Raw genomic sequence first — 57671 nt, forward strand, 5'->3', positions numbered from 1 at the left:
CTAGAGATATGCCGGCGATTATGAAGAGCTCGTCGACGGCGTCAACTGATGTCCTGCTGTGAACTCCCTGCCGATCCCTCCGCGCCGAACTGTCTTCCAGGGGATTGGGTACCCCTGAATACTTCGGGGGTCTAGCCAGCGGTCGGGTTGCTGCGCTCCTACTTCACTCGACACGAACATGGGGGGCGATGGTGGCTTTGATGCAGCGGGTGGGCTCGTTGTGGTGGAAGGGCTTCTACCCGTATTTCACGCGGCGCGCTGACGACGACATGCTGTTCTTCAACTGGGCGTACGAGGAAGAGCCGCCGATGGGCATTCCGCTTTCGGACGAGGATGAAAAGCACCGGTACCCGATTCAGCTTTACCACGCGACGGCTGCGCAAGGTGAACTGTCCGGTAAGCGGGTGCTCGAGGTCGGCTGCGGGCACGGTGGCGGGGCGTCGTATTTGGCGCGTACCTTCGGGCCGGCGTCATATCAGGGCCTGGATCGCAACCGCACGGGAATCCGGTTCTGTCGCCGCCGCCATCACGGTGTGCCCCGGCTGAGTTTCACGCCAGGCGACGCGGAAGCGTTGCCCTTCGCTGAAGGGTCCTTCGATGTGGTGATGAACGTGGAATCGTCGCACTGCTACCCGCACTTCGACCGCTTCCTGAGTGAGGTATCACGGGTGCTGGCGCCAAAGGGGTCGCTTCTGTATACGGATTTTCGCAAGCGTGCGGAATGTGGCGACTGGGAGGCGGACCTAGCCGCTGCGCCCGGCTTGCAGATCGCGTCATGGCGTGACATCAGTGATGATGTCGCTCGCGGCATGGGCTTGAACAGCCGCTACCTGTCTGCGGTGTCGGAGAACCTCTCACCAATCCCGTTCTTGCGGTCCCGGATGCGCAAGGGCGCCCCGGCGGAGGGGTCCTGGCACCAGACAGGGCTGCGTGACGGGGATGCCAGCTACCGGCTATACCACCTGGTCCGAAGCTGACCTACGCCTGAAGATCGCACACGACGCGAAACGCGGTGAACCACCGAGAATCGCTTTGGGACCGTCTATGGCTGTTTTGACGATCAAGCGCCCTCGAGAAGCCAAGAAGTGCCGGGCACAAGGCCCGGCACTTCTTAGATGTATGACAGCGAAGCCGTCGATTGTGGCTGCGGCTCAGCCGCGGCGCCCGCAGACCGGCCAAGCGCCGATGCCCTGCGAGTGCAGCACGTTCTCGGCGACCCGGATCTGCTCCTCGCGGCTCGCGCCGGCCGGGGAGCCCGACCCACCGTTGGCGCGCCAGGTGCTCGGGGTGAACTGCAGGCCACCGGAGAAGCCGTTACCGGTGCTGATCCCCCAGTTGCCACCTGACTCGCACTGCGCGATGGCATCCCAGTTCACGCTGTACGCCCGGTGGACGGGAGGCGGCGGGACGTCCGGGCCAGGCGCCGGAGCGTCGGGAGCCGGCGGCGGCGGAGCGTCCGGAGCCGGGGGCGGCGGAGCGTCGGGAGCCGGCGGCAGCGGAGCGTCCGGAGCCGGCGGCAGCGGAGCGTCCGGGGCCGGCGGAGCGTCCGGAGCCGGAGCGTCCGGAGCGGGGCCGACGACCGGCGCGTTCGGGTCGAAGCCCGCCGGCACCTCGTCCGCGTGAGCGGTGGCCGACGGGATGGTCACGAGCGTGCCCGTGACCGCGGCAAGAATGAGCGTCTTTCGGACGTTCTTCAAGAATCTTCCTTTCGCGGTGCGCGCGCCAAAGCAAGCCCACGGATGTGGGCTGAAGCTGTCTGGTTATTGCCTGCTTTGAAACGTGCCGTCTGGGTCAGGCACGGCAGCGGCGGGCCAAGTATGCTCAGCGGGTATTACCCACCGACCACGGTCGGGCTCTCGCCGTCCGTGGCGCCGCTCGCACGCGGGTCCGTGGATTCAATTATTTGATTACTCTTCCGTAACCCGTTGTGGGCTAACAGGGACCGTAGAGAACCTCGACGCGTTAGTCATCTTGAGAAATCGGGTATCTCGTTTCGGTAACGGGTCGATCACGCCGCGGCAGCGGCTCCATTTACCCAGGTTATTGCGGCGTTTTCGGGATCGAAGCTCGATCGGATCAGCCAAACGAATGGTGAGCCGAATCACCTGTGTTTTGTGAGCTGGCGCACGTTTATTTCCGGTGCAGCGAGCCGATTCTCCAGGCCTTCAACGGATCCGAATCCCCGCTGCGGGCCGGCGTAGAGTACCGCAACTTCTGCGCACTTCAGACGCCGAAACCATGAAAAAGGGAACGGTATCGACTTTCCCTGCCCAGCAGCATAATTCGACGCCGAATCATGAGTCGCCCCCGGTTCGGTTCTGCCGAACCAAGCACATCAGTTTGTATCCGCTTGCTAGACAATATTTTTCATTCACACAGCAAGGGATGCAAAAGGGCTGCAATGCCTTTCGTCGATAAGGCGGGGGTTTCTTCGACAAAGTCCGACCGCAGCCCGCCCCGCAAATCGATACGCGCTCTGGTGATCGCTTCAAATCACCACCGCCGCAACCGATCACGCTAGTGGCCGCCGCGCTGCAGGATCGCTCGGCACCGCCTGCATAACGGAATTGCGCAATGACTATCGCGGAAATTATCGAGGTGAAAAGTGCCGGTGTTTTCGGCGCGATATCAGCGGCGCCGAACAGCGGCAAAGTGAATGTCCGCCAGGCCGATCGACCCGGCGCTACACCTTCAGCCCCGCGACTGCGCGAGGGCGAGCAGGTCGCTCTCCGTATTGACGTTCGCCAGGAAGCGCGATTCCGGCAGCACGATCTGCTGCGCGTCCGAGGCGTCGATCAAGGCGCGCATCGAGCGGGCGCCGCCGGCGACCAGGCCCTCGATCCGCTTGGCCAAATCGGTGCGGTACACCGCGGCCAGGTAGTGGCTGCGGCCGTCCCACGGCAGCACAATCTCGGCGTTGGTCTCGGTGGCCAGCCGCACCAGGTCGTCGATCAATTCCGCAGACAGAAGCGGCATGTCGACCGCGCAGACGAAGGCGTACCTGGCGCCCGCCTCCGCGGCAGCCCGCAGCCCTCGTCCGGTCGCCGGAAGCGGCCCTTGGCCGCGCACCTCGTCGCGGATGACTTTCGCCTGCACGGTCGGCAACGGTTGCCCCGGTGCGGCCACCACGAAAACGGGCTCACAGCGCTGTGCGAGCACCCCGGCGACATACTCGAGGAGCGTGGGGGCACCCCCAGGGCCGGGCAGGGTGGCCTTGTCGCGGCCCATGCGCCGCGATTCACCGCCGGCCAGGACTATTCCCGCTAGCGACACGGCCTGATCCGTGTCGAGTATCTGCTCGCCCACGTCAGTCGACGGTCCAGGTGTCGCGCCCGCGCAACAGCGACTGCAGCGCGGCGGAATCGAACGGCTTCGCGGACTGGGCCGCCTGGACCTGCGAGCGCGCCGCGTCGTCATAGGTGGGCCGGCTGATGTTGCGGAAGATGCCCAGCACCGTGTGTTCGAGGTTCTGGTCCGACAACCGCGACAGGGCAAAGGCGTAGGCCGAGTTGTCGCTGTGCGCGTCGTGCACCACGATCTCGTCGACCGACACGTCCGCCGTCTTGGCCACCTCCAGACCGAAGCCCGACTTCACGACGCAGTATTCGCCATTGGCGCCGAACACAATTGGCTCACCGTGGCGGACGTTGATGACCCGCTCCTCGGCGCCTTCCTTGCGCAGTGCGTCGAACGAGCCGTCGTTGAAGATCGGGCAGTCCTGCAGGATCTCGACCACGGCGGCACCCCGGTGCCCGGCGGCGGCGCGCAGCACCTCGGTCAGTCCGTTGCGGTCGGAGTCAAGCGCGCGGCCGACGAAGGTCGCCTCGGCGCCCAGGGCCAACGACACCGGGTTGAACGGGTGGTCCAGCGATCCCATCGGGGTCGACTTGGTGATCTTGCCGACCTCCGATGTCGGCGAGTATTGCCCCTTGGTCAGGCCGTAGATCCGGTTGTTGAACAGCAGGATCGTGATGTTGACATTGCGGCGCAGCGCGTGGATCAGGTGGTTACCCCCGATCGACAAGGCGTCGCCGTCACCGGTGACCACCCACACCGACAGGTCCTCGCGGGCCAGCGCCAGACCGGTGGCGATGGCCGGCGCGCGGCCGTGAATCGAGTGAAAGCCGTAGGTTTCGAGGTAATACGGGAATCGGCTCGAGCAGCCGATGCCGCTGATGAACACGATGTTCTCGCGCCGCAGCCCGAGGTCGGGCAGGAAGTTGCGGATGGTGTTGAGGATGACGTAGTCCCCGCAGCCCGGGCACCAACGGACCTCTTGGTCGCTGGTGAAGTCCTTGGACTTCTGCGGCTGGTCCTCAGCAGCCAACGTGGGGACCCCGTCGTTCTTTGTCAGCTTCGCGGTCACACCGAGGTCTTTGCCCGCCAGGTTGCCGATCACGTCAGTCACGAGCGTCGTTCCTCTCCCCCGCACGCGGGTGGGGGTCCCTCCCGCTGGGGGCGTGCCCCCACATCGCGTTTCGCTCTATGTTGTTGCCCGCCAAGACCATTGAGCTCATGCGCTGGCTCCAACCGTTGCTGCCGCCATTCTGGCGACCATCGTCTTGTCGTTCTCGACTTCAGCCAGCGTCCCACCCAGCGCGGCGCGGATGACGCGGCCGATCTCGTCGGCCAGGAACGCGACGCCCTGCACCTTGCTGACCGACAGCACGTCGACCAGGTACTTGCCCCGCAGCAGGAACGCGAGTTGACCCAGATTCATTTCCGGCGCGACCACCTGCGGGTAGCGCCGCAGCACCTCGCCCAGGTTGGCCGGGAAAGGGTTGAGGTAACGCAAGTGGGCGTGCGCCACCTTGATGCCCTTGCGCCGGGCGCGCCGGCAGGCTTCGCCGATCGGGCCATAGGAGCTGCCCCAGCCGATCAACAGCAGCTCGGCGTCGCCGGTCGGGTCGTCGACCTCCAGATCGGGGACCGAGATTCCGTCGATCTTGGCCTGGCGCAACCGCACCATGAGGTCGTGGTTGACCGGCTCGTAGGAGATGTTGCCCGAGCCGTTCGCCGCTTCCAGGCCGCCGATCCGGTGCTCGAGCCCCGGGGTGCCGGGCACGGCGAACTGCCGGGCCAGCGTCTCCGGGTCCCGTGCGTAGGGCTGGAACGGCTCGTCCGGCTTGGCGAAGGTGTGCGTGATGCCCGGCAGCGTGCTGACGTCCGGAATGCGCCACGGCTCCGACCCATTGGCGATCGCGCCATCGGACAGCACGATCACCGGGGTGTGGTAGGACACCGCGATGCGCGCCGCCTCGAGTGCGGTCTCGAAGCAGTCCGAGGGTGAGCGCGGGGCCAGCACCGCGACGGGTGATTCGCCATTGCGGCCGAACAGCGCCTGCAACAGGTCGGCCTGTTCGGTCTTGGTGGGCAGCCCGGTCGAAGGCCCGCCGCGCTGCACGTCGACGACGAGCAACGGCAGCTCGGTCATCACGGCCAGCCCGAGCGCTTCGGACTTCAGCGAGATGCCCGGGCCGGAGGTGGTGGTCACGCCCAGCGCACCGCCGTACGAGGCGCCGATCGCCGCGCAGATACCGCCGATCTCGTCCTCGGCCTGGAACGTGATCACGTTGAAGTTCTTGTGCTTGGACAGCTCGTGCAGGATGTCCGACGCGGGCGTGATCGGGTAGCTGCCGAGCATGACCGGAATGTCCGCCAGCTGGCCGGCCGCCACGATGCCGTACGCCAGCGCGGTGTTGCCCGAGATTTGACGGTATTCGCCCGACGGCAGGGTCGCCCGGGAGACCTCGTAAGTGGTGCCGAAGGCCTCGGTGGTTTCGCCGTAGTTCCAGCCCGCCTTCAGCGCCAGCACGTTGGTCTCGGCGACCTCGGGCTTGCGGGCGAACTTCTCCCGGATGAACTTCTCGCTGGTCTCGATCGGCCGCCCGTACATCCACGACAACAGGCCCAGCGCGAACATGTTCTTGGCGCGCTGGCCGTCCTTCTTGGTGGCGCCGATCGTCTCGACGGCCCCGAGCGTCAGCGTGGTCATCGCGACGGAATGCACCACGTAGTCCGACAACTCGTCCGTCTCGAGCGGGTTGGTGACGTAGCCCACCTTGGTCAAGTTGCGCTTGGTGAACTCGTCGGAGTTCGCGATCACCATGCCACCGCGGGGCAGGTCACCGATGTTGGCCTTGAGCGCAGCGGGATTCATCGCGACGAGGACGTCGGGCCGGTCGCCGGCGGTCAGGATGTCGTAATCGGCGATCTGAATCTGGAAGGACGAGACGCCGGGCAGGGTGCCTGCGGGGGCGCGAATCTCGGCGGGATAGTTGGGCTGGGTCGCCAGGTCGTTGCCGAAAAGCGCTGCCTCGGATGTGAACCGGTCTCCGGTGAGCTGCATGCCGTCGCCGGAGTCCCCGGCGAAGCGAATGACGACCTGTTCGAGGCGCTGACGGGCAGATCCGTTGGGGGAAGCCCCATGTGAGTCTGATGCGGCTCCGCTGCCGTTCGGATCCACGTCTTTGCCCTCCACTTTGCTCACCGGACAGACACTCCGCCGACGTTCCAGGTTACGCGCCTTCGAAGCGGCCTCGGCCCGCTAGCGCTTCATGTCACTGCCGGTATCAATTATGGCATTTCCTTGAGGGTTGTATGGCGGTCCCTTATGCATGTCACGGCGCCGTTTTGTCGGCAAAACCCGAAGTCAGGCGGAGCTACTGACGAGTACGAAACCAAACTGTGTTGTTGGTCACGTATTGCGCGTTAGCTACTGTCGCCCATACCGTGGCCGCCTCCGGCCGCCGCGGTTCCGGCGCCGGATTTTGCCTCCGCCGTTTCCGGCATCGCGATCAGATACAACACGAATCCGGCCGCGGCGAGGGCGCCCAGGAAGGCGAACGCGGCATTGTAGCCGGCCGCGACCACGATCGAGCCCGCGACCAGGTTCGATATCGCTGCGCCGGTGCCGGTCGCGGCCGTTATCGCCCCCAAGCTGACGTTGAATCGACCGCTTCCGTGCGTCACGTCCTGCACCACCAGGGGAAACAGAGCGCCGAACACGCCGGCCCCGACGCCGTCGAGCAGTTGCACACTCACCAACCAGTAGGAGTTGTCCGAGCACGTGTAAAGGAATCCACGGGCGGCCAGAACCGCGAATCCGGCCAGAAAGATCGGTTTACGCCCCCACGAATCGGCCTTGGCGCCCGCCAGGTACGCCACCGGCACCATGACGACCTGCGCGGCCACGATGCAGCCGGCCATCAGGGCAGTTCCGACGTCTTTGTTGTGCAGCGCCAGGCGCTGACCGACCAGCGGCAGCATGGCCGCGTTGGCGAAGTGGAACGCGATGACCGTCACGGCGAAGATCATCAGCCGCCGATTGCCCAGCAGCGTGGTGAGCCGGGAAGGGGTTCGGCGCGGTTCCCCGGGGAGATGGTCCATGCCCCGGGCCACGTCGTGGTCGATCGCGTCACCCGGAATCCACAGTGTCGCAACAACACTGGCGCTCGCCATGGCGGCCAGCACCCAGAAGACGACGACCGGTCCGGACACATAGGCCAGGACGCCGGTAATCGCTGCGGCGCAGGCGTTTCCGGCGTGGTTGAACGACTCGTTGCGTCCGATCCGCCGGGAGAATCGACGGGAGCCGACCAGCCCCAGGGTGATGGCGGCCAATGCGGGAGCGAAAACGGATCCGGCGATTCCGGTGAGCGCCTGCAGTACCGAGATCGAATAGAACCCGGGGAACAAGGGCATCGCCAACGACGCCGCGGTGATCGTCAGCGCGCCGACGATGATCAGCGCCCGCTTTGCCGTGCTCCTATCCACCAAGGCGCCGGCCGGGCCCTGCGCGACTATCGCCCCGATGCCGCCGACGGCCATCACGAAGCCGATCGATTGCTGATCCCAATGATGGGTCAGCAGCAAATAGATGGACAGGTACGGGCCCAGGCCGTCACGGACGTCGGCCAGCAGGAAATTCAGCAGGTCCAGGCCGTGCGCAAGACGCCGAGGAACGGCGTCGCTCGGGTCGCCGGTGCGCTCCAGGATCTAGTTAGGCGCTCTTGTCCCGACGTTCTGAACGGGACGGCTTTCGCGGAACGATCGTCGGCAACACGTTGTCCTGGACGGTCTCCTTGGTCACCACGACCTTGGCGACGTCGTCGCGGCTGGGGATGTCATACATCACCGGCAGCAGGACCTCTTCCATGATCGCCCGCAGCCCGCGGGCCCCGGTGCCGCGGTGGATCGCCTGGTCGGCGATAGCTTCCAGGGCGTCGTCGGTGAACTCGAGCTCCACATTGTCCATCTCGAAGAGCCGCGTGTACTGCTTGACCAGCGCGTTCTTCGGCTCCGACAGGATCTTGACCAACGACTCGCGGTCCAGGTTGGTGACCGATGCGACCACCGGCAGCCGTCCGATGAACTCGGGGATCAGGCCGAATTTGATCAGGTCTTCGGGCATCACCTCGGCGAAGTGATCGGTGGTGTCGATCTCGGCCTTGGAGCGCACCTCGGCGCCGAAGCCCAGGCCGCGCTTGCCGACGCGTTCGTAGATGATCTTCTCCAGACCGGCGAACGCACCGGCGACGATGAACAGCACGTTGGTGGTGTCGATCTGGATGAACTCCTGGTGCGGGTGCTTGCGACCACCCTGCGGGGGAACCGAGGCCTGGGTGCCTTCCAGGATCTTGAGCAGCGCCTGCTGGACGCCTTCGCCGGACACGTCGCGGGTGATCGACGGGTTCTCGCTCTTGCGGGCGATCTTGTCGACCTCGTCGATGTAGATGATGCCGGTCTCGGCGCGCTTGACGTCATAGTCCGCGGCCTGGATCAGCTTGAGCAAGATGTTCTCGACGTCCTCACCGACGTAACCGGCTTCGGTCAGTGCGGTGGCGTCGGCGATGGCGAACGGGACGTTGAGCATCTTGGCGAGCGTCTGGGCCAGGTAGGTCTTGCCGCAACCGGTCGGCCCGAGCATCAAGATGTTGGACTTGGTCAGCTCCACGGGCTCGTGCCGGGAGTCCCGGCCCTTTTCACCGGCCTGGATCCGCTTGTAGTGGTTGTAGACCGCCACGGCCAGCGTCCGCTTGGCGGTGTCCTGCCCGATGACGTATCCCTCGAGGAACTCCCGGATCTCGATCGGCTTGGGGAGTTCATCGAGCTTCACGTCGTCGGCGTCGGCGAGCTCCTCTTCGATGATCTCGTTGCAGAGATCGATGCATTCGTCGCAGATGTACACGCCGGGGCCAGCAATGAGCTTCTTGACCTGCTTCTGGCTCTTCCCGCAGAACGAGCACTTCAGCAGGTCACCGCCGTCTCCGATGCGCGCCATGGTGCTTAAGGGCCTACTTCCTGTTCGCCGTTGGTTTGCCGGTGCCCGGATGTGTTATCGACGCTACCCGTTTGATCGGGCCCGACGCGACCATAAGGGCCGAATCGCGTCGGTGGTATTCATGCATGTCCGTATGGATGAAACATATAGCCAGACGGTGCCCGTAACTCGCGAAAGGCGCGCTTGGCGTGTCTTTGGCGTGTCGCGGTCGTAACGCGGCCGAGGCCGACCGGCTACGACCTTGCTTCCGGAGGTGCCAACCCAACGCCAATGTTCACGCGAGGCCTGGCCGGCCCCCCAAGAAATCACCCTACAGTGGCGACGTGGGTTTGGCTGTGGGCTTCGAATGGCCCAGCGGATCCGTGCTGCTTGACGGCGGCTTGGCCACCGAGCTCGAAGCGCGCGGCCATGACCTTTCTGACCCGCTGTGGTCGGCGAGACTGCTCGCCGACGCCCCGCAGGACATCGCCGCGGTGCACGCCGCCTACTTTCGCGCCGGGGCCACGATCGCGACGACGGCCAGCTACCAGGCGTCGTTCGAAGGTTTCGCCGCTCGTGGATTGGATCGCCGAGAGACCGTCGGACTGTTGCGCCGCAGCGTCGAGCTCGCCAAGGCGGCGCGGGACGAAGCCGGCGTCGGCGGCCTGCTCGTCGCCGCCTCGATCGGACCGTATGGCGCGGCGCTGGCCGACGGATCGGAATACCGCGGACGCTACGGCCTGTCGGTAGCCGCCTTGAAGCGCTGGCACCGGCCACGGTTGGAGATCCTGGCCGACGCGGGCGCGGACGTGCTCGCGTGCGAAACCGTGCCCGACGCCGACGAAGCGCAGGCCCTCGTCGAGCTGGTGCGTTCGATCGGGAAGCCGGCGTGGCTGAGCTACACCGTCGACGGCGACCGCACCCGCGCCGGGCAGCCGCTGGCCGACGCGTTCGCGGTGGCGGCCGGCGTCGACGAGATCGTCGCGATCGGCGTGAACTGCTGTGCGCCCGACGACGTGTCGCCGGCCATTGCGACCGCCGCAGCCGTCGGGAAGCCCGTCATCGTCTACCCGAACAGCGGCGAGCGCTGGGACGCGTTGCGACGCAGCTGGATCGGTCCGTCGCGGTTCAGCGCCGACCTGGCCGCGCAATGGATCGCGGCGGGGGCGCGAATCGTCGGCGGATGCTGCCGGGTCGGGCCCGGCGATGTCGCGGCGGTTCGCCGAGCGTGCACTCAGGGCGAGAAATCGGGCGAAAATTCGCCGTGAGTGCACATTCGGCGAACAGTTACGCCGTTTGCGCCGAAAGCTTTCGGTACTCCAGCACGGTGTCGATGATCCCGTAATCCTTGGCCTCTTCGGCGGTCAGGATCTTGTCGCGGTCGGTGTCCTTGCGGACTGTCGCGGCGTCCTTGCCGGTGTGGCGGGCCAGCGTGGTTTCCATCAGCGTGCGCATCCGCTCGATCTCGGCGGCCTGGATCTCCAGATCGGAGAACTGCCCCTGGATCACGCCCTGCAGCGATGGCTGGTGAATGAGCACCCGGGCGTTGGGCAGTGCCATGCGCTTGCCGGGCGTCCCGGCGGCCAGCAACACCGCCGCCGCCGAGGCGGCCTGCCCGAGGCAGACCGTCTGGATGTCGGCGCGCACGTACTGCATGGTGTCGTAAATCGCCATCAGCGAGGTGAATCCGCCTCCGGGCGAGTTGATGTACATGGTGATGTCGCGGTCGGGGTCCAGCGACTCGAGCACCAACAGCTGCGCCATGATGTCGTTCGCCGAGGCGTCGTCGACCTGGACACCGAGGAAGATGATGCGTTCCTCGAACAGCTTGTTGTAGGGATTGGATTCCTTGATCCCGAAGCTGGAGTGCTCGATGAACGACGGCAGGATGTAGCGCGCCTGGGGCTGAGTTTCGGGGTTCATCGGGCTTCTCCATTGGTGATGTGGGCGGCGCGGGTGATGATGTGGTCGACGAAGCCGTATTCGAGGGCTTCCTGCGCGGTGAACCAGCGGTCGCGGTCGGAGTCGGCCTCGATGCGCTCGATCGACTGCCCGGTGAATTCGGCGTTGAGCCGGAACATCTCCTTTTTGATGACGTGGAACTGCTCGGCCTGGATGGCGATGTCGGCGGCGCTACCGGTCACCCCGCCGAGCGGCTGGTGCATCAGGATGCGGGCGTGCGGCAACGCGTAACGCTTGCCCTTGGTGCCGGCGGCCAACAAGAACTCGCCCATCGAGGCGGCCATGCCCATCGCGTAGGTGGCGATGTCACACGGCGCCAGCACCATGGTGTCGTAGATCGCCATTCCGGCGCTGATCGATCCACCCGGGGAGTTGATGTAGAGGTTGATGTCCTTGTCGCTGTCCTCGGCGGCGAGCAGCAAAATCTGCGCGCACAACCGGTTGGCGACCTCGTCGTTCACCTCTGAACCCAGGAAGATGATGCGCTCGGACAGCAAGCGCTCATAGACCGAGTCCGTGAGGTTGAGACCCTGCGAGTTTGAACGCATGTCAGTCACGACTGAGTTACCTGCTTTCTCGAGATCCGTATTCACGACACTAGCCAACCGGGCCCACTGTTTCGCGGCCACGCACCCCCGAAAGGGCCACGTTCGCTCACAGCTTCACGGCGCGGTCACTCCGCGGCGTCGTCCTCTTCGGGGTCGTCGGCCTCAGCCTCACCCGTCGCCTCGGCCTCGTCGGCCTCCGGGCGGCCGCCGAAGAATTCACTGGTGTCGATGGCGTTTCCCGCGGTATCGGTGACGGTCGCCGCCCGGATCACCTCGGCGATCGCCAACGTCCGGCGCACATCGGCGAACATGGCCGGCAGCTGGTTGTTCTCCTGGAGATAGCCCAGCAGCTGCTGGGGCTCGATGCCGTATTGCCGCGACGTAGCCACCAGCCGCTCGGTCAGGTCATCCTGGCCGACCTGGACCTGTAGCTCGTCGGCCAGGGCGTCCAGCAGCAGCTGGCGTTTGACTTCCGTCTCGGCGGCGGTGCGCGTCTCGCTCTCGAACTCTTCGCGCGACTTGCCCTGCTGGGCCAGCACCTCTTCCAGCTTGGACTCGTCGTGGTCAAGGCTGTGCAATGCGTTGTGCAGGGCGCTATCGACCTGGGCCTTGACGATCGCCTCCGGCAGCGGGACCTCGACCTGCTCGAGCAGTGTGTCGAGGGCGGCCTCGCGAATGTTCTCGGCCTGCTGAGCACGCTTGGTGCGGCCGACCTGCTCGCGCAGGTTGGACTTCAACTCCTCGATGGTGTCGAACTCGCTGGCCAGCTGAGCGAACTCGTCGTCGGGCTCGGGCAGCTCACGTTCCTTGATCGACTTGACCGTGACGGTCACCTGGGCGTCCTTGCCGGCGTGCTCGCCGGTCGCCAGCTGCGCGGTGAACTCCTTGGGTTCGTCGACCGACAAACCGATCAGGGCCTCGTCCAGGCCCGCGATGAGGCGACCCGAGCCCACCTCGTGCGACAGGCCTTGCGCGGCGGCGCCCGGGATCTCTTCGCCGTCGATGGTGGCCGACAGGTCGATCGAGACGAAGTCACCGTCGGCGACGGGCCGGTCAACACCGGTCAGGGTGCCGAATCGGGCACGCAGAGACTGCAGTTCGGCATCCACGTCGTCGTCGCTGACCTCGATCGGGTCCACCGAAACCTTGAGCTCGCCGGGGTCCGGCAGGGTGAGCTTGGGACGCACGTCGACCTCGGCGGTGAAGGCCAGCTCCTCGCCGTACTCCTTTTTGGTGACCTCGATCTCGGGCTGGCCCAGCGGGTGCACCTCCGATTCGGCGACGGCCTGCCCGTACCGCGCCGGCAGCGCCTCGCTGACGACCTGATCGAGCATCGCCTCGCGACCAAACCTCGCCTCCAGCAACTTCGCCGGCGCCTTGCCCGGCCGGAAGCCGGGCAGTCGCACCTGCCGGGCCAGCTCCTTGTAGGCGCGCTGGAAGTCGGGTTCGAGTTCCGAGAAAGGGACCTCCACGTTGATGCGCACCCGGGTGGGGCTCAACTGCTCGACGGTGCTCTTCACGGGTGTGCTCCTCAATGCTCGTTCGTTGCTCGTCATTGGCGCCGGTGGGTCCCGCTCAGGGCACCGGGCCGGTCGTGCTGGTCGGGGTGACAGGATTTGAACCTGCGGCCTTCCGCTCCCAAAGCGGATGCGCTACCAAGCTGCGCTACACCCCGCGCTGACCTCGATGATCCTAAGGCCCCTGAAACACCGGGTTGGCCACGGGCTTCGCGGCGACGTCGCAGACCTCACGAAGCGATCACAAAACCGAGTCGATTAGATTTGATCTTTGTCGCCAGCTACAGTCACGCTCGACTGAACACATGCGGGCGTAGCTCAATGGTAGAGCCCTAGTCTTCCAAACTAGCTACGCGGGTTCGATTCCCGTCGCCCGCTCGGGCTAACTATCTGCTCGATAGAAAGGCGCCATGAGCGACCTGTTGACCGACGCGTCGATCCATGGCTCATGCGCCTCGGATTACGTCGGAGTTCGCGACGCGTTCGAGCGCAATTTCACGCAAGGCGATGAAGTCGGCGCGGCCGTGGCCGTGTGGGTCGACGGGACTCTGGTCGTCGATCTGTGGGGCGGCTGGGCCGACGCCGCCCGTACCCGGCCGTGGCAGCAGAACACCCTGACCACCGTGTTGTCCGGCACGAAGGGCCTGTCGTCCACCTGCGTGCACCAGCTCGCCGACCGCGGGGAGCTGGACCTGCAGGCTCCGGTCGCGCACTACTGGCCCGAGTTCGCCCAGGCGGGCAAACAGGACATCACGCTGGCGATGGTGATGAGCCACCGATCCGGCGTCATCGGCCCCCGCACCCGCCTGCGGTGGGAAGAGGTCGCCGACTGGGACTACGTCTGCGAACAACTGGCCGCCGCCGAGCCGTGGTGGAAGCCGGACACCGCGCAGGGCTACCACATGACCACCTTCGGTTTCATCATGGGCGAGGTGTTCCGCCGAGTCACGGGCCGGACCATCGGCCAGTACCTGCGCACCGAGATCGCCGAACCGTTAGGTGCCGACGTCCATATCGGGTTGCCGTTGAGCGAGCAACACCGCTGCGCCGAGCGGGTCAACAAGCCGCACGCCCGCGATCTGCTGGCCGACGCGAAGGCACCCGAATACCCGACCAGCCTGGCTGAGCACCCCAAGGCGGGGCTATCCATCGCGATGGGATTCGCCCCCGATGACGAACTCGGCTCGCACGATCTGAATCTGTGGCGCGAACTCGAGTTCCCTGGAACCAACGGACAGGTTTCGGCGCTGGGATTGGCGACGTTCTACAACGCGCTCGCTCAGGAGAAGGTGCTCAGCCGCCAGCACATGGATCTGGTGCGGGTGTGCCGAGGTGGGCAGGACACCGATTTGGTGCTCGGGCCGCGGGTGGCCGACCACGGCTGGGGGCTGGGCTACATGCTCAACCAGCGGTGCGTCAACGGCCCTAACCCCCGGATCTTCGGCCATGGCGGACTGGGCGGCTCGTTCGGGTTCGTCGACCTGGAGCACCGCATCGGCTACGCGTATGTGGCCAACCACTTCGACCCGACCAAGGCCAACGCTGACCCCCGCAGTCTGGTCCTGTCCAACGAGGTCTACTCAGTGCTCGGAGTCGTCTAGCGCTCGACAGCGCTAGTGGCCGCCGCCGCCTCCACCGCCGCCGTGCCCGCCACCGCCGCCGGGTCCACCGCCGCCGGGTCCACCGCCGCCGGGTCCACCGCCGCCGGGTCCGGGACCGAGGTCTCCGCCGTTCCCCCATCCGGGACCGGGCCCCGGGACATTGCAATAGGGCCCGTTTCCCGGGTTCCAGGTCTCGCCGGGATTGCACGGGTAGTTCGGGAAGGACGTCACTTGTGCCTGAGCACCGCTCGCGGCACCCAGTCCGACCAGCCCCAGACCTGCCGAAAGCGTGGCCGTGGCCGCAACGGCACGTATCGATTTCTTCATCTAGGAGCCGTACCCGGCCGGTGGCGCACGAAACGGAATCGTGTGGAGCCTCGATGCCCGGCCGTCGACGCTGTTATGTCTGGCAGGTGGGGCACCAGAAGACGTTGCGGCCCTCCAGCACCGTCGTGCGGATGGGATCGCCCGACACCCGGCAAGGTTCGCCAGTACGCCGATAGACGTAGGTGCGGGGCCGGTCGGGCCGATACGACGGCGCGCCGTGGTCGTGTTCGGGCCGCACCACGATGATCTTGCCCCGGCGCAATCCGACCTTCATCAGCGCGACCAGGTCGGTCCAGGCCGCGTCGAATTCGTCCTCGCGGACGTCGCGGCCGGGCCGGAACGGGTCGATCCGGTGGCGGAACAGCAACTCGCTGCGATAGACATTGCCGACGCCGGCCATCACCGTCTGGTCCATCAGCAGCGCGCCAATGGGCCTGCGGGACTTGGCAATCCGCTGCCACGCCCACGACGGATCGGCGTCGGCGCGCAGCGGGTCGGGGCCCAGCCGGGCCAGCACGTCGCTGACCTGGCCTTCGTCGATGACTTCGCACACCGTCGGGCCGCGCAGGTCGGTGCCGTGATCGGCGCCGATCATGCGCATCCGCACCTGCCCGACCGCCTCGGGGAACAACCCGTCACCGGGCCGTTCCCATTCGGTGAAGGCACCGTACAGCCCGAGATGCACGTGCACGATGGGGCCGCCGGCGTAGTGGTGGAACAGGTGTTTGCCCCACGCGCTGGTGCGCCGCAGTACGCGCCCGTCCACCACGGCAGCCGCATCCGCGAAGCGGCCCTGGGGGCTGGACACTGCGACGGGGGCGCCGGCGTAACGGCGTTGGTGTAGCCGGGCCAGCCGGTGCAGGGTATGCCCTTCGGGCACGCGCAGACCTTTCGGGCGTCAACCTGCCGCGCCGGGCACCGGCGGGGCTTGATGGGTGCGTTCGTATTCGGCGAGGATGTCGATACGCCGTTGGTGGCGTTCGGCTTTCGACCACGGCGTGGTCAAGAAGGCATCGACGATGGCCAGCGCCTCGGCCACGGTGTGCATGCGGCCGCCGATCCCGATCAGTTGGGCGTTGTTGTGTTCGCGGGCCAGGGTCGCCGTCTCGACGCTCCAGGCCAGCGCGCAGCGGGCGCCGGGGACCTTGTTCGCGGCGATCTGCTCGCCGTTGCCCGACCCGCCCAGCACGATGCCCAGGCTGTCCGGATCGGCCACGGTGCGTGTCGCGGCGGCGATACAGAAGGCCGGGTAGTCGTCTTCGGCGTCGTAACTGAAGGCGCCGCAATCGATCGGCTCGTGCCCGGATTTTTTGAGGTGGTCGGTGATCTGCTGCTTGAGCTCGAATCCGGCGTGGTCAGAGCCGAGGTAGACGCGCATGCCCGCAATCCTTACACAGCCCGCCTCCGGGCCGGTGGCGGCGATCGCGCGGGATCGCCGCCCGACCGGTCAGTCGAACTCGGGCTTCTCGGTGCGGGTGCGCTTGAGCTCGAAGAAGTGCGGGTAGGACGCGAAGGTGACCGAGGCGTCCCACAGCTTGCCCGCTTCCTCCCCGCGCGGAATCTTGGAGAGCACCGGCCCGAAGAACGCCACATCGTTGACGTGAATGGTCGGGGTGCCGACGTCGTCGCCCACCGGATCCATGCCGGCGTGGTGGCTCTTGCGCAGCGCCTCGTCGTACTCGTCGCTGTTCGCGGCCTCCGCCAACTCGGCCGGCAGGCCCGCGTCGGCCAGCGCCAGCTTGATCACGTCATCGAGCTCTTTGTTGCCCTCGTTGTGGATCCGGGTTCCCATCGCGGTGTACAGCGGCCGCAAAACCTCGGGCCCGTGGGCCTGCTCAGCGGCGATCGCCACCCGCACCGGGCCGAAGGCCTTCGCCAGCCGTTCGCGGTATTCGTCGGGCAGACCCTCACGGTTCTCGTTGAGCACCGCCAGGCTCATCACGTGAAAGTTGACGTCGATGTCGCGAACCTTCTCCACCTCGAGGATCCAGCGCGAGGTGATCCACGCCCACGGACACAGCGGATCGAACCAGAAATCGGCTTTGTTCTTCGCGGCGGCGCTCTCAGGCATGGCGATCCTTTCGTGAAGTTGAAAGTCTGATCTGCACAACCGTAGGCGTCTACGTCCTGTTCCCGATTTGCCCGACCCGTAAGTTGGACATGTGGCTCTCCCCAACCTCACCCGCGAACAAGCCGTCGAGCGCGCCGCCCTGATCACCGTCGCCAGCTACCAGATCGACCTCGATCTCACCGACGGCTCCGGCGCGCCCGGCGAACGGACCTTCCGCTCGGTCACCACCGTGGTGTTCGACGCGCTCGCCGGCGCCGACTCGGTCATCGACATCGCCGCCGACACCATCCGCAGCGCCACGCTCAACGGGCGCGATCTGGACGTCTCGGGCTACGACGAGTCGACGGGCATCCCGCTGCGCGGGCTGGCCGACCGCAACGTCGTCGTCGTCGATGCGGACTGCCGCTACTCCAACACCGGTGAGGGGCTGCATCGATTCGTCGACCCGGTCGACAACGAGACCTACCTGTACTCCCAGTTCGAAACGGCCGATGCCAAGCGCATGTTCGCGTGCTTCGACCAGCCGGACCTGAAGGCGACGTTCGACGTGCGGGTCACCGCGCCCACGCATTGGAAGGTGATCTCCAACGGCGAGACGGTGTCGGTGAACGACGGCCTGCACACCTTCGCGACCACCCCGCGGATGAGCACCTACCTGGTCGCCTTGATCGCAGGCCCCTACGCCGAGTGGAACGACACCTACACCGACGAGCACGGCGAGATCCCGCTGGGCATCTTCTGCCGGTCCTCGCTGGCCCAACACATGGACGCCGAGCGGCTGTTCACCCAGACCAAGCAGGGATTTGGCTTCTACCACAAGAACTTCGGCTTGCCCTACGCCTTCGGGAAATACGATCAGCTGTTCGTCCCCGAATTCAACGCCGGCGCGATGGAGAACGCGGGCGCGGTGACCTTCCTCGAGGACTACGTCTTTCGCAGCAAGGTCACCCGGGCCTCCTACGAGCGGCGCGCCGAGACCGTGCTGCACGAGATGGCGCACATGTGGTTCGGCGACCTGGTCACCATGACGTGGTGGGACGACCTGTGGCTGAACGAGTCGTTCGCCACCTTCGCATCGGTGCTGTGCCAAAGCGAGGCAACCGAATTCACCGAGGCGTGGACGACGTTCGCGACGGTCGAGAAGTCATGGGCCTACCGCCAGGATCAGTTGCCGTCGACGCACCCGATCGCCGCCGACATCCCCGACCTGGCCGCAGTCGAGGTGAACTTCGACGGCATCACCTATGCCAAGGGGGCGTCGGTGCTCAAGCAGCTCGTCGCCTACGTCGGGCTGGAGCACTTCCTGGCCGGGCTGCGCGATTACTTCCGCGCCCACGCCTTCGGCAACGCCACGTTCGACGATCTGGTCACCGCCTTGGAGCGGGCGTCGGGACGTGATCTGTCCGACTGGGGTCAGCAGTGGCTGAAGACGACCGGGCTGAACACGTTGCGGGCGGAGTTCGACGTCGACGACAACGCCGAGTTCACCCGGTTCGCGGTGACCCAGAGCGGGGCCGCCCCGGGTGCCGGCGAGACCCGGGTGCACCGGCTGGCGGTCGGGATCTACGACGACGACGGGACCGGCAAGCTGGTGCGGGTGCACCGCGAGGAACTCGACGTCGAGGGGCCCGTCACGGAAGTCTCTGGGCTGGTTGGCGTTTCGCGAGGCCGGCTGGTGCTGGTCAATGACGACGACCTGACCTATTGCTCGTTGCGACTGGACGCCGAGTCGCTGCGCACCGCGCTGGAGCGCATCGCCGACATCGCCGAGCCGCTGCCGCGGTCGCTGGTCTGGTCGGCGGCCTGGGAGATGACGCGCGAGGCCGAATTGCGCGCCCGCGACTTCGTGGCCCTGGTGATGGGCGGCGTGCACGCCGAGTCCGAAGTGGGTGTGGCACAGCGGTTGTTGCTGCAGGCGCAGACGGCCCTGACGTCATACGCGGAGCAGGGCTGGGCGCGCGAGCACGGCTGGCCGCGGTTCGCCGACCGGCTGCTGGAGCTGGCACGCGGCGCGCAGCCCGGCTCAGATCACCAGCTCGCCTTCGTCAACACGCTGTGCTCGTCGGTGCTGTCGGCCGGTCATGTTGCGACGCTGGCGAACCTGCTCGACCGCGACCCCGCCGAGTCGGGCCTGGCGGGCCTCGAGGTCGACACGGACCTGCGGTGGCGGATCGTCACGGCGCTGGCCACCGCGGGCGAGGTCGACGCCGACGGACCCGCGACACCGTTCATCGATGCCGAGATTCAGCGCGACCCGACCGCCGCCGGCAAGCGCCACGGCGCCCAGGCCGCGACGGCGCGGCCCCAGTTGCAGGTTAAGGACGCAGCCTGGACGACGGTGGTCGAGGACGACACCCTGGCGAACATCACCGCCCGATCGATCATCGCGGGCATCGCCCCGCCCGGGCAGGCCGAGTTGCTCAAGCCGTACACCGCGCGCTACTTCGAGGCGATCTCCGGAGTCTGGGCGCGCCGGTCCAGCGAAGTCGCCCAGACCGTCGTGATCGGCCTGTACCCGCACTGGGACATCAGCGACGACGGCGTCGCCGCCGCGGACAAGTTCCTGTCCGACCCACAGGTGCCGGCCCCGTTGCGACGCCTCGTGCTCGAGGGCCAGGCCGGGGTGAAGCGTTCGTTGCGGGCGCGCCGATTCGACGCGGGCGAGGACTGAGCCTTGAGTCAGGCGGGCGAAATCCCGGCGCTCAGCACGCGAATCGCGCTCACCAGGCCGTCGACCAGGTCGCCACGCTCGAACGCCGACGACGCGGCGGCGACACCCAGCGGTGCGGCCGACTCGGCGCCACGGCCGCGAACCTGCGACCCGTAGACCACCTCGATGACCTTCTGGTCGGGCGAGACGGCCAGGAGCACCGCGTTGTCCGGCGTCGGCACGTCGGCCAGGAGCTCGCGGGCTCGCGCGGCGGTGTCGCTGCCCAGGTCGCCCAGATAGATCGCGAAGCGCGTCTTGGATGCCCGAGAGCCGAACTTCAGCGCATCGTCCACGGCGACCAGGTCTTTGGTCGAAAACGGGAATCGCACCGACAGTTCGCCCGGCTCGGTGACGGCGGAGATCCGTCCGCTCGTGGTGATCACCGAGCCGTGGGGCAGCCCGGCGGGTTCCCTCGTCGCTACCTCACCACGTGCCACTGGCCCCACCTCCGACTGCGAATTCCGACGTGCCGTGCCCGTCATGCCCGCCGTGGACAACGCCGACGTCTTCGCCGGTGGCCGCCCACAGGATCGGCGGATGCGTCCACTTCTCGCCCAACTTGTAGGCCGCCGGGTGGGGCCCCTTGTGGGACCAGATCAGCGCCGACAGCAGGATCACCAACAGCAGCGGTATTCCGACGATGAACAGATGGACATGCATTGGGCTCACGACGCAAACCGTATCCCACGAAGTGATCTACCGGCGCGACCGGACACCCGATCGCCGATCAGGCGGCGCCCTCGTCCAGGTATCGGGCCCACGCCGGATCCAGTTCCTTGACCGTCGACAGCAGCCGCCAATGCTGCCCGGTCGGCGGCAGCGGCGGGCGGCGCAGTGCCCAGCCGAGCTCGCTGAGCAGCTTGTCGCCCTTGCGGTGGTTGCACGTCGAGCAGCACGCGACGCAGTTCTCCCAGGAATGGTCACCGCCGCGGCTGCGGGGCAGCACATGGTCGACGGTGTCCGCCTTCGCCCCGCAATAGGCGCAGCAGAACCGGTCGCGGTGCATCAGCGCGGCGCGGGTCATCGGGACGCGCGCCCGGTAAGGAACCCGAACGTAGGACCGCAGCTGGATCACCGAGGGCACCACGATCGAGCTGGTAGCCGAGTGGATGACGGGGCCGGCGGGATCGTGGTGTACCACGTCGGCCTTTCCGCAGATCACCATGACGATCGCGCGGCGCAGCGGCAGCGCCGTCAGCGGCTCATAGGTGGAATTCAGCAGCAGGACCCGCCGGCGACTCCACAGCGAAGCGCCCTCCGAGCGGACGGGCGGATGGATCTCAACACTATGCAGCGACGACGCGGTTGTGGGCCCGGTTGACCCTGCCGCGGCTACCTGACTGCGGTGCCTGCGGCGTCTGTTGCCCTGCGCCATAGATCCTCCGCGAACAGTCCACCATGATTCGCCGCCGATCGCACCCCTATTGCAGGTGACCGCCGTGTCGATCCGGTGAACACCAGGCATGGGGCCGGGCCGCCTCCGCTGGGTGCCGCGAGGATGCACCACAATGGACGGCGATGGATCAGGTGACAGAGTCCTTCTACGACGCGGTCGGCGGTGCCGAGACTTTCCACGCGATCGTGTCCCGCTTTTACGCCCAGGTTCCCGAAGACGAGATCCTGCGCGAGCTGTACCCGCTGGACGACCTCGAGGGCGCGGAGGAACGCTTGCGGATGTTCCTCGAGCAGTATTGGGGCGGCCCGCGCACCTACTCCGACCGCCGCGGACACCCCCGACTGCGGATGCGCCACGTGCCCTTCCGCATCACTCCCCTGGCGCGCGACGCGTGGCTGCGGTGCATGCACACCGCCGTCGCGTCGATCGATTCGCAGACGCTCGACGACGAGCACCGCCGCGAGTTGCTCAACTACCTGGAGATGGCCGCCGACTCGCTGGTCAATTCGCCCTTCTAGATGCCTCGCAACCGAACGGAGCAGCATGAGCCCCGCAGCATGGTGGTCGAACGCGGTCTTTTACCAGGTCTATCCGCGATCGTTCGCCGACAGCAACGGTGACGGCGTCGGCGACATCGACGGAATCGTCGCCCATCTGGATTACCTGGAGCGGCTCGGCATCGACGCGATCTGGCTCAGCCCGGTCACCGTCTCCCCGATGGCCGACCACGGCTATGACGTCGCCGACCCGCGCGACATCGACCCCCTGTTCGGCGGGATGCCCGCGATCGACCGGCTGATCGCGGCGGCGCACCGGCGGGGCATCAAGATCACCATGGACGTGGTGCCCAACCACACCAGCTCCGCGCACCCGTGGTTCCAGGCGGCGCTGGCCGCCGGCCCGGGTACCGGCGCGCGGGAGCGCTACCACTTCCGCGACGGCAAGGGGCCCGACGGGGCGCTGCCACCGAACAATTGGACGTCGGTGTTCGGCGGATCCGCCTGGACGCGGGTGGTCGAGCCGGACGGCAACCCTGGCCAGTACTACCTGCACCTCTTCGATGCCGAGCAGCCGGACCTGAATTGGGAGAATCCGGAGGTCTTCGAGGACTTCGCCACGTCGCTGCGGTTCTGGCTGGACCGGGGGGTGGACGGCTTCCGCATCGACGTGGCGCACGGGATGGCCAAGCCGCCCGGCCTGCCCGACGCCAAGGCCGACGTCAAGGTGCTGAGGCACACGGACGACGACCCGCGTTTCAACAATGCGGGTGTGCACGACATCCACCGCAAAATCCGCAAGGTCGTCGACGAGTACCCGGGGGCGGTGACGATCGGCGAGGTGTGGGTGATGGACAACCAGCTGTGGGCCGAGTACCTGCGGCCCGACGAACTGCACCTGGGCTTCAATTTCCGGTTGACCAAGGTCGGCTTCGACGCCGGCGAGATCCGTGACGCCATCGAGAACTCGCTCGCGGCCACCGCGATCTATGACGCCGTCCCGACCTGGACCTTGTCGAACCACGACGTGGAACGCGAGGTGACCCGTTACGGCGGCGGCGAGGTCGGGCTGCGCAGGGCTCGGGCCATGGCGTTGGCGATGCTCGCCCTGCCGGGCACGGTGTTCATCTACAACGGCGAAGAATTGGGCCTGCCCGACGTGCTGGATCTGCCCGAGGAGGTGCTGCAGGACCCGACCTGGGAACGGTCCGGACACACCGAGCGGGGCCGCGACAAGTCCCGGGTGCCGATGCCGTGGTCGGGTCAGGAGCCGCCGTTCGGGTTCTCGTCGTCGTCGCAGACGTGGTTGCCGATGCCCGCCCAATGGGCGGCACTGACCGTCGAGAAGCAGAGCGGCGATCCCGACTCGACCCTGTCGTTCTTCCAGCGGACGATCGAATTGCGAAAGCGCCGCGCGGAATTCGACGGCGACGGCGTCGAGTGGCTGGATGCGCCCGGCGACGTGGTGATCTTCCGGCGCCCCGGCGGGCTGGTCTGCGCGCTCAACGCCGGCGAATCGCCGGTGCCGCTGCCGCCCGGCGAGCTGATGCTGGCGAGCGCACCGCTGCTGGGCGGAAAACTGCCACCCGATTCCGCGGCCTGGCTGGCGTAGCCGGCCCGGGGTCACACCGCCGAATCGACGGTGAGCATTTCGCGGCGGACTGCTCTATATGTTGTGCATGGCTTCCTACGAGTGGACAGTGATCGGTGCCGGGCCGGCGGGCATCGCCGCGGTGGGAAGGCTGCTGGATCACGGAGTCGCGGGCGAACGGATCGCCTGGATCGATCCGGCCTTCGCCGGCGGCGACATCGGCCAGAAGTGGCGGTCTGTTTCCAGCAACACCCATGTCGCGCTCTTCCTCGAGTACTTCAACGGCTCCAAGGCCTTTCGGTTCTCCGAAGCACCGCCGATGCCGCTCAAGGAGATCGATCCACAAGAGACTTGTCCGCTCGGCCTGGTCGCCGAACCCCTGGTGTGGATCACCGAGCAGTTGCGTGAGCAGGTCGACGCCTTGACGACGACCGCCACCGCGCTGTTCTTGGCGAACAGGCAATGGCGGGTCGAGACCGAACAGCGCGACATCTTCGCCAAGAACGTGATCCTCGCCGTCGGCGCAGATCCCAAAAAGCTTTGCCACCCCGACCTCGAGGAGATACCCGTCCAGGTCGCCCTGGACCCCGACAGGCTGGCCGAAGAATCACTCGAAGGGGCGACGGTCGCCGTGTTCGGCTCGTCGCACTCGTCGATGATCGTGCTGCCGAACCTGCTGCGCCACCCCGTCAAACGCATCATCAATTTTTACCGAAGCCCCCTGAAATACGCTGTCTATCTGGACGATTGGATCCTGTTTGACGACACAGGGCTGAAGGGGCAGGCGGCCGTCTGGGCGCGCGAGAACATCGACGGGGCACTCCCCGACGGCCTCGAACGCTGCTGGGTATCGAGCCCGCAATTCGACGAGAAGCTGGCGCAGTGCGACCGCGTAATCTACACCGTCGGTTTCGAGCGCAGGAAGTTGCCCGAGACGCCGCAGTGGGGGCGGCTGGACTACAACCCCATCAACGGAATACTGGCCCCCGGCCTGTTCGGGGTGGGCATCGCGTTCCCCCAGTACGCCGAAGACCCCTACGGCTACGGGCAGTTTCGCGTGGGCCTGAAGAAATTCATGGACCATCTCGACGCCGTGCTGCCGCTGTGGCTGCGCTACGGCCCCTGAGCCGCGTGCTGAGCCCTGCCCGCATTCGGCTTAAACTCAGCGTGATCCGTTTGACAAATCGCTCACGCCCGGCTCGCGTCAGCGCAGCAGCAGCGCGGGATCGCCGCGGCGGCGATACACCGAACCGAACCGGGCGTCCAGGCGCAACCACGTCGGCAATATCCGGACCCGGATCAATTCGTCGGCGGCGACCGCATCGGGCGACTGCGGCAGAAAACCCATCGCGGTCAACGCGAACACGCAGCGCATAGGTAGCCCGACGCGCACGTCGGCCGAGCTCACCTGAACGACCTCCTGATCGAGCAGCGACACCGGCGGGCCATGAGAACCGCTGTGCTGCTTGGCGAGTTGGGCACCGCGTTGCGCCAAGTCCAGCATCACCCGGGCCGGTATGTCCTCGAGGTGGGTGAAGCCGGTTTCCGGCGGCAACGCACCGCGCCACGCCGAATCCATCGCGAAGCCGGGATCGACGTAACCCGAGGCGTCCATCGCGGAAAGGCCGCGCGCCAGCGCGTCCGCGCCCACCGACAGATCGCCGGGCCGCGCCTCGCCGACCACCACCCTGCTGGCCAGCACGTCGAAACCCGTTGCTACCCAGGCCGTCAGCAGCCCCGGGGATCGGGTTCGGAATCGGATGATCGCGGCATCATCGAGTCGCAGTGCGCGGTCGACGAACGCTGCCAGATCCCTGCGGTGGGCGTCCATGGCGTCGGCGCCCAGCCATAATCCTCGCTCGGCTACCTGATCCACCGTTGCAAGTACTCCCGATGTTGTGGCGAGAGGCGCACCAGTCGCTCCTCCTCGATATGCACGGCGGCCAGTTGCGACTCGGCGATGACGGCGGGCTTCGACTCCGGATCCGCGCCGACCGAGCGCACCTCGTAGCCCAGCGTGAAGTCGACCGCCCGCAACCGCTTGGTCCACATGGTCACCTGCAGCGGCGAATCCACCAGCCGCAGCTGGCCTTTGTAGGTCACCTTGACCTCGGCGATGAGCAACCCGATGGTCAGAATATCGACCTCGAACGCCTCTCGGAGGAACTGGACGCGCGCCTCCTCGAGGATCGTGACCATGGTGGCGTGGTTGACGTGCTGATACATGTCGATGTCCGACCAGCGCACTGGCACGGGCGCGACGAAGCCGACGCTCAACTTGATGATCCTCTTCCACTGGTGCGGGTCATGCGACGGATTTGCCGCGCGGCGACCGACAGTGTCGCGAGATCCCGGTTCCCGCTTTCCTGGATCTCGATCAGCGTTCGGCGGGCCCGCTCGACTCTGGAGGCACTCAGGTGCTCCCACTCGGCGATCTTCTCTTCACCACTTTCGTCCGGCTCCCCTACGGCCAGCACATCGAAGCACAGCGATCGCAGCGAAGCATAGATGTCGTCACGAATCGCCAAGCGCGCCAGGGAGTGCCAGCGGTCGCGTCGAGGCAGTTCGGATACCGCCGTCAGGAGCCCGTCGGTGCCGAGCCGGTCCATGAGCGCGAAGTAGGTATCGGCGACCTCGGCGGCGTCGATGTCGCTGATGTCGCCGATGTCGATGATGTCGAGCAGGCTGAAGCGGTAGAGCCCGGCGGCCACCGAATAGGCAAGGTCTTCTGGCGCGCCCTGGGAGGTGAATTCCGCGGCTTCCTTTTCGACGATGGCCTTGTCGTCACCGCGCAGCCACTCCGACATGCGCGGCGTCAGCGCCTGGACCTTGGCGGCGAACCGGTTGATCTCGGCGCCGACCGCCAGCGGCTGCGGACGGTAGTTGAGCAGCCAGCGCCCCGCCCGGTCGATCAGCCGCCGGGTGTCCAGCGTGAGCCGATCCGACAGTGCGACAGGAAGATTCGCCGCGCGGATGCGCCGCCATATCGCTCCCACCCCGAAGATGGCGTCGGTGGCGACATAGGTGCGCACCGCGTCGACCGACCCGACGCCGACGTCCTCGACGATCCGGAAGGCGTAGCTGATCCCGGCGGCGTCCACCAGGTCGTTGATCAGCATGGTGGTGACGATCTCGCGGCGCAGCTGATGCGCGCGGATCTCCGGAGTGAACCGCTCCCGCAAGGGTTTTGGGAAGTACAGCGGTAGTCGGGAGGCGAACACGTCCTGCTCGGTCAGCTCCGTCTCGAGCATCTCCTCCTTGAGACCCAGCTTCACGTGGGCCATCAGGGTGCACATCTCCGGTGAGGTGAGCCCGATGCCGGCCTCGGCGCGCCGCGCGATCTCCTTCTCCGAGGGCAGTGCTTCCAGGTCGCGGTGGATGCCGCGCTGGTCGACCAGGTACTGAATCATCATGGCGTGCACGGGCAGCAGGCTCGCCGCGTTCGCGCGGCTGGTGCCGATCAGGTCGTTCTGGTCTTCGTTGTCGGCGAGCACCAGCTGCGCGACCTCGTCGGTCATCGACTCCAGCAGCGGTTTTCGCTCCTCGGGTTCGACCTTGCCGGCGGTCACCAGGGAGTCGATCAGGATTTTGATGTTGACCTCGTGGTCCGAACAGTCCACACCGGCCGAATTGTCCATGGCGTCGGTGTTGATCCGGCCACCCGCCAAGTCGAACTCGACGCGACCCAGCGCGGTCACCCCCAGGTTGCCGCCTTCGCCGATCACCTTGGCGCGCAACTGGCTTCCGTTGACCCGGACCGGATCGTTGGCGCGGTCGCCGACGTCGGCGTCGGATTCGGACTCCGCCTTGATGTAGGTGCCGATGCCGCCATTGAAGAGCAGGTCCACCGGCGCCTGCAGAATCGCCTTGATCAGATTGGGCGGGGTCATCTCGGTGGCCCCCTCCTCCGGCCCCTCGATGCCCAACGCAGCGCGGGCCTGCGGGCTGACCGAAATCGCCTTGTGCTCACGGCTGTACACCCCGCCGCCCGCACTGATCAGCGACGCGTCGTAATCCTCCCAGCTGGACCGCGGCAGGTCGAACATCCGTTGGCGTTCCTCCCACGAACGCGCGGCGTCGGGGTCGGGATCCAGGAAGATGTGTCGGTGGTCGAAGGCGGCGAGCAGCCTGATGTGCTTGCTCAGCAGCATGCCGTTGCCGAAGACGTCGCCGCTCATGTCGCCGATGCCCACCACGGTGAAGTCCTCGGTCTGCGTGTCGACGTCCATCTCGCGGAAGTGCCGTTTGACGGCCTCCCAAGCACCCTTGGCGGTGATACCCATGGCCTTGTGGTCGTATCCGACCGACCCGCCGGAGGCGAACGCGTCACCCAGCCAGAATCCGTAGGACTTCGCGACATCGTTGGCGATGTCGGAGAAGGTGGCGGTGCCTTTGTCCGCCGCCACCACCAGGTATGCGTCGTCGCCGTCGCGCCGAATGACTTCCGTTGGGGGACTGACCTTCCCGGTCGCGTGGTCGACGTTGTCGGTGACATCGAGCAGGCCGGAGATGAACAGCTGGTAGCAGGCGACCCCCTCGGCGCGGCTGGCCTCGCGGTCGGCCGCGGCATCGCCGGTGGGCAGCGGGGGCCGCTTGAGGACGAATCCCCCCTTGGCGCCCACCGGCACGATGACGGCGTTCTTGACCGCTTGGGCTTTGACCAGGCCCAGGATTTCGGTGCGGAAGTCGTCGCGACGGTCAGACCAGCGCAGGCCGCCGCGGGCCACCGGCCCGAACCGCAGGTGCACGCCTTCGACCCTTGGCGAGTAGACGAAGATCTCGTATTTCGGGCGCGGCAGCGGTAGCTCGTCGACCAGCTGGGCGTCCAGCTTGATCGCCAGCACGTTGCGGGCCCGCGCCGAACCCTCCCTTGTGACAAAGTAATTGGTGCGCAACGTGGCCTGCACCAGCGATGCGAAGGCCCGCAGGATGCGATCGGTGTCCAGGCCCACCAGCGCGTCGATGTCTGCGGCGACCGCCCCGGCGGCGGCCTGCGCATCGCGGTTCGCCGACGAATCGGGGCTCGGGTCGAACAGCGCCTCGAACAGCGCGACCAGCGATCGTGCGGTCGAGGGGTGTTCGTTGAGCACCGACTCTATGTGGGACTGGCTGTAGGGAAAGTTCGCCTGCCGCAGATACTTTGCGTAGGCCCGCAACAGCACGACCTGCTGCCATTGCAGGCCCGCGCGCATCACCAACTCGTTGAACCGGTCGATCTCGAGGCGGCCCTGCCAGATCGCGGTGACCGCGTCGGCGAACCGCTCCGCCATCGCGTCGCGCTCTGCTTGCGTCGAGGCCAGCCGAACGGTGGGGTGCGGTGAGATTTTGAACTGATAGATCCACACCGGCAGGCCATCGGACCGGTTGACCGTGAACGGGCGCTCCTCGAGCACCACCACACCCATGCTCTGCAGCATCGGCAACAGCTGGCTCAGCGAGGCGGTGCGTCCCCCCATGAACCAGGTCAGCTGCGCGGTCCCGTCGTCGCCTTCGACGAACACCAGCTTGACCGAGTTGTCCTGCAGCCCATTGATGATGGCGATGTGGTCGATGGCATCGGCCGGGGTGACGGCTTGCTTGTAAACCTCGGGGAAGGCGGCCGCGTAGTACTCGGCGTCGGCGTGCCCCACCGAGCCGTCGGCGGCCGCGGCGACCAGCCGGTCGGTCCAGGTTCGCGCGGCTTCGCTCAGCAACGCCTGAATGCGGATCCGGTTGTCTTCGGAAACGTCGACCGGCGCCGAGTCGGGCGCATCGGAAGGCAGACGAACCATGAAATGCATTAGCGCCCAGGGTGATTCGCTGACCCGCGCGGTGAACTCCAATCGGGTGCCACCGAATTCGTGCACCAGGATGTCTTCGATCTGCAGCCGCACCGCCGTGGTGTAGCGATCGCGGGGCAGATACACCAGGCAGGAAACGAAATACTGCAGGCGGTCGGCGCGCAGAAAAAGCAACGCGTTTCGTTGCGGGCCCAGATCCACCACCGCCTTGGCCATCGTCAGCAGTCGTTCGGCGCTGAGCGTGAACAGCTCCGAGCGGGGAACGGTCTGGATGACGTCGAGCAGCAGCTGGCCCGGGTGTATCGGGTCGCTGTCGGCCATGGCCAGCGCTTCGCGGACCCGGCGCGAAATCGTCGGAATCTCTAGGACATCGGCGTTCATCGCGGCCACCGTGAACAGCCCGACGAAGCGGTGCTCGATCACGGCGCCGTCGACATATTCGCGAACCGCGATGGCGTACGGATAGGCGCCGTAGCGCAGGTAACTGCCCACCACGGACTGCGCCAACACCAGCATCCTGTCGTCGTCGGTCAGCCGGGGGCGCGAGCCGGTGCGGGTGCGCAGGACGCCGAGGCCGGGCGTCCCGTCGCCGGAGACCTGCCCGTCGTGCACGTGGCACCGCTGATAGCCCAGCAGCAGGAAGTTTCCGTTGACCAGCCACCGCAGCAGCGCGGCGACGTCGTCGCGGTCCGGCGCCGAGAAGTGGTCGTCGGCGTTGGCCTCGACTTGCGCGGCCAGATCGTTCAGCGCGGCGATCAAACTCGCCGCGTCGCTGGCGACCTGTTGAACGTCGGACAGCACCTTGGGCAGCAGCCGTTCGACCTCGTTGAGCCCCTTGCTGTCGACCGACGGCAGCAGCTGCACGTGTATCCACGCCTCGCCGGCGTACTGCGATGCGCCTTCCGCTTTCGCCTCGACGCGCAGCAGGTCCCCCTCGGGGCTGCGCTTGACTTCGAACACCGGCGTCATGATGGCCGTGTACGGCACCCCGAGCCGGTGTAGCAACACGGTCACGGAGTCCATCAGCATGCCGCCGTGATCGGTGACCACTTGCAGGGCGGGGCCGAACCCGGCTGGGTCTTCCGCGGAGTACACCGCGACGCGGCTTTCGCCGTCGGGGCGGTGCAGGCCGAGTCGATAGTGCGCGCTCAGCATGGCCGGGGTCACGATGGCCGTCGGCACGGTCAGGTCGATGGGCCTGGTTTCCGCGCCCCCCGGCTCGTCGCTATGCGGACCCCGATAGCTCTCTACGTAGGCTTTCGAGATCCACTCAGGAATGTCCTGTTGCTTGCTGAAGCTGGTCCACGGCTCGAGACCTTGTCGGGCTCCGGGATCGATCGTCATGCCGATAGCTCCCAACTCACGACGGTTGTCAGTGCGCTCTGTCGCCCCGTTCCGTGGCACTGCGGGGCAGAGCTGACACTAGTCGCGCGTCAGCTTGCGGTGGGTCACTCTGTGCGGCCGTGCCGCTTCGGCTCCGAGTCGCTCGATTTTGTTCTCCTCGTAGGCGCCGAAGTTGCCCTCGAACCAGAACCACTTGGCCTCGTTGTCGTCGTCACCCTCCCAAGCCAGGATGTGGGTGCAGGTGCGGTCCAGGAACCATCGGTCGTGCGAAATCACCACCGCGCAGCCGGGAAATTGCTCGAGGGCGTTCTCCAGGGAACTCAGCGTTTCGACGTCGAGATCGTTGGTGGGCTCGTCCAGCAGGATGAGGTTTCCGCCCTGCTTGAGGGTCAGCGCGAGGTTGAGCCTGTTGCGCTCGCCACCGGAGAGCACGCCGGCCGGCTTCTGCTGGTCTGGGCCCTTGAACCCGAACGCCGACACGTAGGCCCGCGACGGCACTTCGGTCTGGCCGACGACGATGTGATCCAGCCCGTCGGAGACGACTTCCCACACCGTCTTCTTGGGATCGATTCCGGCGCGGGTCTGGTCGACGTAACTGAGCTTGACGGTCTCGCCGACCTTGACCGTGCCGCTGTCCGGCTGCTCGAGGCCCACGATGGTTTTGAACAGCGTGGTCTTACCGACCCCGTTGGGCCCGATGACACCGACGATGCCGTTGCGCGGCAACGTGAACGAGAGGTCCTTGATCAGGGTGCGGCCGTCGTAGCCCTTGTCGAGATGGTCGACCTCGACCACGACGTTGCCCAGCCGCGGACCGACCGGGATCTGAATCTCCTCGAAGTCGAGCTTGCGCGTCTTCTCGGCCTCGGCGGCCATCTCCTCATAGCGCTGCAGCCGCGCCTTGCTCTTGGCCTGACGCGCCTTGGCCCCGGAGCGCACCCACGCCAGCTCCTCCGTCAACCGCTTCTGCAGCTTGGCGTCCTTGCGCCCCTGCACCGCAAGCCGCTCGGCCTTCTTCTCCAGGTAGGTGGAGTAGTTGCCTTCGTACGGGTAGGCGCGGCCGCGGTCCAGTTCCAGGATCCATTCGGCGACGTTGTCGAGGAAGTACCGGTCGTGGGTGACCGCCAGGATCGCGCCCGCGTAGGAGGCGAGGTGCTGCTCGAGCCATTGCACGCTCTCGGCGTCCAGGTGGTTGGTCGGCTCGTCGAGGAGCAGCAAGTCGGGCTTGGACAGCAGCAATTTGCACAGCGCGACGCGGCGACGTTCACCACCGGACAGGTTGGTCACCGGCTCGTCGGGCGGCGGGCAGCGCAGCGCGTCCATGGCCTGCTCCAGCTGCGAATCGAGGTCCCACGCGTCGGCATGGTCGAGTTCCTCTTGCAGCCGGCCCATCTCCTCCATCAACTCGTCGGAGTAGTCGGTGGCCATCAACTCGGCGACCTCGTTGAAGCGGTCGAGCTTGACCTTGATCTCGCCCAGACCTTCTTCGACGTTGCCGCGAACGGTCTTCTCCTCGTTCAGCGGGGGCTCCTGCAGCAGGATCCCGACGGTCGCGTCGTTGGCCAGGAAGGCGTCGCCGTTGTTGGGCTTGTCCAGGCCCGCCATGATCCGCAAGACGCTCGACTTGCCGGCGCCGTTGGGGCCAACGACACCGATCTTGGCGCCTGGATAGAAGCTCAACGTGACGTCGTCCAGGATCACCTTGTCGCCGTGCGCCTTGCGGACCTTTTTCATCGTGTAGATGAACTCAGCCATGCCGCGGTTATGCCTTTCTGGTCGGCAGTGATCTCGCGGACCATCCTAGGCATCGCGCGGCAGCCGCGGCCCGCCGCTAAGCGGTCAGCGGCAGTGGGCCGGTGTCAGCTGACTCGACGTCATCGGCATCAGCGTCCTCACCAGCGGCGTCGTGCTCATCCGACGCCGGTGCGATGGCCTCCGTGGGCGTCGGACCGGTGTAGCCCGGGCGCTCGATGCGCACAATCGCACGGGACACGTCGGGCCCGACAGAGGTGGCGCGCATTTCCAGCGACGACCGGCGGTTGCCGTCGCGGTCCTCGTATTCGCTGGTGTACACGTGGCCCACCACGATCACCGGCGCGCCCTTGCCGAGCGCGGCACCCACGCCGGTGACCAACCTGCCCCAGCAATTGACGTTGATGAAGAGCGAATTGCCGGGCTCCCAACCGCCGTCGGCCGTGCGGCGCCGGGAATTGCTGGCGACGCGAAACTTGATGACCTCCTGGGTGCCGACCTGTCGACGCTCGGGGTTGTTGACGATGTGACCGACGACGGTAAGCGAAGTTTCGAACATGGGCTGATCCCTTCTCGATTGCATTGGCTATGGCCGCCATTTAGCGCGGCGCCACCGACGAACGCCGCGGGAAACGGCCCGGAGATCGGCCGTAGCTGTGGACGAAAGCGGGACTGTGGATCAGTCGGGGTCGGCCGCGCCGGACGGCTTGGGCTTCTCGCCCTGCGCCAGCTGCGCAAGCATCGCGTTGTAGGCCACCAGCTCGGCGTCGTCGTCACGCTCGGCGGCCCGGTCCAATCGTGTTGCGGTGCGGCGATCGCTGCGCGCCCACTGAATGAGCAGCGCGAGCATGACGATCACCAGCGGGAATTCCCCCGCCGCCCAGGCGATGCCCCCGCCCAGGCGCTGATCGCCCAGCAGATCGGTGTGCCAACTCAGGCCGAGCGAGCGGTAATAGTCGGCGCCGAGCACCTTCTTGGTGCCCATCAGCACCACCCCGAAAAAGGCGTGCAGCGGCAGCGATGCGAACACCACGGCCACCTTCGCCAGCGGCGGGATCGGCCGCGGCGTGGGATCCACCCCGATCACCACCCAATAGAACAGGTAGCCGCTGAGCAAAAAATGCATGTTCATGGCCAGATGCCCGGCGTGGCTGCTCGCGGTGGTGTCGAAAAGGTTCGACAGATACAGCCCGTAGAACCCGGCGACGAACAGCACGGTGGCCACCACCGGATTGGTGAGGAACCGAGAGAAGCGGCTATGCAGCGCGGCCAACAGCCACTCCCGCATGCCCGGCGGATCGTCTCGGCCGGCGGCGGGCAGCGCCCGCAAGGCCAGGGTGACGGGGGCGCCGAGCACCAGCAGGATCGGGATCAGCATCGACAGGCACATGTGGACCACCATGTGCATGCTGAACATCGCCGGCATATAGCGCCCAACGCCCGACGACGTGGCGAACAGCAACACCAGGCAGCCGAGCAGCCAAGAGGAGGTGCGCCCCGGGGGCCAGGTGTCGCCGCGGCGGCGCAACCGCACCAGGGCGGCCACGTAGAGGGCGGCGAACACGATGGCCGCCGAACCGAAGATCAGGTCGAAGCGCCAATCGAACAGGATGCGCGCCACGGTCGGTGGCCCGTCGAAGTCGTAACCGATCTCGGCTTCGGGAATCGACGGCAGCCGCGCCGGCGGTGGCGGCGGGGGGGTGCGACCCAGGCCGACGGCGATACCGAACGTGAGGCCGAAAACAGCGGCCTCGATCAACGTCAGCCTCAGCAACGCGCCGCGCCCGTGACTCGGATCCGTTTGCAGCGCAGCCACACTCACGCGCCGCTGACGCCAGCCGAGCCCGCCCAGCAGGCACAACGCGACGAACTTGGCGATCACCAGCCGCCCGTACTCGGTGCTGAGCAGGTCAGAAGGCTGCACCCGGACCAGGGCGTTGACCAGGCCACTCACCGCCATCGCGACCCAACACCACAGCGCGATCATCGAGAAACGCCGGGCGGCCAGCCCCAGGTGATCGCCGCCACGCAACGCGTGCGCAAGCAGGGCGAGCAGGCCACCGGCCCACAGGCTGGCGGCGACGAGGTGGATCAGCAGGCCATTGGTGGCCAGGTCGTGCGAACCGCCGGCCGACGAGTGACCGGTCAACCCCAGCGGAATCAACGTCGTCACCGAGGCGGCGACCAGGACCGGCGTCCACGACCAGCGCAGCACCGACAGGCTCGCCAACGTGATCACCGCGGCCAAGACCGCGGTCCAGCGCCAGGCCGAGGCGTTGGTGACCAGACCCGCCAACGACCACATCCGCATCGCGGGAATGTCGGCGACGGGATGTCCGGACACGTCGGAGATGGTCAGCGGGACCAGGAGGGCGGCACACACCGCCCAAACCCCCGAGGCCACCGTCCCTAGCCGAAGGGCCCGATACCCGCCGGCGTCCAGGACACCGTTGCGTTGCGGGGGCACCAGAAATGCGGCGAACAGAAACGCGCCGACCGCGAGTACCGCGGCGATCTCACCCGCCGCCCGGACGAAGGGCAGCCCCAGCGTGGTCACCTGGCCCGGATCGGGTAGGCCCGTCGCGGTCAGCGCGCTGGCCAAGGAGAGCGTCCCGATGCCGGCGGCCGTGCAGCCCGCCAGCGCGGCCACCCCGACCAGCACCGGCCACACCGGCGTGCGGCGCCGGGCAGCGGCCTCGGTCGGCGCCGTGCCGGCCGGCGGGGCGACGGTCATAGGTACAGGGTATGGGCGGGCCCGCCGGCTACAGTGCCTGGCTGTTCAGCAGGTCCCGGCGGGCCTTTTCCTCCCGGGCCACGAACTGATCGCGCGCGATCTGTCCGACGTAGTTGAAGTCATGCAGGATGTCGCGCAGTTCCTTCAGGAAGGCGCCTCGCCTTAACGCCAGGTCTGCGCCGGGCGCGATCAAGTCCTGGTCCTCGACAACCTGGCGGGCAGTGGCGAACAACAGCGTCGAGACCGATTCGCTGCTGCGGACCCGGGTCTGCGCCACATACTGCCGCCCGACGCCCAGCGCCAAGTCGGTCAGTTCCTTGTGTCCGATGTCCGCCGGTGCGTCGCACAGCACATCGGCGACGATCTCATAGGCCTCGAAGAACACCCGCAGCATCGCTTCGGCCATCAGCGGACGCTTCGCGAACAACAGCGCGCGAATCTCGTCACCCCCGGCGGCGACGTGAGCTTCCCAATTGTTGTGCCACGCCATCTCTTCGGCGATGTTGTCCCGGAACGTCGTCGAATCCGCGAAATAGAAGTCGAACTTCAGCAGATCGCGCAACCGCATCGCCTGGGCCCAGAAGGCCCCCATGCGGTCGCCGCCGGCGTGGCGGGCGTGTGCCAGCGCCAGCTCGACGATCGACGTCTCCAGGAAGGCGTGGATCACCGAGTTGCGGTAGAAGGCCGCGGTGTGCTGTTCTTCGGGCGCGATGCGCCACACCGGTTCTCGCCCGCCGTCGACCCGGGTGATGGGGTGCCCGTGGGAGAGCGCATCGACCGCCGCGCGCACCCCGTCGTGCGTGCGCAGCCGCAACGCGCTGGTGGACATCGGGTCTTGTTTGCGTTCCAGGTAATCCAGCGAGTCCTGCAGGGTGTGGTGCAGCTGGCCGAGCGTCAACGCCGCACCCCGGGTCGTCAGCAGCAATGCGCAGACCAGGCCCGTTGCCGTCACCGGGGTCGCCTGCAGAATCCGCCAGGCGACCTCGAACGACATCTTCTGCAGCGCAAGACGTTTGGCGTCCGAATCGTGGGACAGCGGGCCGTTCGGAGCGCCTAGGTACTCCCGCATCGACACCGCTTCCGGGAAGCGGACGTAGATCTTGCCGTAGTTGCGTTCACCCTGGGCGCGGATGAAGTTGTACAACCAGCCCACGCCTTCGGGCGTCTTCTCACCGCCGCGGGCGTACGCTGCGTATTCGGCGGTCTCGTGCAGCTGGTCGAAGCTGATCGAAACCGGTTGCAGCAGAATATCTTCGCTGCGGCCGTCCAGGTAGGCGTCGGCGACGTAGGCCAGCAGGCCAAGCTTGGGCGGCAGCATCTTTCCGGTTCGCGAGCGGGTGCCCTCGATGGACCAGCTCAGATTGAACCGCTTCTCGACGATGTAACCGACGTACTCGCGCAGCACGTACTTGTAGAGCTGGTCATTGCCGATGTTGCGGCGGATGAAGATGACACCCGAACGCCGTAGCAACGGTCCCATGGCGCCGAACGACAAGTTGATGCCTGCGAACACGTGCACCGGCGGTAATCGGTTCTCCTGCATGGCGACCGGCACCACCGCGCCGTCGATGTAGGAGCGGTGGGAGAACAACAGCACCGCCGGGTGCGCTTCCAGGCCGGCCCGCATCGCCGCGACCTGATAACCGTCGTAGTCGATCTCGGGATCGAACCCGCGGCTGAGCATCCTGCCGAGAACCCCGACGAGGTCGACCGATGCCCTGCTCCACCCGGTGGCGAGTTCGTCGAGCATCTTTCCGGCTTCATCGACGGTCGCACCGGGGATTTTGGCCAGCCCGGCGCGAAACCGGTTGGAGGCCAAGATCTCCGGCTTCACCAACCGCGGCGACTTGTACTGCGGTCCGAGGATCCGGTACTCGACGCGTTCCATCGCCAAGATGGCGCGGCGGATCACGAATTGGGCGAAGTCGTTCTTGTCTTCTCCCACCGTGGTGTCGCGCCACTGCCGGCGCAGTTCGGAGACGGTGGCCGCCTCACCGGCCACCACCCGTGCGCGCTGTGGAGCGGTCCGCACGATCTGTTCTTGCTGACGGTGGTTGGGCTGATAGGGATCCCGGTTGGGAAGCAGCCCGACCAGCTTGGCGAAACGGCCGCGATCCGGCTCCGGCAGCCAGAACACTCGCACCGGCACGATCGAACGGTCCTGGCCGGATTCGAGCTCTTCGGCCAGGGCCGTCATCGCTTCCGGCGGCGCGTCGAGCGCAGGCAGCTTCACCAAGCCGAAATCCGCTCCCGGATGGTCGGTCCGCTGGTGATCCAGCCACGCCGTCACCAGTTCCATCTCGACCGCCGAGGCCATCGACGCCAATACCAGCGAGTCTCTTCCGGTAAGAACAGCGCTGCTGTCTGCAGCCGGTTCGGTCACGGATGCCCTCGAGGCGGCGAATCCGGTGGCTCGGCGTTGACGGCCGCCTCGGCGGCGGGTCGTTGCGCCTCGCCGTCTCTGAGCGCGGCCTGGGATTCGTGCGGATTTGCCTTGGGCGGCTTGGCTTTCGGTGCGGCTTTCTTCGCGGGCGTCTTCTTGGCCGCCGCCTTCTTCGCCGCTGCTTTCTTCGCCCCCGCCTTCTTGCCCGGCGCCTTCTTGGCGGGTGCCTCCTTGGCGGGCGCCTTCTTGGCCGGCGCTTTCTTAGCCGGTGCCTTGGCGGGCCGGCTCCGCGCCTTGTCTGCCGCCTTGTTCTCGGCGTACAGATCCACCTCGGGAAGTTCGTCGACGGGCCAGTCGGCGAGCGTGTCCAGGTAGAGCTGGCGGATCTCGGCGATGCGCTCCGGCAGCGTATCGAGCGTCCAGTCCTGCACCGAGAGTGGCGGAAAGACGGCGACGTCGACGGTCCCGGGGTTGATGACGGTCGAGTTCCGGGCGGCCACCAGCTCGGCGTTGCGGATCACGATGGGGACGATCGGGACGCCCGCGGCCATCGCAATCCGAAACGGCCCCTTCTTGAACGGGCCGACCTCGGTTGTGTCGACCCGGGTGCCCTCCGGGGCGATCACGATCGAAAGTCCCCTGCGCGCACGGTCTTCGACCTCGTGCAACATCTCCACCGCGGCGGCCTGATCATCACGGTCGATGAACACGCCATCGAGGAGCCTGCCGAGCGTGCCCATGACGGGGTCTTTTTGCAGCTCCTTCTTGCCTACACCGACCCAGTTGTCGCGCACCAGCGCGCCGGTGATGACTGGGTCAACCTGGTTGCGGTGGTTGAAGATAAAGACCGCCGGCCGTTGCGCGGTGAGATTCTCCTCGCCGATGACGTTGAGATGCACACCGGCGATCGCCAGCGAAAGCTGGGAGAAATTGGAGGTGAAGAAGTTGACGCCGCGACGCCGATTCCGGGTCAGCACACCGACGCCCACCGCACCCGCGGCGACCGGGAACATCGAGCCGAAGCCGGCGAGGGTCCGCAGCTGCCGCCGCAGGCCCACGGGGCCGCGGCTGCTGAACCGCAGGATGGGCCAGCCACGGCGCTTGGCCACCGCGGCCATCTTGCCTTCAGGGTTCGTCGGGCGCGGATTGCCGACCAGGTACATCAGGGCGACGTCCTCGTCACCGTCGGCGTAAAAATAGCTGTCTTTGAGGTCGATGTCGTGCTCGGCTGCAAAGCGTTGCACCGCAGCGGCTTTGCCCGGACCCCACAAGATCGGCTTCTCGACGCCACCGGTGAGCATGCCGTCTTCGGTGGTCTCGAACTTGTTGGTGAGCATGTTGGGAATGCCGAGGAAACGCGCGACCGGGTTTACCTGGATGGTCAGCGCCGACGAGCTGAGCACGACGGTGTGACCACGAGCCATGTGAGCGCGCACCAGCTCGCGCATCTCCGGGTAGATCCGCGACTCGATCCGCTGAACGAACATCCGCTCGCCGATCTCTTCCAAGTCGTCGAGCAGTCGCCCGGTCAGCGCGCCGGCGGCCTTGCCGATGAGGTCTTCGAATTCGATGCGGCCGAGCGTGTGGCTCAGGCCGGCCTGCACCATGCCGAGCAGCTCCCCCACACCCATGTCGCGGCGCAGCAGCCGCTCCTGGGTCAAGATGATCGCAGTGAACCCGGCGACCAACGTGCCGTCCAGGTCGAAGAAGGCACCGATCTTGGCGCCCGCGGGGCTGGCCATGATCTCGGCCACCGAGCCGGGCAACCGCATCTCCTGCCCGGCGTTTTGCGTTGCGCGGTCGTCGGGCTGCTCCGTCGAGCCGCTCATGAGCCCGCCGCCGATCGCGCGGACACGGCCGGCTCGGTGAACGAGGCGGGCACCGCCCGGGGCGGTGGATCACCGGCCAGCGCCAGGATCTCGTCGAAACCTTCGAGCAGGCATTGGGCGAACAGCGCCTCGTTTTTCACCGAGGCCCTGTCGTAGCGCACCGTGATGGTGCACCACCCACCGCGCGAAATCAGCACCACCATCATCGCCACACCGGGCAGCGGACCGATCCCGTACTGCCGCAACACTTTTGCGCCGGCAATGTACGTGTCGCCGGGGAAGACCGGTACGTTGCTGGCCTGCACATCGGATCCGATCACCGAGCCGGTGATCCCTTCGAGCACCGCGGTCGGCAAGACGCTGAGTACCGGGGCAATCGAGCCGATGATGTTCATCGCGGGCTCGTCGCGGCGCTGCGTCATCTGAGCACGGATCTTCTTCATTCGCGACACGGGGTCGGCGGTACCGATCGGCGCCGCCAGGTTGACACCGGTGAATCGGTTGCCGCCGGCCCCGTCCGCTTCGGCCCGCAGGTTGACCGGCACGGCCATCGGCAACGTGCTGATCGGCACGCCGAACGCCTGGTGGTAGCGGCGCAAGGCGCCGCACAGTCCGGCGAGGTAAGCGTCGTTGATCGACCCGCCACCGGCCTTTGCGGCCTTGTGCAGGTCGGCGAGCGGGATATCGATCGCCTCGCTGCGGGTGGCGAGGCTGCGGCGCCGCAGCAGCGGCGAGGGCTCTGCGGCCCGGTTGAGCACCCGCATGCCCGACATGGCGTAGCCGACGATCCCCGAAACGGTGGCCGTCGGCTCCAGCACCGCCCGCCCGGCCGCCGATACCGCACCCGACAGCGCGTTCATGACGCCGCCGACCACGGCGAAGGGCAGGTGGTTAATGCCCTGGCGCATAAGGTCATTGGATGTCAGATCCTGCGGTACGGGCAGCGGCAGCGTCGGCTTGGCCGGCGGATTGCGCTCGAGGTCATAGATCTCGGCGAACATCTGGACCCCGCCCACACCGTCGGTGACGGCGTGGCTGACATGCAATAGCGCCGCGGCCTTGCCGTCGGCCAGACCGTCGACCAGGGTGGCCGTCCACAGCGGCCGCGAAATGTCCATCGGCGACTGCAGGATGAGCTCGGCGAGGTCGAATACCTCACGCAGCGTGCCGGGTTCGGATATCCGCACCCGACGCACGTGGAAATCCAGGTTGAAATCGGGATCGACCACCCAGCGCGGCGCCGCCGTCGGCAGGGACGGTACGACCACCTTTTGCCGCAGCCGCAGCACCCGTCGCGATGCGTTTTCGAATCGGGTTCGGAACTGTTCCCAGTCCGGCGTGGTGTCCAGTAGCTCGAGCGCCATGATCCCCGAGCGGGTGCGAGGGTTCGCCTCTCCCCTGTGCAGTAAGTAGTCGACCGGCCCGAGCTCGTCGGACAACTTCATCGCCTCGACGGGCTCAGCCATGGTCACCAGTTCGACGCGCCAACCTTGTCACCGTCGAAGCCTCCTGCCTTGGACCCGCCAACCCCAATCGTCTACCCAACGCTAGTCGGGTTGCCCCGCTGGTGAAAGGAGCGGCGAGTACTGGGGAGCGGGCTCAGCCGGCCGACGTGGCCGCCAGGGGCAGTGAATCCAGCATCGCGCCGACGCGCCGCCCGTAGACGACACCGAGGAAGTCGGCGACGGCGTCAGCGGCCAGCCGCGATCGGACCGTCGGCGTGATGTCGAAAGCGTGGTGGGCATTGCCGAGTTCGGCGTGGGCCACTGTGGCCGCGCCGGCCGCGCGCAGCGCCGCGCAGAACGCGCGAGCCTGTCCGCTGGGCACCAATTCGTCCTTCTCACCGTGCAGCACGAAGAACGGCGGCGCGTCACCGTGCACGTAGGAAATCGGCGACGCCGCCGTGAAGCGCTCCGGCTCGTCGGCATAGCGGGCCTTCATCACGAATTGCTCGAGGAACGGCAGCATCAGTTCGTGCATGTTGTCGAAATCGGTGAAGTCGTAGACGCCGTAATAGGGCGCCACCGCTTGCACGGTGGTGTCGGCGGCTTCGAAGCCGGGCTGAAAGCTGGGGTCGTTCGGGGTGAGCGCCGCCAGGGAGGCCAGGTGCCCGCCCGCCGAGCCGCCGGTGATCGCGATGAAGTCGGGGTCGCCGCCGTAGTCGGCAATGTTCTCCCGCACCCACGCGATCGCCCTTTTGACGTCGATGAGGTGCGCGGGGAACGTGGCGCGCGGGCTCTTGCTGTAGTCGATCGAGACGCAGATCCAACCGAGTTGGACCATTCGGCTCATCAACGTGTAGGCCTGCGGACGCCGGCCGTTCAGCGCCCACGCTCCGCCCGGCACTTGGATCAGCACCGGCGCCCGGCAGCCGGGCGCCAAATCGTCGCGCCGCCAGACGTCGAGCAGGTTGTCGCGGGGACTCGGACCGTAGGAGATGTCGGAAGTCTGCGCCGCGTAACGGCGGTGGGGCCCGGGCCTGCTCAACAGCCGACCGCGCGGCGCGCACAGGGCGCCGACGGCGGCGGGGTGGCAGATCTGCTCGCGAAATTCGGATCCGAAGGACTCTTCGAGGGCGGCGGTGAGGGTTCGATCCGCCCGCTGGGCCGCCCACGCCGTGCCGACGCGGCCGACGGACGGATGAGCAACCCGCGACAGCGCGTGTCCGGTCACCACGTGGGGAGGAAACTCGGTGAACAGCCAGCCGGCGAAGCAGCCGAGCGCGAACGGTCCGCCACGGAGCACCAGATTGCCCAGCTGATATGCACCGCGGGCTTCGGCCGCCAGGCGTGCCGCCTGGGCGCCCGCCCACGAGCGGTGTGAAGTCAAAGCACTGGCCACGCTCATTGCAACGCCACCCCTCGACGTTATGCACACGCCTCGTTGCGGTTAACGGCCGATTGCCGGCCGATGTTGTGCGTGTGTCGAGGGTCCCCACCATAACCGATAACTGCGGTGGCGGAAGGGTTTTCGCGCGCGTGGCGGCGGGAAATCGGGACCGCGGGTGCGGTTGGATAGACTGACCTGCACATTGCCTCCGTAGCTCAGGTGGATAGAGCAAGGGCCTTCTAATCCCTAGGTCGCACGTTCGAGTCGTGCCGGGGGCACCGACCGGGTATGAGTTCGCCTGGGCGTCTCGGGCGCGCTCCCTATTCGACGAAATGTCAATTAGCATCTGGAAGATGACGGCGCGCCGATTAGCGCGTTTGCTGGGTGTCGCGGTGGTGACAACCGGTGCGGCGCTGCTGTGCCCGCCGATTTCCACGTCCGCCGCGCCCTGCCCGGACGTCGAGGTGACATTCGCCCGCGGCACCGCCGAGCCGCCCGGCATTGGCGGGGTCGGACAGGCCTTCATCGACTCCTTGCGTTCCCAGGTCGGGGGCCGGTCCCTCGCGGTGTATGCGGTCGACTACCCGGCCGACGAGGATTTCGCCCCGTCAGCGTCCGCGGGCGCCGGCGACGCTCACGCTCACGCTCAATCCATAGTGGCCAACTGCCCCCACACCAAGCTGGTGCTCGGCGGATACGGACAGGGCGCGATGGTGATCGATCTGATCACCATCGCCCAGGCACAGATCGCGGGCTTGGTTCCTCAGATACTGACGGCGGACGAGGCGGACCATGTCGCCGCGCTCGCTCTGTTCGGGAATCCGTCGGACCGGTATCTGGGGGCGCCGGTGAGCGTGGTCAGCCCTTGGTACGGGGCCAAGGCCATTGACCTGTGCGCGCCCGGCGATTCGGTGTGCGGTCCCGGCCCCCTGGCGGTGCCGTCGCACGATGAGATCTTCTCGGCGGCGCACTTGTCCTACCAGGCGTCCGCAATGCCGGGTCAGGCCGCCACATTCGTGGCCGGCCACCTCTGACTCGACTGCTGAGTTCTTTCATACTGCCCAATAATCGGGCAAAGACAGAAGCCAATGTGAAAAGAATGCGGTTTAATCATTGGACACCGTTGTCGAACGAGCAGACGGCGCTTACTTCGAGAGCTTTTGCTAGAGGGTCTTCTCTTCGAGAGGGTTGGCGACATATGGCGACGAATGAATGGCAGCCGGTGGTGCGTGTCGGGGAGCCGACGTTCATAGCCGGCGTTGGCAGCCGAATCAAAGTCGAAGTCAAGACGAGGGGTTGGTTGAGTCGCGACTGGCGCTGCTACTTCGGGGCGCAGATCTCTCAACAACAACTCGACGCCCGGTACTCTTCGTATCCATGTTGGGATGAAGTCCAGCGTATCGAGGGTTCCTGCGCAGAGCACGATGCGGAGCATTACATCGAAATGATCGACGCCGCAATCCATTATGCGAACAACAAGGTGCGTAGTAATGCGCTGCCGAAGGCCATTCCACACGGAACGCGCATCGAGCGGCGGGGCTGTGCGATGCGTGAGCGCCAAGCCCAACTCGATGAGCTGGCGAAGAAGCTAGCAAGACCCGAGCCCTAGCGGATCCCGCAAATTCGACGGCCCTACCGAGCCGACGGTCGACGTCGACCCCCAGCAAGTGCGCCGGTGTCTCACCATGCGTTTTGCCAGGTCGGCTGAGGGATTTGGCCGGAAACGCCGAAGGCGGCAGATAACGGTTTGATAAATCCATTATTACCATTACGTTCCGATATCCGCCGCGCGCCCCGCAAATCCTTTCGCCTTCACTCAGCACTGCCGAAGGCGCTTCGGGCCCAGGCTAATATCGCTCAGCCAATGCGAGGCGCAAATACTATGGCTCGCCGACATGGAATTCCCGCGTTGTCCTGCTGATTCTCGCAAATCACGCTTCGCGCCGCCCCGGCCCCGCGCGTGCGGCGCGAAGTAGTCTTACCTCGCCCGTGGCGCTGCAGCCGATGAACCGCGGTCGATCCACCGCCAGAAAGCGAAGCCGGAGGTGCCCGATGGCCCAGTCCGAACCGATCCTCTTCGAGGTCACCAACCGCGTTGCGCTCATCACCGTCAACGACCCCGACCGGCGAAATGCGATAAATGCCGAGTCGTCGGGACAGCTGCGCGCGGCCGTCGAGCGGGCCGAAGCCGATCCCGGTGTGCATGCCGTGGTGGTCACCGGCGCGGGCAAGGCGTTCTGCGCGGGCGCCGATCTCAGCGCCCTTGGCGCTGCCGGCGGCGGAGAAGCCGAGGCGGGCCTCCAACAGCTTTATGACGGCTTCATGGCCGTCGGCAGTTGCCGGCTGCCCACCATTGCCGCTGTCAACGGCGCCGCGGTGGGCGCCGGCCTGAATTTGGCACTGGCGGCCGATGTGCGCATCGCCGGACCCACCGCCGTGTTCGACGCGCGATTCCAGAAGCTGGGGCTGCACCCCGGCGGAGGTGCCACGTGGATGCTGCAGCGGGCGGTCGGCCCGCAAGTCGCCCGGGCGGCCCTGCTGTTCGGCATGCGCTTCGACGCCGACGCCGCGGTGCGGCACGGGTTGGCGCTGAGTGTGGCCGACGATCCGGTCGCCGTGGCACTGGAGCTAGCCGCCGGGCCGGCGGCGGCACCGCGGGACGTGGTGCTGGCGACCAAGGCCACCATGCGTGCCACCGTCAGTCCGGGGTCGCTGGACAACGAGCAACATCAGCTCGCGATGCGCGCGGAGCTCGGGCCGCAGTCCCATTCGATTCAATCGCCGGAATTCGCACAGCGTTTGGCCGCGGCGCAGCGCAGGTAGGCCGTGGTGCGCCGTACCGTCGTCCCCTGACGCGCGACCTACAGATCCAGCAGTGCGATGTCAGGCGACTCGATCAGATCCCTTAACTCGCAGATGAATTGCGCCGCTTGCGCCCCGTCGGCGATGCGATGGTCGAATACGCACGTCAACGACATCGTCGGGCGCGCCACGATCTCCATGTCCACGACCACGGGCCGCGGCCTGATCGCACCCACGCCGAGGATGGCCGCCTCGGGGTGATTGATTACCGGCACCCCGTCGTCCACGCCCAGCGCCCCGAAATTCGTCACGGTGAACGTCGAGCCCCGCAACTCCGCCGGCCCCAGGCTGCCGGCACGGGCACCGGCGATCAAATCGGCTGCCCGGCCGGCCAGTTCGCGGGTCGTCTTCCTGTCGGCCTCCCTGATGACCGGGACCAGCAGCCCACGGTCGGTGGCTACGGCGATGCCCAGGTGCACATCATGCTCGACGCGCACCTGTGGCCCCTGCGGCGAGTCGACCCAGGTGGAGTTCAGCATTTCGTTGTGGCGCAACGCGATGACCAGCAGTCGCAACACCAGCACGAAGGGCGATATGGTCCCCGCCGCCGAGCTCAACCGGTCCGACAGTCTGGCCAGCTCGGTGCAGTCGACCTCCACACCGACCTTCGCTGCCGGAATCTCTCTGTGCGACAACGTCATTTTCTCCGCCATCCGGGCCTGCACACCCCGCAGCGGCCGGACATCGGCGCCATTGCCGTTCCCGCGAGCCGCCGCCAGCACATCCTCCCGGGTGATGATGGCGCCGGCGGCGTGCTGCACCGAATCGAGGTCAACCATCAACTCCTTGGCCAGCTTTCGCACCGGGGGGGCGGCCAGCGGGCGGGTGGGCCGCCGGCTGGTGTCGATGCCGGAGTCGGCGCCATAGCCCACCAGCGTCGGCACGGCGGGTTCGACGTCGGGCGGGTCACCGCTGAGCGGCGCTGTGTCGATCTGCAGCAGCACCGCTCCTACATTGACCACATCGCCTTCGGCGCCATTCCTTTCGACGATCCGCCCGGCGTATGGGCTCGGGATTTCCACCTCGGCCTTGGCGGTCTCCACCGTGCACAACACCTGATTGAGCTCGACGTCGTCACCGATCGCCACGTGCCACTGCGTCACCGTGACTTCTTCGAGTCCCTCGCCGAGGTCGGGGACCCGAAACGACTTGACCCGCCCCTCGTTCATGGCTGCGCCAACACGCGTTCGACGCAATCCAACAGCCGGTCGGGGCCGGGCAGCCACCACTTCTCCAGCCGCGCCGGCGGGTATGGAGTGTCGAACCCGCACGCGCGCAACACCGGCGCCTCGAGCTCGTAGAACAATTCCTCTTGAATGCGGGCGGCCAAGCCAGCTCCATACCCCAGGCTTCGCGGGCCCTCGTGCATCACCACGCAGCGCCCGGTTTGGTGGATCGACGAGGCGACGGTATCGAAGTCGAGTGGCACCAGGGAGCGCAGATCGATGACTTCTAGGCTCCAATCACGTTGCCGCTGCGCCTCTTCGGCGGCGCCGACGGCGGTGCTGACCAAGCTGCCGTAGGTCACAACGGTCACGTCGGTGCCGGGCCGGCGCACCATCGCCTGCCCGATCGGCGGTTCGGGCCGGGTGACGTCGACCAGGCCGCGCCGCTGATACCGGCGTTTGGGCTCCAGATACATGACCGGGTCCGGGCAGGTGATCGCGTGACGCAGCAGCCAATACGCGTCAGCCGGGCTGGACGGCACCACCACCTTCAAGCCTGCGGTATGTGCCCAGTACGACTCCGTGGAATCCGAATGATGTTCGGCGGCACCAATTCCCCCGAAGGAGGGGATGCGCACCGTCACCGGCATGTTGATTTCGCCGCGGGTGCGGGTGCGATACTTCGCCAGGTGGCTGACCACCTGATCGAAAGCGGGGTAGGAAAACCCGTCGAACTGGATCTCGGGTACCGGCACGAAGCCGCGCAGCGCCAGGCCCACCGCGACCCCGATGATGGCGGACTCCGCGAGTGGCGTGTCAAAGCAGCGGGTCTCGCCGAACGCCGCGGCCAGCCCCTCGGTTACCCGGAACACTCCTCCCTCGACCGAGACATCCTCGCCGAATACCAGCACCCGATCGTCGGCGGCCATCGCGTCGTGCAACGCGCGGTTGAGCGCCGTCACCATGGTCAACGACTGAGCGCCCAGCGCGACGTTCTGCGTTGCCGGGCTGAGTGTTTCGTCGTGGCCGGCCGGGCGATCGGCGAGCTGGGTCATGGACGCCTCTCAATCACTTCGGTCGAGTTCGGCGCGCAGCGCCCGGCGCTGTGCCTGCAGCCCAGGGGTGATTTCGGCATAGACGGAGGTGAACAGCTCGTCGATGTCGAAATCGGGCGCATCGAACACCGCGTCGCGCAATTCGGCCCGCATCCGCTTAGCGCGGCCAACGACCCTTTCCTCCAACCGTTCCGACCACAAGCCCCGGCCTAGCAGGTAGCTGCGGTACCGCGCGATCGGTTCCAGCGCCGCCCAGTGGTCGACCTCGTCTTGCGTCCGGTATCGAGTCGGATCATCGGATGTGGTGTGTGGGGCCAAGCGGTAGGTGACCGCCTCGATCAATGTCGGCCCGCCGCCGGCGCGGGCTCGGGCGGCGGCCTCGGCCGTCACCGCAAAGCAGGCCAGCACGTCATTGCCGTCCACCCGGATTCCTGGCATGCCGTACCCAATCGCCTTGTGCGCCAGCGACGGCGCGGCGGTCTGTTTGGCGATCGGCACCGAGATCGCCCATTGGTTGTTCTGCACGAAGAACACGCACGGCGTGCCGAACACGGCCGCGAAGTTCAGCGCCTCGTGCACGTCGCCCACGCTCGTGGCGCCGTCACCGAGGAAGGCCACCGTCACCGAGTCCTCGCCCAGGCGCTGGGCGGCCATCGCCGCACCCACGGCGTGCAGGGTCTGGGTGCCGATCGGAATCGACAGCGGTGCACAGCATTTCTTCGTGAAGTCCAGACCGCCATGCCAGGTTCCGCGCCACGCCGCGCCCACGTGTCCGGGCGGGATGCCGCGCACCAAAAACGCTCCGAGTTCCCGGTATTGGGGAAACAACCAATCCGTCTTGCGCAGGCACGCCGCGGCACCAACCTGTGCGGCCTCCTGACCATGACACGAGGCGTACAGCCCCAGCTCCCCTTGCCGCTTGAGGTTGACGAATTCGCCGTCCAGTTCGCGGGTGATCACCATCATTTCGTAGAGCCAGCTCAGCGTCTCCGCGGGAAGCTCACGGCTGTAGCGGTTTTCGGACGTCGGCGAACCATCGGGCGCGACGAGTTGTATCGGCTCGAGATCGACAGTCATGGGCCTCGAAGACATCTGCGCCACACCGCCTCCCTCGTCGGGTGCCGCGTGGTCCCCTGGACCACAGCGGATCCCGGCAAACGGTCAGCCGGAATCTACCGCGAGCGGAGATCGATCGCCAGCTACACGAAAGGCCTCGCTCGCCGCGACACTGACGTACTCACCATTATGCGCTCAAACCGGAGGAGACCGGTTGATTGCGATGACGGCACAGCGTGTCGCGCTTCGGTGTCCAGCCCCCGTCCGGTGGTAATGCACCAGCCGTCACTCAGGGACGGTCTCACCCGCCCTGCGCAACGTCATGTGCGCGTGCTTGAGCACGGGTGAGTCGACCATCTGTCCCTCGAAGGCGAAGACGCCGCGCTCGGACCGCGCCGCCGTCAGGACCCGTCGCGCCCAGTCCAGTCGCTCCTCGGTGGGGCGGTACGCCTCGCGCACCACCGGGATCTGGCTGGGGTGGATGCACACGGTTCCGCCGAAGCCCAGCGCGACGGCGTCCTCGGCCTCCTCTCGCAGGCCGTCGAGATCCCGGATGTCCAGATGCACCGCGTCGAGCGCCATGCGGCTGAAGGCAGACGCCGCGAGCAGGGCTGTCGACCGCACGTGATGGGCGACGTCGCGGTAGGTCCCGTCGGCCTTCCGGCTGGAGCTCCCGCCCAGCGTGGCCACCAAGTCCTCGGCGCCCCACATCAGCGCCACGGTGCCCTGTGCCGCCGCGATTTCGGTGGCGAATACCGCGCCGCGTGGCGTCTCCAGCAGCGCGATCACCGCGCGTGGCGCGAGACCGGTGACCTGCGCGGCCGATTCGGTCTTGGACAACATCACCGTCGTGTACGCGGTGCCGGCGAGGGCTTCGACATCGAGAGGGTATTCCGCGGTGCCGGCCGCATTGACCCGCACGACGGTGCGTTCCGGGTCCAGCGGTGTCTCCTGCAGCGCCTTACGCGCCGCGGGCTTGTCGGCCTCGGCCACGCCATCCTCGAGGTCGAGGATCACCACATCGGCGGCCGCTGCGGCCTTGGCGAAACGCTCGGGGCGGTCGGCCGGGCAGAAAAGCCATCCCGGGCCGGCGGCTTGCAGGTTCACGCGGTCTCCTGGTTGCTCGGGCGCTTCTGCACCAGAGTGGTGCGCACGGCGCGGGCGACGACGTCGCCGTGCTGGTTGCGTCCCGTGTGCTCGAGGGTGACGATGCCTTCGCCGGGACGGCTTTTCGATTCCCGCTTGCCCGTACACACGGTCTCCGCGTACAGGGTGTCGCCGTGGAAGACGGGTTTGGGGAAAGACACGTCGGAGAAGCCCAGGTTGGCCACGATGGTGCCGAGCGTCAGCTGCGACACCGACAACCCGACCAGCGTGGACAGGGTGAACATGGAGTTCACCAGTCGCTCGCCGCGAAACCCGGGCTGTTCGGCGGCCCAGGCCGCGTCGAGGTGCAGCGACTGAGTGTTCATGGTGAGCGTGGTGAACAAGACGTTGTCGGCCTCGGTGATCGTGCGGCCGGGCCGGTGCAGATAGGTGGTCCCGATCTCGAATTCCTCAAACCACAAGCCGCGCTGGACAACCGACTTGGCATCCGTCATGAGCGCCGCTCCTCCTCATCGCTCGACTCTGCATCGTCGCCGGCGCGCGTCATGACAGTCCCAGCGATCGCGCGATGAGCATCAGCTGCACTTCGGTCGTCCCTTCGCCGATCTCGAGGATCTTGCTGTCGCGGTAGTGGCGCGCCACCGGATATTCGTTCATGAAGCCGTAGCCGCCGTGGATCTGGGTTGCGTCGCGGGCGTTGTCCATCGCCGCCTCCGAGGCGATCATCTTCGCGATTGCCGCGTCCTTCTTGAAGGGCTTGCCCGCCAACATCTTTGCGGCCGCATCGTAGTAGGCGGTCCGCGCGACGTGGGCACGCGCCTCCATCCGCGCGATCTTGAAGCTGATCGCCTGGTTGGCGCCGATCGGCTGGCCGAACGCCTGCCGTTCCTTGGCGTACTTGACGCTTTCGTCGACGCAGCCCTGCGCCGCCCCGGTCGCCAGCGCGGCGATCGCGATGCGACCCTCGTCCAGGATGGACAAGAAGTTGGAGTAGCCGGTGCCCCGGCCACCCAAGAGGTTCTCCTCCGGAACGCGGACGTCGTCGAAGCTCAACGGGTGCGTATCCGACGCGTTCCAGCCGACCTTGCTGTACACCGGTTCGACGGTGAATCCCGGTGTGCCGTTGGGCACGATGATCGACGAGATCTCTTTCTTGCCGTTGGCGGCGGTTCCGGTGACCGCGGTGACGGTGACCAGTGAGGTGATGTCGGTGCCGGAGTTGGTGATGAACTGCTTGCTGCCGTTGATCACCCAGTCGCCGTTGTCGAGCCGGGCCGTGGTGCGGGTTCCGCCGGCGTCCGAGCCCGCCCCGGCTTCAGTGAGCCCGAAGCCGGCGAGGGCGCGGCCGGCGGTCAAGTCCGGCAACCACTTCTGCTTTTGCTCCTCGGTGCCGAACCGATAGATGGGCATGGCGCCGAGGCTGGCGCCGGCCTCCAGGGTGATCGCCACCGACTGGTCGAACTTGCCGAGTTCCTCGAGCGCCAGCGAAAGGGCGAAGTAGTCACCGCCCATGCCACCGTATTCCTCGGGGAACGGCAAGCCGAACAAGCCCATCTCCCCCATCTTGGCGACGACCTCGTACGGGAAGCTGTGCTCCTCGTCGTGTTTGGCCGACACCGGCGCGACCACGGTGCGCGCGAACTCGGCGACCGTGTCGCGAAGATCCTCGTATTCCTTGGGCAACGTCCCCGCGGTGATGGATGTGGTCATGATGCGTCCTTACTCGAATCGGCTGCCGCGCTGGATTCTTCGGGCACCAGTCGGGCCAGCACCTGGTCCACCGTCACCTGATCACCAACGGACACCAGTACTTCCACCTGTCCGGAGACCGGTGCGGCAAGCGAATGTTCCATTTTCATCGCCTCGACGACGACCACCACCTCGCCCTCGGAAACGCCGGTGCCCGAGGATGCCTGAACGGCGATCACGCTGCCGGGCATCGGGCTGACGATCTCGGCCCGCTGCGCGCCGGCGGCGCGGTGGATTTTGTTCTCCTCGGCTTCACGCACATGCCAGGTTCCTCGCTCGTCGGCGATCCACAGGTGCCGGTCGGCTTCGGCCCAGCGGTAGTCCCGGCGCACACCGTCGAGCGTCATACTCATCCGCGTCGGCTCGACATGCACGGCGGCGGAATGGGTTTGACCCTCGCCGACCTGTACCGTGGCCGCCTCGGGCAAGCCCCGCACCGACACCGTCGCACTGCGCAGCGGGGTGCGCATGTCGGTGCGGACCGGTGCCGGGCTACCGCCGACCCGCCATCCGGTCGGCGCCGCCCAGGGATTGTCGCCGAAGCGGCGAGCGCGCAAAGCCAGGGCCGATTGCCGATAGAGACCGGCCGCGGCGAGCACGTCATCGGGAGCCGGCAGCGGAGCGAAGTCCGCCAGGCGCTCGTCCAGCAGCGCGGTGTCCAGGTCGCCGGCCTGCACCCGCTCGTCGGCGAGCAGGAATCGGAGGAATTCGACATTGGTCTGAACACCCAGGATCACGGTTCGGCTCAGCGCGCGGTCGAGCTTCGTCAGCGCCTCGCCGCGGTCGGTTCCGTGGGCGATCACCTTGCTCAGCATCGGGTCGTAGTCGCTGCCGACCAGCGTGCCCGTCAACAGCGAGGAGTCGACCCGCACGCCGTCACCGGACGGTTCGGAAACCTCCAGCACCCGCCCGCCGGTGGGCAGGAAGCCCCGCGCCGGATCCTCCGCGTACACCCGCGCCTCGACCGCGTGCCCACGCAATTCGATGTCGTCCTGGGCGAACGCCAGCTTCTCGCCGGCGGCCACCCGCAGCTGCCACTCGACCAGGTCCAGCCCGGTGACCGCCTCGGTGACCGGATGCTCGACCTGCAGGCGGGTATTCATCTCCATGAAGAAGAACTCGTCGGGCCGCGCCGCGGAGACGATGAACTCAACCGTGCCGGCGCCGACGTAGTCAACGCTGCGCGCGGTATCGCAGGCGGCCGCCCCGATGCGCGCCCGCGTCGCCTCGTCGAGCAAGGGCGAAGGCGCCTCCTCGATCACCTTCTGGTGGCGGCGCTGCAGGCTGCACTCACGTTCGCCGAGGTGCACAATGTTGCCGTGCGTGTCGGCGAGCACCTGCACCTCGATGTGCCTGGGCCGCAACACGAATCGTTCCAGAAACAGTGTGTCGTCGCCGAACGACGAAGCCGCCTCGCGTCGCGCCCCCACCAGCGCCTCGCGCAGGCTGCCCGGTTCGTCCACCAGCCGCATGCCCTTGCCGCCGCCGCCCGCCGACGGTTTGATCAGCACCGGATACCCGACCTCGTCCGCGGCCGCGGCCAGCTCGTCGTCACTCAGCCCCGGCTTGGCGACGCCGGGCACCACCGGGACGTCGAACGCGGCGACCGCGTTCTTGGCGGTGATCTTGTCGCCCATCACCTGTATCGCCCGGACCGGCGGGCCCAGGAAAACCACTCCGGCCCGCTCGCAGGCGGCGGCGAAATCGGCGTTCTCAGACAGGAATCCGTACCCCGGATGGATCGCTTGGGAGCCGGTGCGCACGGCCGCCTCGACGACCCTGTCGATGTTCAGGTAACTTTCGCGGGCCGCCGCGGGTCCCAGCCGCACCGCCTCGTCGGCTTCGAGCACATGGCGCGCGCCGGCGTCGGGATCGCTGTAGACGGCGACCGAGCGGATGCCGAGCCGACGCAAGGTTCGGATCACCCGCACCGCGATCTCGCCGCGGTTGGCCACTAGAACGGTCTCGAACACTGCACTCACATCCGAAAGACGCCGTAGGAGACGGGTTCCAGCGGTGCTTGGGCGCACACCGAAAGAGCCAGTCCGACAAAGGTTCTGGTGTCGGCGGGGTCGATGATGCCGTCGTCCCACAGCCGCGCCGTGGAGTAATAGGGGTTGCCCTGACTTTCGTACTGTTCGCGGATGGGAGCCTTGAACTCCTCTTCCTCGTCGGTCGACCACGGTTTGCCCGCACCGGCGAGTTGCTCCCCGCGCACGGTCGCCAGCACCGATGCGGCCTGTTCGCCGCCCATCACCGAAATGCGGGCGTTCGGCCACATCCACAGGAAGCGAGGCGAATACGCCCGCCCGCACATCGAATAGTTGCCCGCCCCATAGGATCCGCCGATCACGACGGTCAGCTTGGGCACCCGCGCGCAGGCGACGGCGGTGACCATCTTGGCCCCATGCTTGGCGATGCCGCCGGCCTCGTAGTCGCGACCGACCATGAAGCCGGCGATGTTCTGCAAGAACAGCAGCGGTATCTTGCGTTTGTCGCACAACTCGATGAAATGCGCACCCTTCAAGGCCGATTCGCTGAAGAGCACGCCGTTGTTTGCAACGATGCCCACCGGATGGCCGTGAATGTGGGCGAACGCGGTCACCAGCGTCTTGCCGTAATTGGCCTTGAATTCGCTGAATTCGCCGCCGTCGACCAGCCGCACGATGACCTCGTGCACGTCGTAGGGCACCCGCGGGTCGGGTGGCACCACGTCGTAGAGCTCCGTCTGCGTGCACCTGGGCGGGAGCGGGGATCGCACGTCCCACGGGCTGGGCTGGCGCGGGCCGAAGGTGGCCGCGATCGCGCGGACGATCCGCAGGGCGTGCTCGTCGTCTTCGGCGAGGTGGTCGGTGACCCCGGAAACCCGGGAATGCAGGTCGCCGCCACCGAGGTCTTCGGCCGACACGATCTCCCCGGTCGCCGCCTTGACCAAGGGCGGACCGCCCAAGAAGATCGTGCCCTGCTCGCGCACGATGACCGCCTCGTCGCTCATCGCCGGCACGTACGCGCCGCCGGCCGTGCACGAACCGAGCACCGCGGCAACCTGCGGAATTTCCTTGGCGCTCATGGTCGCCTGGTTGTAGAAGATGCGGCCGAAATGCTCGCGGTCGGGGAACACCTCGTCCTGCCGCGGCAAGAACGCGCCCCCGGAGTCCACCAGGTAGATGCACGGCAGCCGATTCTGCAGCGCCACCTCTTGGGCGCGCAGATGTTTTTTGACCGTCATCGGGTAGTAGGTGCCGCCCTTGACCGTCGCGTCGTTGGCGACGATCACGCACTCGCGGTCCGAAACGCGTCCGATGCCCGTGATGATCCCGGCCCCAGGCGACTCGTCGCCGTACATGCCGTCCGCGGCCAGCGGCGAGAGCTCCAAAAACGGGCTGCCCGGGTCGAGCAGGCGATCGACCCGTTCGCGGGGAAGCAACTTGCCGCGGCTGACGTGACGCTCCCGGGCGCGCTCGTTTCCGCCCAACGCCGCCGCCGCCAGCTTGGCGTTCAATTCCCCCACCAGCCGGCGGTGCTCACCGGAGAACGACGCCTCGGCCTTGACGGGCGAGGTCACCACGTTGTCCATCGCCGCAGCAGCCTCCTTGCCGTCGTGCGATCGGAGTTTGAGTTAATGCCGATTAACTCAAGGAGTGAGAATACCATTCCCGCCGTTGCCGGTCCAGGCAGGACCACGCTTGGCGAAAGCCGCGAGTTAATCGCGAATAACTCGTGCTACGTTAGGGCCAATTGACCAAGCGGAGGTCCGTCATGACAGCGTCCTCCTCCGAGGGGCGGGCCGGTCCCGTCGACGCCCCAAATCGCCGCAGCCAGTTGAAGTCCGACCGTCGCCTGCAACTGCTGTCCGCCGCCGAACGGCTGTTCGCCGAGCGCGGTTTCCTCGCGGTGCGGCTCGAAGACATCGGCGCGGCGGCCGGGGTGAGCGGTCCGGCCATCTATCGCCACTTCCCGAATAAGGAGTCGCTGCTGGTCGAGCTGCTGGTGGGCATCAGCACCCGGTTGCTCGCCGGCGCCCGGCAGGTGCAGACCGACAGCACCGACGCGGCCGCCGCACTGGACGGGCTGATCGACTTCCACCTGGACTTCGTGTTCAACGAACCCGACCTCATTCGCATTCAGGATCGCGACCTCGCGTACTTGCCCGAGGTCGCCGAAAAGCAGGTGCGCAAAGCGCAGCGTCAATACGTCGAGGTCTGGGTGGGGGTGCTGCGCGAGCTGAATCCCGAGCTGGCCGAGGCCGATGCCCGGCTGACCGCGCACGCCGTGTTCGGCCTGCTGAATTCGACACCGCACAGCGTCAAGCCCGCCGATACTTTGCGCGGCAAATCCGGCCGCGCCGCGAGGTCGCGCACCGTCATGCGGGCGATGACGGTCGCCGCGCTCGGCGCCGGAAATCAGTGCCCCTGAGCGTCCGTCGTAGGCTGGCTCAGCCCGTTGACAACCGCGTCCAGGTACCCTGCAAGCCATGAGGTGGACATGAACGATTCACGTCCCACCGAGCGGTTTCCCACATCGCAGCCGGGGCCACAGCAGCCGAGGTATTCGCCCTCCGCTGATCCCGCTTACGCCGACCAGACGCCGTACGCGCAGAGCTACGGCGGGACGACGCCGCCCTGGGCAGCCACCCCGAACGAGACGAACCCGACCAGGCCGCTGCCGGCGTACTGGCAGCAAGAGGTTCCTCCGTCGGCCGACATGCCGACGGGCATGGCTCCCCCGCCGCCGGGCGGCCCGAGGTCGTCGCGATGGTTGTGGATCGGCGCCGGCGCGGCGGTGCTGCTGGTCGTCGCCTTGGTGATTGCGCTGGTACTGGCGAACGACGCGATCAAGACCCAGACCGCCGTCCCGCCGTTGCCGGCGATGCCGGAGCCGAGCACGGAGACCCCGACGACCTCGACGCACCGGACGCCGTCGCTCATTCCGGCCCCGATACCGCCGACCAGCGGCCCCGAGTCGCCGCCCGAGACCACCGGGCCGGCGGCGATGCAAGACGTCGTCTACACAGTCTCGGGTGAGGGGCGCGCGATCAGCATCATGTACATCGATACCGGCGGCCTCATCCAGACCGAATTCAACGTCGCGCTGCCGTGGAGCAAGGAGGTCAGCCTGTCGAAATCGGCGACCCACCCGGCCAACGTCACGATCGTCAACATCGGCCACAGCGTGACGTGCACGCTCACTATCGACGGGGTTCAGATCAGCAAGCGCGTCGGCGGCGGTCTGACAGTCTGCGACGCCCGCGGCTAAGCGCTACACCAACGGGTTACGACGGCTCGGCCGCGGGTTCGGCGACGGCGGGGCCACGCAGCGGAACCCGGACGGCCAGCATCGCCAGCAGTCCGGCGAGCAGCACCAGCAGAATTCCGCCCAGGCCGGCCCGCACGGCGCCGAAGGCGTCGACGAATAGCGAGAACAGCCACGGCGCCACGAACGCCACCGCCCGCCCGGTCATGGTGTAGAGCCCGAACGCCACCCCTTCGCTGCCGTGCTTGGCCATGTGCAGCAGCAAAGCGCGCGACGACGACTGCGACGGCCCGATGAACATGCACAGCACCAGCCCGCACACCCAGAAGGCCACCGGCCCGGACAGCGCCATCAAGGTCAGTCCCAGGACGATGATCGCGAACAATGACGCCACGATCACGGGCTTTGAACCGACGCGGTGGTCGACGAACCCGCCCAGCACCGCGCCCACCGCGGCGATCACACTGGCCGCGACCCCGAAGATCAGCACGTTGGCCTGCGAAATGCCGTACACGTTCACGCCGAGCACCGCGCCGAACGCGAAGATCGCCGCCAGCCCGTCCCGGAAGAGCGCGCTGGCGAACAGGAAGTAGACCAGGTTGCGGTCGCGCCGCCATTCCGCGGCGACCTCGGTCCACAACCTGCGATAGCCGCCGAGCATGCTCGTCGACTGGTGGTGCTCCGACGACTCGGTCAGCCGGTGCGCGACGAACAGCAAGGGCAGCGCCAGCACCGCGAACCAGATCGCGGCAACCACCATCGCCTCACGGACATAGAGCCCGTCCCGCAGGGGAACTCGCAGCAGGCCGCGCGTCGCGTCGGGCCCTTTGCCGGATCCGGAGATGAAGCCGGTGTAGATCACCAGCAGGAGCACAACGCTGCCGACATACCCCGCCGCCCAGCCGAATCCGGATATCCGCCCGGCCGTCTGCGGCGTCGAGAGCTGACGCAGCATGGCGTTGTAGGGGACGCTGGCCAGATCGCCGCAGGCCGCCGTCGCCCCGAGGAGCGCCAGGCCCGCCCACAGGTAGCCGGGGCGCTCGCGGATGAAGAACATCAGGCAGGTCAGCGTCACCGCCGCGGCCGTCAGCACGCTCAACGCCACCCGCCTGCGATGCGCGGACTCCACCCACACGCCGACGGCGGGCGCGAGCACCGCGACGGTCAGCCCCGCGATGGCCGCCGCGCGGCCCAGCCAGCTCGCCGGTGTGGTGGAGCCGGATATCCCCACCCCCACGCTGCTGGTCAGGTAGACGGAGAAGACGAACGTCGCCACGATCGCGTTCAGGC

Annotated in this window: 47 protein-coding genes and 3 tRNA genes (1 of these 50 running past the window's edge); 14 read left to right on the top strand and 36 right to left on the bottom strand. The window is 66.9% G+C overall.

Annotation, left to right across the window (positions count from 1 at the left end):
- Positions 1 to 188 precede the first annotated feature (188 nt).
- Positions 189 to 977, top strand: coding sequence for a phthiotriol/phenolphthiotriol dimycocerosates methyltransferase (locus AC5Y7E_RS17775; protein WP_499915366.1), 789 nt, complete (start codon positions 189 to 191; stop codon positions 975 to 977).
- A 174-nt stretch (positions 978 to 1151) separates the two neighbouring features.
- On the opposite strand, the gene AC5Y7E_RS17780 is transcribed toward AC5Y7E_RS17775, so the two are convergent.
- The 6 genes from AC5Y7E_RS17780 to clpX form a co-directional block, all read right to left on the bottom strand.
- Positions 1152 to 1697, bottom strand: coding sequence for a transglycosylase family protein (locus AC5Y7E_RS17780; protein ID WP_499915364.1), 546 nt, complete (start codon positions 1695 to 1697; stop codon positions 1152 to 1154).
- A 994-nt stretch (positions 1698 to 2691) separates the two neighbouring features.
- The gene (gene mobA, locus AC5Y7E_RS17785) at positions 2692 to 3306 is read right to left on the bottom strand and encodes a molybdenum cofactor guanylyltransferase (RefSeq protein ID WP_499950092.1); all 615 of its coding nucleotides are present in this window, start codon (positions 3304 to 3306) and stop codon (positions 2692 to 2694) included.
- 1 nt (position 3307) lies between these two features.
- Entirely contained in the window at positions 3308 to 4432 is a 1125-nt protein-coding gene (locus AC5Y7E_RS17790; RefSeq protein WP_499915360.1) for a 2-oxoacid:ferredoxin oxidoreductase subunit beta, read from the bottom strand.
- Between the two features lie 81 nt (positions 4433 to 4513).
- Complete coding sequence (locus tag AC5Y7E_RS17795; RefSeq protein ID WP_499950301.1) at positions 4514 to 6466, bottom strand: 2-oxoacid:acceptor oxidoreductase subunit alpha; 1953 nt, start codon at positions 6464 to 6466, stop codon at positions 4514 to 4516.
- Positions 6467 to 6711: 245 nt separating this feature from the next.
- A complete protein-coding gene (locus AC5Y7E_RS17800) occupies positions 6712 to 7995 on the bottom strand; it encodes an MFS transporter (protein WP_499950303.1) in 1284 nt (427 codons plus the stop codon).
- Positions 7996 to 8002: 7 nt separating this feature from the next.
- The gene (gene clpX, locus AC5Y7E_RS17805) at positions 8003 to 9283 is read right to left on the bottom strand and encodes an ATP-dependent Clp protease ATP-binding subunit ClpX (protein ID WP_064953001.1); all 1281 of its coding nucleotides are present in this window, start codon (positions 9281 to 9283) and stop codon (positions 8003 to 8005) included.
- Positions 9284 to 9606: 323 nt separating this feature from the next.
- On the opposite strand from clpX, the gene mmuM reads away from it, so the two are divergent.
- Positions 9607 to 10530 carry a homocysteine S-methyltransferase gene (mmuM, locus tag AC5Y7E_RS17810; protein ID WP_499950094.1) on the top strand — a complete coding sequence of 308 codons (924 nt, stop codon included), beginning with the start codon at positions 9607 to 9609 and terminating at the stop codon, positions 10528 to 10530.
- A 19-nt stretch (positions 10531 to 10549) separates the two neighbouring features.
- Here the strand turns inward: mmuM and clpP2 are convergent, their stop codons facing one another.
- The 4 genes from clpP2 to AC5Y7E_RS17830 all read right to left on the bottom strand — a co-directional run bounded on the left by clpP2 (position 10550) and on the right by AC5Y7E_RS17830 (position 13447).
- Positions 10550 to 11185, bottom strand: coding sequence for an ATP-dependent CLP protease proteolytic subunit ClpP2 (gene clpP2 / locus AC5Y7E_RS17815; RefSeq protein ID WP_066860217.1), 636 nt, complete (start codon positions 11183 to 11185; stop codon positions 10550 to 10552).
- Positions 11182 to 11817, bottom strand: coding sequence for an ATP-dependent Clp protease proteolytic subunit (locus AC5Y7E_RS17820; RefSeq protein ID WP_499915355.1), 636 nt, complete (start codon positions 11815 to 11817; stop codon positions 11182 to 11184). Before AC5Y7E_RS17820 ends, clpP2 begins: the two co-directional genes overlap by 4 nt.
- An 80-nt stretch (positions 11818 to 11897) precedes the next feature.
- Positions 11898 to 13292, bottom strand: coding sequence for a trigger factor (gene tig / locus AC5Y7E_RS17825; protein WP_499950095.1), 1395 nt, complete (start codon positions 13290 to 13292; stop codon positions 11898 to 11900).
- A 78-nt stretch (positions 13293 to 13370) separates the two neighbouring features.
- Positions 13371 to 13447 (bottom strand) — tRNA-Pro (locus AC5Y7E_RS17830).
- Positions 13448 to 13596: 149 nt separating this feature from the next.
- Here AC5Y7E_RS17830 and AC5Y7E_RS17835 point away from each other — a divergent pair.
- Positions 13597 to 13667: transfer RNA gene (locus tag AC5Y7E_RS17835), tRNA-Gly, on the top strand.
- A 32-nt stretch (positions 13668 to 13699) separates the two neighbouring features.
- The gene (locus tag AC5Y7E_RS17840) at positions 13700 to 14890 is read left to right on the top strand and encodes a serine hydrolase domain-containing protein (RefSeq protein WP_499950096.1); all 1191 of its coding nucleotides are present in this window, start codon (positions 13700 to 13702) and stop codon (positions 14888 to 14890) included.
- On the opposite strand, the gene AC5Y7E_RS17845 is transcribed toward AC5Y7E_RS17840, so the two are convergent.
- The 4 genes from AC5Y7E_RS17845 to AC5Y7E_RS17860 form a co-directional block, all read right to left on the bottom strand.
- The gene (locus tag AC5Y7E_RS17845) at positions 14887 to 15051 is read right to left on the bottom strand and encodes a hypothetical protein (RefSeq protein ID WP_499915350.1); all 165 of its coding nucleotides are present in this window, start codon (positions 15049 to 15051) and stop codon (positions 14887 to 14889) included. The genes AC5Y7E_RS17840 and AC5Y7E_RS17845 overlap by 4 nt on opposite strands.
- Before the next feature lie 239 nt (positions 15052 to 15290).
- Positions 15291 to 16097, bottom strand: a complete 807-nt coding sequence (locus AC5Y7E_RS17850) for an Fpg/Nei family DNA glycosylase (RefSeq protein ID WP_499950098.1) — start codon at positions 16095 to 16097, stop codon at positions 15291 to 15293.
- Between the two features lie 18 nt (positions 16098 to 16115).
- The gene (locus AC5Y7E_RS17855; protein WP_499950099.1) at positions 16116 to 16595 is read right to left on the bottom strand and encodes a ribose-5-phosphate isomerase; all 480 of its coding nucleotides are present in this window, start codon (positions 16593 to 16595) and stop codon (positions 16116 to 16118) included.
- A gap of 69 nt (positions 16596 to 16664) precedes the next feature.
- Complete coding sequence (locus AC5Y7E_RS17860) at positions 16665 to 17288, bottom strand: mycothiol-dependent nitroreductase Rv2466c family protein (protein WP_499915344.1); 624 nt, start codon at positions 17286 to 17288, stop codon at positions 16665 to 16667.
- 91 nt (positions 17289 to 17379) lie between these two features.
- Between AC5Y7E_RS17860 and pepN the strand changes: the two genes are divergently transcribed.
- Positions 17380 to 19959, top strand: a complete 2580-nt coding sequence (gene pepN, locus AC5Y7E_RS17865; RefSeq protein WP_499950100.1) for an aminopeptidase N — start codon at positions 17380 to 17382, stop codon at positions 19957 to 19959.
- Positions 19960 to 19967: 8 nt separating this feature from the next.
- On the opposite strand, the gene AC5Y7E_RS17870 is transcribed toward pepN, so the two are convergent.
- The 3 genes from AC5Y7E_RS17870 to AC5Y7E_RS17880 form a co-directional block, all read right to left on the bottom strand.
- A complete protein-coding gene (locus tag AC5Y7E_RS17870) occupies positions 19968 to 20435 on the bottom strand; it encodes a DUF5130 domain-containing protein (RefSeq protein ID WP_499950102.1) in 468 nt (155 codons plus the stop codon).
- Positions 20422 to 20658, bottom strand: a complete 237-nt coding sequence (ctaJ, locus tag AC5Y7E_RS17875; protein WP_499950305.1) for an aa3-type cytochrome oxidase subunit CtaJ — start codon at positions 20656 to 20658, stop codon at positions 20422 to 20424. The genes AC5Y7E_RS17870 and ctaJ overlap by 14 nt, the downstream gene beginning before the upstream one ends.
- A 67-nt stretch (positions 20659 to 20725) precedes the next feature.
- Entirely contained in the window at positions 20726 to 21373 is a 648-nt protein-coding gene (locus AC5Y7E_RS17880) for an HNH endonuclease (protein WP_499950103.1), read from the bottom strand.
- 152 nt (positions 21374 to 21525) lie between these two features.
- Here AC5Y7E_RS17880 and AC5Y7E_RS17885 point away from each other — a divergent pair, with 152 nt between their 5' ends.
- From AC5Y7E_RS17885 to AC5Y7E_RS17895, 3 genes are all read left to right on the top strand, one after another.
- A complete protein-coding gene (locus tag AC5Y7E_RS17885; RefSeq protein WP_156745326.1) occupies positions 21526 to 21912 on the top strand; it encodes a globin in 387 nt (128 codons plus the stop codon).
- 25 nt (positions 21913 to 21937) lie between these two features.
- On the top strand, positions 21938 to 23503 hold the full coding sequence (locus AC5Y7E_RS17890; RefSeq protein ID WP_499950104.1) for a glycoside hydrolase family 13 protein: 1566 nt from the start codon (positions 21938 to 21940) through the stop codon (positions 23501 to 23503).
- Positions 23504 to 23591: 88 nt separating this feature from the next.
- Positions 23592 to 24608 (top strand): pyridine nucleotide-disulfide oxidoreductase, encoded by a 1017-nt coding sequence (locus AC5Y7E_RS17895; RefSeq protein WP_499950307.1) that lies wholly within the window; start codon positions 23592 to 23594, stop codon positions 24606 to 24608.
- 78 nt (positions 24609 to 24686) lie between these two features.
- Here AC5Y7E_RS17895 and AC5Y7E_RS17900 read toward each other — a convergent pair whose 3' ends face one another.
- The 10 genes from AC5Y7E_RS17900 to lipQ form a co-directional block, all read right to left on the bottom strand.
- The gene (locus AC5Y7E_RS17900) at positions 24687 to 25313 is read right to left on the bottom strand and encodes a DUF8185 domain-containing protein (RefSeq protein WP_499950308.1); all 627 of its coding nucleotides are present in this window, start codon (positions 25311 to 25313) and stop codon (positions 24687 to 24689) included.
- Between the two features lie 32 nt (positions 25314 to 25345).
- Entirely contained in the window at positions 25346 to 25759 is a 414-nt protein-coding gene (locus AC5Y7E_RS17905; RefSeq protein ID WP_499915334.1) for an acyl-CoA thioesterase, read from the bottom strand.
- On the bottom strand, positions 25756 to 30606 hold the full coding sequence (locus AC5Y7E_RS17910) for an NAD-glutamate dehydrogenase (RefSeq protein ID WP_499950105.1): 4851 nt from the start codon (positions 30604 to 30606) through the stop codon (positions 25756 to 25758). The genes AC5Y7E_RS17905 and AC5Y7E_RS17910 overlap by 4 nt, the downstream gene beginning before the upstream one ends.
- 78 nt (positions 30607 to 30684) lie before the next feature.
- The gene (ettA, locus tag AC5Y7E_RS17915; protein WP_067357433.1) at positions 30685 to 32361 is read right to left on the bottom strand and encodes an energy-dependent translational throttle protein EttA; all 1677 of its coding nucleotides are present in this window, start codon (positions 32359 to 32361) and stop codon (positions 30685 to 30687) included.
- A 76-nt stretch (positions 32362 to 32437) separates the two neighbouring features.
- Positions 32438 to 32917: a single-stranded DNA-binding protein gene (locus tag AC5Y7E_RS17920; RefSeq protein WP_499950107.1), complete on the bottom strand. Its 480-nt coding sequence runs from the start codon at positions 32915 to 32917 to the stop codon at positions 32438 to 32440.
- Positions 32918 to 33037: 120 nt separating this feature from the next.
- Positions 33038 to 35092 carry a bifunctional copper resistance protein CopD/cytochrome c oxidase assembly protein gene (locus AC5Y7E_RS17925; protein WP_499950109.1) on the bottom strand — a complete coding sequence of 685 codons (2055 nt, stop codon included), beginning with the start codon at positions 35090 to 35092 and terminating at the stop codon, positions 33038 to 33040.
- Positions 35093 to 35120: 28 nt separating this feature from the next.
- Entirely contained in the window at positions 35121 to 37475 is a 2355-nt protein-coding gene (locus tag AC5Y7E_RS17930; protein ID WP_499950110.1) for a glycerol-3-phosphate 1-O-acyltransferase, read from the bottom strand.
- Positions 37472 to 39304 carry an HAD-IB family hydrolase gene (locus AC5Y7E_RS17935; protein WP_499950111.1) on the bottom strand — a complete coding sequence of 611 codons (1833 nt, stop codon included), beginning with the start codon at positions 39302 to 39304 and terminating at the stop codon, positions 37472 to 37474. Before AC5Y7E_RS17935 ends, AC5Y7E_RS17930 begins: the two co-directional genes overlap by 4 nt.
- Positions 39301 to 40770 carry a WS/DGAT/MGAT family O-acyltransferase gene (locus AC5Y7E_RS17940; protein ID WP_499950113.1) on the bottom strand — a complete coding sequence of 490 codons (1470 nt, stop codon included), beginning with the start codon at positions 40768 to 40770 and terminating at the stop codon, positions 39301 to 39303. Before AC5Y7E_RS17940 ends, AC5Y7E_RS17935 begins: the two co-directional genes overlap by 4 nt.
- 133 nt (positions 40771 to 40903) lie before the next feature.
- Complete coding sequence (gene lipQ, locus AC5Y7E_RS17945; RefSeq protein ID WP_499950115.1) at positions 40904 to 42151, bottom strand: esterase LipQ; 1248 nt, start codon at positions 42149 to 42151, stop codon at positions 40904 to 40906.
- Positions 42152 to 42337: 186 nt separating this feature from the next.
- On the opposite strand from lipQ, the gene AC5Y7E_RS17950 reads away from it, so the two are divergent.
- From AC5Y7E_RS17950 to AC5Y7E_RS17965, 4 genes are all read left to right on the top strand, one after another.
- A tRNA-Arg gene (locus tag AC5Y7E_RS17950) sits at positions 42338 to 42411 on the top strand.
- A gap of 75 nt (positions 42412 to 42486) precedes the next feature.
- Complete coding sequence (locus tag AC5Y7E_RS17955; protein ID WP_499950116.1) at positions 42487 to 43167, top strand: cutinase family protein; 681 nt, start codon at positions 42487 to 42489, stop codon at positions 43165 to 43167.
- Between the two features lie 164 nt (positions 43168 to 43331).
- Positions 43332 to 43742 carry a hypothetical protein gene (locus tag AC5Y7E_RS17960; RefSeq protein WP_499950117.1) on the top strand — a complete coding sequence of 137 codons (411 nt, stop codon included), beginning with the start codon at positions 43332 to 43334 and terminating at the stop codon, positions 43740 to 43742.
- A gap of 443 nt (positions 43743 to 44185) precedes the next feature.
- Positions 44186 to 44956, top strand: coding sequence for an enoyl-CoA hydratase (locus AC5Y7E_RS17965; protein WP_499950119.1), 771 nt, complete (start codon positions 44186 to 44188; stop codon positions 44954 to 44956).
- 38 nt (positions 44957 to 44994) lie between these two features.
- Here AC5Y7E_RS17965 and AC5Y7E_RS17970 read toward each other — a convergent pair whose 3' ends face one another.
- The 8 genes from AC5Y7E_RS17970 to AC5Y7E_RS18005 form a co-directional block, all read right to left on the bottom strand.
- Entirely contained in the window at positions 44995 to 46164 is a 1170-nt protein-coding gene (locus AC5Y7E_RS17970) for a dihydrolipoamide acetyltransferase family protein (protein ID WP_499950120.1), read from the bottom strand.
- Complete coding sequence (gene bkdB / locus AC5Y7E_RS17975; protein ID WP_499950121.1) at positions 46161 to 47216, bottom strand: 3-methyl-2-oxobutanoate dehydrogenase subunit beta; 1056 nt, start codon at positions 47214 to 47216, stop codon at positions 46161 to 46163. Before bkdB ends, AC5Y7E_RS17970 begins: the two co-directional genes overlap by 4 nt.
- Positions 47217 to 47225: 9 nt before the next feature.
- Positions 47226 to 48308 (bottom strand): pyruvate dehydrogenase (acetyl-transferring) E1 component subunit alpha, encoded by a 1083-nt coding sequence (gene pdhA / locus AC5Y7E_RS17980; RefSeq protein ID WP_499950123.1) that lies wholly within the window; start codon positions 48306 to 48308, stop codon positions 47226 to 47228.
- A gap of 249 nt (positions 48309 to 48557) precedes the next feature.
- On the bottom strand, positions 48558 to 49379 hold the full coding sequence (locus AC5Y7E_RS17985) for an HpcH/HpaI aldolase/citrate lyase family protein (RefSeq protein WP_499950125.1): 822 nt from the start codon (positions 49377 to 49379) through the stop codon (positions 48558 to 48560).
- Positions 49376 to 49873 carry a MaoC family dehydratase gene (locus AC5Y7E_RS17990; RefSeq protein WP_499915307.1) on the bottom strand — a complete coding sequence of 166 codons (498 nt, stop codon included), beginning with the start codon at positions 49871 to 49873 and terminating at the stop codon, positions 49376 to 49378. The genes AC5Y7E_RS17985 and AC5Y7E_RS17990 overlap by 4 nt, the downstream gene beginning before the upstream one ends.
- 49 nt (positions 49874 to 49922) lie before the next feature.
- The gene (locus tag AC5Y7E_RS17995) at positions 49923 to 51089 is read right to left on the bottom strand and encodes an acyl-CoA dehydrogenase family protein (protein ID WP_499915305.1); all 1167 of its coding nucleotides are present in this window, start codon (positions 51087 to 51089) and stop codon (positions 49923 to 49925) included.
- Positions 51086 to 53101 (bottom strand): acetyl/propionyl/methylcrotonyl-CoA carboxylase subunit alpha, encoded by a 2016-nt coding sequence (locus tag AC5Y7E_RS18000; protein WP_499950127.1) that lies wholly within the window; start codon positions 53099 to 53101, stop codon positions 51086 to 51088. The genes AC5Y7E_RS17995 and AC5Y7E_RS18000 overlap by 4 nt, the downstream gene beginning before the upstream one ends.
- A 5-nt stretch (positions 53102 to 53106) precedes the next feature.
- Positions 53107 to 54705 carry a carboxyl transferase domain-containing protein gene (locus tag AC5Y7E_RS18005; protein WP_499950129.1) on the bottom strand — a complete coding sequence of 533 codons (1599 nt, stop codon included), beginning with the start codon at positions 54703 to 54705 and terminating at the stop codon, positions 53107 to 53109.
- Between the two features lie 182 nt (positions 54706 to 54887).
- Here AC5Y7E_RS18005 and AC5Y7E_RS18010 point away from each other — a divergent pair, with 182 nt between their 5' ends.
- The gene (locus AC5Y7E_RS18010; RefSeq protein ID WP_499915299.1) at positions 54888 to 55544 is read left to right on the top strand and encodes an SACE_7040 family transcriptional regulator; all 657 of its coding nucleotides are present in this window, start codon (positions 54888 to 54890) and stop codon (positions 55542 to 55544) included.
- Positions 55545 to 55607: 63 nt separating this feature from the next.
- Positions 55608 to 56384 carry an MmpS family transport accessory protein gene (locus AC5Y7E_RS18015; protein WP_499915298.1) on the top strand — a complete coding sequence of 259 codons (777 nt, stop codon included), beginning with the start codon at positions 55608 to 55610 and terminating at the stop codon, positions 56382 to 56384.
- A 16-nt stretch (positions 56385 to 56400) separates the two neighbouring features.
- On the opposite strand, the gene AC5Y7E_RS18020 is transcribed toward AC5Y7E_RS18015, so the two are convergent.
- Positions 56401 to 57671, bottom strand: partial view of an MFS transporter gene (locus AC5Y7E_RS18020; RefSeq protein WP_499915296.1) — the 3' portion only. The gene runs 82 nt beyond the window's last position; the window shows 1271 of its 1353 coding nt (coding positions 83-1353); its start codon lies beyond the right edge, outside the window — the gene reads right to left on this strand; it ends in the stop codon at positions 56401 to 56403.

It is taken from the genome of Mycobacterium sp. NGS17 (assembly GCF_059813205.1).

Coding starts and splice junctions, on each gene's coding strand:
- AC5Y7E_RS17900 (WP_499950308.1), bottom strand. CDS start 25,313: ATGGACGCCCACCGCAGGGATCTGGCAGCGTTCGTCGACCGCGCACTG.
- AC5Y7E_RS17890 (WP_499950104.1), top strand. CDS start 21,938: ATGAGCCCCGCAGCATGGTGGTCGAACGCGGTCTTTTACCAGGTCTAT.
- ctaJ (WP_499950305.1), bottom strand. CDS start 20,658: ATGCATGTCCATCTGTTCATCGTCGGAATACCGCTGCTGTTGGTGATC.
- lipQ (WP_499950115.1), bottom strand. CDS start 42,151: ATGAGCGTGGCCAGTGCTTTGACTTCACACCGCTCGTGGGCGGGCGCC.
- AC5Y7E_RS17920 (WP_499950107.1), bottom strand. CDS start 32,917: ATGTTCGAAACTTCGCTTACCGTCGTCGGTCACATCGTCAACAACCCC.
- AC5Y7E_RS17860 (WP_499915344.1), bottom strand. CDS start 17,288: ATGCCTGAGAGCGCCGCCGCGAAGAACAAAGCCGATTTCTGGTTCGAT.
- AC5Y7E_RS17955 (WP_499950116.1), top strand. CDS start 42,487: ATGACGGCGCGCCGATTAGCGCGTTTGCTGGGTGTCGCGGTGGTGACA.
- AC5Y7E_RS17910 (WP_499950105.1), bottom strand. CDS start 30,606: ATGACGATCGATCCCGGAGCCCGACAAGGTCTCGAGCCGTGGACCAGC.
- AC5Y7E_RS17940 (WP_499950113.1), bottom strand. CDS start 40,770: ATGGCTGAGCCCGTCGAGGCGATGAAGTTGTCCGACGAGCTCGGGCCG.
- AC5Y7E_RS17935 (WP_499950111.1), bottom strand. CDS start 39,304: ATGAGCGGCTCGACGGAGCAGCCCGACGACCGCGCAACGCAAAACGCC.
- AC5Y7E_RS17880 (WP_499950103.1), bottom strand. CDS start 21,373: ATGGCGCAGGGCAACAGACGCCGCAGGCACCGCAGTCAGGTAGCCGCG.
- AC5Y7E_RS17845 (WP_499915350.1), bottom strand. CDS start 15,051: ATGTCCCGGGGCCCGGTCCCGGATGGGGGAACGGCGGAGACCTCGGTC.
- clpX (WP_064953001.1), bottom strand. CDS start 9,283: ATGGCGCGCATCGGAGACGGCGGTGACCTGCTGAAGTGCTCGTTCTGC.
- AC5Y7E_RS17970 (WP_499950120.1), bottom strand. CDS start 46,164: ATGAACGAGGGGCGGGTCAAGTCGTTTCGGGTCCCCGACCTCGGCGAG.
- AC5Y7E_RS17990 (WP_499915307.1), bottom strand. CDS start 49,873: ATGACGGATGCCAAGTCGGTTGTCCAGCGCGGCTTGTGGTTTGAGGAA.
- AC5Y7E_RS18005 (WP_499950129.1), bottom strand. CDS start 54,705: ATGGACAACGTGGTGACCTCGCCCGTCAAGGCCGAGGCGTCGTTCTCC.
- AC5Y7E_RS18010 (WP_499915299.1), top strand. CDS start 54,888: ATGACAGCGTCCTCCTCCGAGGGGCGGGCCGGTCCCGTCGACGCCCCA.
- AC5Y7E_RS17855 (WP_499950099.1), bottom strand. CDS start 16,595: ATGCGCGTCTACCTCGGCTCTGACCACGCCGGATTCGAGCTCAAGCAG.
- AC5Y7E_RS17840 (WP_499950096.1), top strand. CDS start 13,700: ATGAGCGACCTGTTGACCGACGCGTCGATCCATGGCTCATGCGCCTCG.
- AC5Y7E_RS17965 (WP_499950119.1), top strand. CDS start 44,186: ATGGCCCAGTCCGAACCGATCCTCTTCGAGGTCACCAACCGCGTTGCG.
- AC5Y7E_RS17995 (WP_499915305.1), bottom strand. CDS start 51,089: ATGACCACATCCATCACCGCGGGGACGTTGCCCAAGGAATACGAGGAT.
- AC5Y7E_RS17925 (WP_499950109.1), bottom strand. CDS start 35,092: ATGACCGTCGCCCCGCCGGCCGGCACGGCGCCGACCGAGGCCGCTGCC.
- AC5Y7E_RS17960 (WP_499950117.1), top strand. CDS start 43,332: ATGGCGACGAATGAATGGCAGCCGGTGGTGCGTGTCGGGGAGCCGACG.
- pdhA (WP_499950123.1), bottom strand. CDS start 48,308: ATGTCTTCGAGGCCCATGACTGTCGATCTCGAGCCGATACAACTCGTC.
- AC5Y7E_RS17775 (WP_499915366.1), top strand. CDS start 189: ATGGTGGCTTTGATGCAGCGGGTGGGCTCGTTGTGGTGGAAGGGCTTC.
- bkdB (WP_499950121.1), bottom strand. CDS start 47,216: ATGACCCAGCTCGCCGATCGCCCGGCCGGCCACGACGAAACACTCAGC.
- ettA (WP_067357433.1), bottom strand. CDS start 32,361: ATGGCTGAGTTCATCTACACGATGAAAAAGGTCCGCAAGGCGCACGGC.
- clpP2 (WP_066860217.1), bottom strand. CDS start 11,185: ATGAACCCCGAAACTCAGCCCCAGGCGCGCTACATCCTGCCGTCGTTC.